Raw genomic sequence first — 56,214 nt, 5'->3', positions numbered from 1 at the left:
TGCAACGCAATTGCGCTGTCAGGGCGCTTCTAAAAACGTAGGCGAGGCAGTCATCGCAAGGCGAAAACAGGCGAAAAAGCGGACTGTACAGCCTGTAAATGAGCATTTTGAGCCTGTTTTCAACGCGGCGATGACAACGCAGGTAGTTTTTAGAGGTGCCCTCAGGTCAGTTCGGTCATCACCGCACGCTGATAGGCCGGGCGCTCGCACAACCGCGCATACCAGGCTTGCAGATTGGGCTGCGGCGGCCGCTCGATAGGCATTTCGAACCAGGCGTAAATAAAGCTGCCCAGCGGGATATCGCCCATGCCGAAGCTGTCGCCAGACAAATAGTCATGTTCGCCCAGCGCTCGCTCGGGCAGCTCAAGAAGAGCGATGCAACGCTGCCGGGCAGCTTCGATTACCGCAGGATTGCGCTGCTCGACTGGCGTACGCAGAACGCCCCAGAACAAGTCGCGAAATTCGCCGGCAAAGCTAGAGGTCGTCCAGTCCATCCACTTGTCGCCATGGGCACGACTGGCAGGATCTTCGCGGTAGAGACTGCCGGGCGCATAGGCTGCAGCCAAATAACGCACGATGCTGTTGGACTCCCATAGCACCAGGTCGCCATCCTCGATCATCGGCACGCGCCCGTTGGGATTGCGCGCCAGGTACTCGGGCTGGTCGACTACACCAAACGAGCCACCGGCCTCGAGCCGCTCATAGGCGACGCCGGCTTCTTCGGCGCACCAAAGCGCCTTGCGTACGTTGCTGGAATTCTTGCGACCCCATATTTTCAGCATCACCAATCGTCCTTATCAGAGTCCTGCCTGCCAAGAGGCTGACAACCCTATCACTCTGCTCGCAAGAAGGAAGCGGGCGACGATGATGTTGGCTATCGACCTCGTTTATGGAGCAGGCAAACAGCACCATTCAGCAGCTGACCAACAGGTCATCCGCGGATGCGATTTGTTATACGAACTCGCCGACCTACAACGGGGTCACTATCGGGAACGTGGCGGGCCATCTCTTGCCGGAAGCGCCCTGTTACGCCCCTGTCGGCAAGGTCTACCCAAGCCGACTACGATTATGGCGGCACACGCCGTTCTGCTGTCGCCATCACGGAGGATTCTGCATGCTCGCTGTCTGGTTGCTCGTTCTGGTTCTCGGTACGGCCTATCTGGCCCACCGCCGCACGGCTCCCCTGCCCGCCCTGGCAATAGTTGCTGCCTACCTGCTAATCATGGGGGCCTACAGCCATGCTCCAGGCTGGCTGCTGGTGATCTTCTGGCTGCTGTGGCTGGCAGTCGCCATTCCGCTCGCATTGCCGGATCTGCGCCGCAAGAACTTCACCGCGCCACTGTTCGCGTGGTTCCAGAAGGTGCTGCCGCCGATGTCGGCCACCGAGAAGGATGCCATTGAGGCAGGCACTGTCTGGTGGGATGGCGAACTGTTCAGAGGCCGTCCGGACTGGGACAAGCTGCTGGCCTATCCGAAGGCCAAGCTGACCGCCGAAGAACAGGCGTTCATCGATGGCCCCACTGAAGAGCTGTGCGCCATGGTCAGCGAGTGGGAAATCGGCCAGCGTATGGACCTACCGCCTAAAGCCTGGGAGCACATCAAGCAGCACGGTTTCTTCGCTCTGATCATTCCCAAGGAATATGGCGGCAAGGGCTTTTCCGCCTACGCCCACTCCCAGGTCGCAATGAAGCTGGCCACCCGCAGCGGTGACCTGGCCTCCACCGTAATGGTGCCCAACTCCCTGGGCCCGGCCGAACTGCTGCTGCATTACGGCACCGAAGAACAGCGCAATCATTACCTGCCCCGCCTGGCCCGTGGCGAAGACATCCCCTGCTTCGCCCTGACCGGCCCACTGGCAGGCTCCGACGCCGGCGCCATGCCCGACAGCGGTGTGATCTGCAAAGGCCAATGGAACGGTGAAGAAGTCATCGGCCTGCGCCTGAACTGGGAAAAGCGCTACATCACCCTCGGCCCGGTCGCGACGCTGCTTGGTGTCGCCTTCAAGGCATATGACCCGGAGCACCTGCTGGGCGACAAGGAAGAACTGGGCATCAGCCTGGCGCTGATTCCAACCGACACCCCCGGCGTGGAAATCGGCCGCCGCCACATGCCGCTGGGCGCCGCCTTCATGAACGGCCCCAATTCCGGCAAGGATGTATTTGTACCGTTGGACTACCTGATCGGCGGGCCGGACTACCTCGGCAAAGGCTGGATGATGCTGATGAACTGCCTGTCGGTAGGTCGCTCCATCTCCCTACCCGCGGTCGGCACCGGCGCCGCCAAGTACACCAGCCTGGTCACAGGCCAGTACAGCCAGGTGCGCGAGCAGTTCAACGTGCCGCTGTCGGCCTTCGAAGGCATTCAGGAAGCCTTGGCGCGCATCGGCGGCAACGCCTGGCTGATGGACAGCGCGCGCATCCTCACCGCCAATGCGGTGGATCTGGGCGAGAAACCGTCGGTGCTGTCGGCGATCCTCAAGTACCACCTCACCGAGCGCGGGCGCGAGTGCATCACCCACGCCATGGACGTGCACGGCGGTAAAGGCATCATCATGGGCCCGAGCAACTACCTGGGCCGCTCGTGGCAAGGCGCGCCGATCTTCATCACCGTCGAGGGCGCCAACATCCTTTCACGCAACCTGATGATCTTCGGCCAGGGCGCAATCCGCTGCCATCCTTATGTGCTCAAGGAAATGGCCCTGGCCAACCGTGAAGACCGTGAACAGGCGCTGGTGGAGTTCGACGACCTGCTGATGCAACACATTGGCTTTGCCGTCAGCAACGCCGCCAGCACACTGATCCTGAGCCTCAGCATGGGCCTGCTCGGTAAGGTACCGGGGGATCGCATCAGCCGCCCCTACTTCCGCGCTCTCAATCGCCTGAGCGCCGCCTTCGCCATGCTGGCCGACCTCAGTATGATGCTGCTGGGCGGTGAGCTGAAACGTCGCGAACGCCTGTCAGCGCGCCTGGGAGACGTGCTCAGCCATCTGTATCTGGCCTCTGCGGCTCTGAAGCGCTATCACGATCAGGACTACCCGGAGCACGTCCGTCCGCTGTTGCATTGGGCGCTCGAGGAGAGCCTGGGCAAGGCCGAGGACGCCATCGACGCCCTGCTCAATAACTTCCCCAATCGCTTCCTGGGGAGCGCCCTGCGCGTGCTGGTGTTCCCCTTCGGCCGTCGTCACCAGGGCCCGGACGATCACCTCGATGCTCAGGTCGCGGCGATCATCGGCCGCAACGCTGGCGATCCGGCCCTCGAAGAGCTACTCGAAGGCTGCTTCCGCCCCAGCGCGACGGAAGATCCGGTTGGCGCCCTGCAACATGCTTTCAACCTGCTGCAGGAGGTAGCGCCACTGCAGAAGAAACTGCACAAGGCCGTCAAAGCTGGTCAGGTCAAAGAAACGCCCGGGCAAAACGAGATCGAGACGGCGGTCGCCGCTGGCGTACTCACACCCGAAGAAGGCCAGCAACTGCAACGCGCCGAGCTCGCTCGCCGCGTGGTGATCGATGTCGATGACTTCAGCAAGGAAGAGCTGCTGCCCACCGAGGGCAAAGTCAGGTAGCCAAACTGCAGAGACGACAGCGGGCGCCGTGGACTTTATACTCCGGCGCCCGCTTTACTTTCAGGATTCCGGACATGGCCAGCCCCCATCTCGACCACCACATCGCCCTGCTCAATCACCTGCGCACCATCCTGGTTGCCCTGGGTGAAGCCGAGCAGATCCTTGATGCCAGCCATGCCAATTTCCTCGAGCGCTACGATGAACTGCTCACCGAACTGCCGGTGGATTTCGAACGTAGCCAGTACCTGGGCCAGGATCTGATCAGTCAGATCTTTCAGCGTTACCCACAGATTGCTCATCTGGTACCACGTGACCTGCTGTGGTTCTTTGGCGGCGACTGCCTGCACTTCATGCCGGACGAGGAGATCGAGCTGTATCAGCAACTCGACGAGCGCCGCTTCTACGCCGAAGAAAACGACGAGCCGTTCGACTGGAATCAGGAAAAGCAGCTGCTGGCTATGCCGGCCCCTGGTAGCCGCCACTAAAGAAAAAGCCCGCCAGCATTGACGATGCTGGCGGGCTTTTCTTGTAGCGCCAAAACGCAGAAACGAAAACGCCGCTCATTGAGCGGCGTTTTCGTTTATATGGAGCGGGAAACGAGACTCGAACTCGCGACCCCGACCTTGGCAAGGTCGTGCTCTACCAACTGAGCTATTCCCGCATTGTATTGCATTCCACTTCTTTCGGAAGTGGCGTCCCCTAGGGGACTCGAACCCCTGTTACCGCCGTGAAAGGGCGGTGTCCTAGGCCACTAGACGAAGGGGACGTTGCCCGAAATTTCCGGCTTCCTCGCTGTGCTTTTCAGCATTACCGTGGAAGTGGCGCGCATTCTATGGAGCCTTTCAACGGCCGTCAACCTCTCATATAAAATTTTTTAAAATCAACGACTTCACCCGAATTCTGAGGGTCTCCTGGCCGCCTGGGCAGTCAGGCGCATCTGCAGAGCCAGATTCGACCTGCTTTAATACGCATGGCCAATACGCAGGCTGTGTCGCAATACGCGCAATGATGGCAGAACGCGAGTAAGATGATTCGCTATGGAACACGGCAGTTGCCACCACGCCGGCTGCTGCAATCTGCACAACGGCCCTTAAGAGGTTAAGACGATGTCCTCGCTCGTGATCACCATGGCGATAATCGGCGGTATCACGCTTTTGGTGTTACTGGCCTACGTGAACCAGCTGTCTGAAAACAACAAACGCAAGAAGGCACGGCTCAAGGCCGATCTGGCTGAACGCTACCGCCGTATCGCCGATCTCAATGAGCAGCTCGCCGGGCAGTTGATGACGCCTGAGCTCAAGCTGCTGCTATGCAAACTGCAATTGCACTTTGCCGAACGCATTCTCGAAGCCGATAAGAAAGACAGCGTGTATGTCGCCATGGCTGAAGAACTGCGCAAACTCATCGCCATGGGCGCCGATATTCCGGTACGCAATGCGCCCTTCCCGGTAACCGACGATGCACGCGCCGCCCAGGTGCGCACGCAACTTGAAGCTCTGCATGGGCAAGTCAACAAATTTGCTCAAGCCGGGCTGCTGCCGGTGGACGAAGCCAAACACTGGGTCAAAGAGATTCGCCACCAGCTGGTGCAGCTGTATATCGAGCTGTACGGTAACCAGGCCAAACAAGCGCTGCAGCAGCAGCAAAACGGCCACGCCCGACTGGCTCTGGAGCGCGGCGTGCAGTTCTTGCAGAAGCAACCGGACACCGCCCGCTACCAGGCGACCCTGCTGCAGTTTCAGAAGCAGCTGGAGCGGGTCAACGCGATGCTGGTCAGCTCCCAGGCGCCCAGCGGCGACGCTGACAGCGAGCTGACCGAGGGGCTCAAGTCGATGGAAGACGACGGCTGGAAGAAAAAAGCCTTGTACGACTGAGATACGAGCGCCTCTCAGCTCCTAACCTGCCTTGTGCTGATCAGCAGTCACTGGCAAGCAGCAGCACAGCTGCCAGCCCTTCGATGCCACGCTGATCAGCCTCACTAAAACGCCCTACCCGCGGGCTGTCCAAGTCCAGCACACCAATCAGCCGACCGTCCTTGATCAGTGGCACGACCAGCTCACTGTTCGAAGCGCTGTCACAGGCGATATGCCCGGCAAAGGCATGCACATCCTCTACCCGCTGCGTTTGCCGAGAAGCAGCGGCGGCGCCGCATACGCCACGCCCGAAGGCGATACGCACACAGGCTACCTTGCCCTGAAATGGACCGAGCACCAACTCGTCATCTTTCACCAGATAGAAGCCGGCCCAGTTCAAACCTTCCAACTCGTGATAAACGAAGGCACTGAACTGCGCGGCATTGGCGATGAAGTCCCGCTCACCAGAGAGCAACGCCTCCAGCTGGGCGGTCAGCAGCGAGTAGCCATCGAGGCCGGTGCCGGTTTGGCTCAAGTCGATCATTGCGAGGTCTCCAACAACTGCAGCCCGACCCATTGGCGGGCAAATTGATAGGCGCAGCGCCCGTTGCGGTTGCCACGCCCGGTAGCCCAACGCACCGCAAGCTTCTCTAGCTCCTCGCTCCACTGCCACTGTAGGCCCGACTGCGTCGCTTGTACCTCGACCCAGTGGCGCACCACATCCAGGTAGTGTTCCTGAGTGAAGGGGTAGAAGGACAACCACAGACCAAAGCGATCCGACAGCGCGATCTTGTCTTCAACAGCCTCGTTCGGATGCAGCTCGCCATCGACCATTTTGGTATTGGCGTTGTCGCTCTCACGCTCCGGCACCAGGTGCCGACGATTGGACGTGGCATACAGCAGCACGTTTTCCGGTGAACGCTCCAGGGAGCCATCGAGCACACTCTTGAGCACCCGATAATCGCCCTCGCCGGCTTCGAACGAAAGGTCATCGCAGAAAAGGATAAAGCGCTGTGGCAGCGTCATCAGTAGCTCGACCACACGCGGCAAATCAGCCAGGTGATCACGCTCGATCTCGATCAACCGCAAACCGGCGCCGGCATGCTCCGCCAACAGTGCCCGTACCAGTGAAGATTTACCGGTGCCCCGAGCCCCCCACAACAACGCATGGTTGGCGGGCATACCCTGCACGAACTGCCGCGTATTGCGTGCCAGTTGCTCACGTTGGGTGTCGACGCCAATCAGATCCGACAAGCTCATGTCCAGGCTTACATTAAGCGCCTGCAGATAGCCCGAGCGGCCTTCGCGTTGCCAGCGCGCTGCCAGCGTGTGTTGCCAGTCGAGCGGCTCGCGAACGGCGGGCAACAGCGGCTCAAGGCGCATCAGCACGCTGTCGGCGCGCTGGAGAAAATCAGAAAAACGGGGATCCACGTAGCAGCTCCTCAAATATTCAGTCTGTGCGCCAGATATGCCGAAAAAGCAGGCCAGATCGACTATGCTTGAGCGGCGAACGGAACGAGACAGCGCCACCATATGGAAATCCCTCTCAGACAGCGACTGTCATTCAAACAGGCAGGCCTTACCGTTCTGGTGGCGTTCATCCTCGGCGCACTGCTGAGTCTGGTGCAGATTGGCGTCGATTATGCCAGCGAAGACGCCGCCATCAACCGCGAGATTCGTGCACTGATGGAGATCAGCCACAATCCTGCCGCACGTATCGCCTACAACATCGATGCCGAACTGGCTCAGGAACTGGTCGTGGGCTTGCGCCATTCGCCGGCGATAATCGGTGCACGCATCGTCGACAGCAATGGCGAAGTACTGGCCAGCGCTGAGCAACCCTCCGTGCAGAGCCGCTATCGTGTTTTCAGCGACTTTCTATTTGGTAGCAGCCGCCACTTCGAAACGAAGCTCTCGGTCGACCACGCCCCCGATGAACAGCTGGGAATGCTGCAGCTCGATGTCGACACCTACGCCTTTGGCAGCAACTTCCTCAAACGCTCGATGCTGACCCTGGTCAGCGGCTTCACGCGCAGCCTGCTGCTGTCGGTGATTCTCCTGGTGCTGTTCTATTTCATGCTCACCAAACCGTTCAACCAAGTCATCCAGGCACTGGCAGGGCGTGACCTACGCACTCCGGACCGCACGCCGCTGCCCTGCCCACCTGGTCACGAGCGCGATGAGCTTGGCGTACTGGTAAAAGTCGCCAACCGACAATTTGCTAGCATCGCCACCGAGATCGAACAACGCCGCACCGCGGAAGATCGCCTGACTGAATACTTGGGCGAGCTGGAGGCCATCGTTTCGGCGCGCACCGTCGAGCTCAAGGCTGCCAACAGCCGCCTCAGCCGCTCCAACGAGGAGCTCGAGCAAGCCCGCCGAGACGCCCTGGCCATGGCCCAGGCTCGCTCGATCTTTCTGGCCAACATGAGCCACGAGATCCGCACGCCGCTCAACGGCCTGCTGGGCATGCTCGCCCTGTCACTGGAGGGCGCCCTGAGCAGTGAACAGCGCCAGCAACTGTCCATCGCCCACGACTCGGGCAAAGTACTGGTCGACCTACTCAACGACATTCTCGACTTGTCCAAATTCGAAGCAGGCCAGCTCGAACTGGAAAACATCGCGTTCGATCTCGGCGCACTGGTGGAAGGCACAGCCAGCCTGCTGTCGCAGAACGCCCAATCTGGCGTGGAGCTGACTTGCCTGATCGACCCACGACTGCCAACTCAGGTCCTTGGCGACCCGACTCGGGTCAGGCAGATAGTCAGTAACCTGCTTTCCAACGCCCTGAAATTCACCCGCGAGGGCCGCGTCGATATTCGTATCAAGGCTGAAGGCGGATATATACGCCTCGACGTTCGCGATACCGGCATCGGTATTGCGGCCGACGCCCAGGCACGAATCTTCCAGCCGTTCACTCAAGCCGGCGCGGACATAACCCGGCAATTCGGCGGAACCGGCCTGGGCCTGGCCCTGACCCGCCGGCTATGCGAAGCCATGCAGGGCACGCTCGAATTGCAGTCCACACCCGGAAACGGCAGCTGTTTCAGCGCCATCCTGCCACTGCCAAGCCTTGAAGCTGCGCCGCCAGCCCCACGCCTGCACGGCAGGGTGCTGGCTATCTGCGGGGCCGACACCGGCCTGGCGGAGTTGCTTCCGGCATTGATCGGCAACTGGGGCCTGAGCTACCGGCGCCTGGACAGTGCAAGCGATGTCGACGACATCGACGCCGACGTCCTCATCAGCGACTGCCCTGCGTGCATGGAAAAGCTGCGCCAGCAAACGGCTGCACCGATCATTCTGGTCACCGCCTATGGCAGCTTCCTAGACGCCGAACACGCTGCGGCACTCGCACCGCTAGAGCAGGTTGCCAGGCCGCTTAGCCGGCACCATCTGTTGCAGGCGCTCAAACATGCACTCGAGCATTCGGTGGATGAGACGTCAGACACGCAACCCGAGGCGGTCGCCCCTCGCAAGCCGGCGCGCGTGTTGCTGGTCGAGGATAATCCAGTCAACCAACTGGTCGCCAAAGGCATGCTTGGCAAGCAGGGCGTGGAGGTTTTGCTGGCGAACAATGGCCAGCAAGCATTGGAAAAGCTGCAGGAAGAGACCGTGGATCTGGTGCTGATGGACTGCAACATGCCGATCATGGATGGCTACGAAGCCAGCCGGCGCATCCGCCAGACACCGGCCTTACAGCATTTGCCAATCATCGCGCTGACCGCCAATGCGCTGTCAGAGGAACGCGAGCGTTGCCTGGCTGCCGGCATGAACGATTACCTGGCAAAGCCCTTCCGCCGCGAAGAGCTGCTCGCCCTGCTCGATCAGTGGCTGCCCGCCTGAGTAGCCACTGATTTAGGCAATCGTCTAGCCACTCATGCGCTGCAGAAGTGCATCCAGCTGCGCCCGTAGCGGCTCCAGCTGGTCACTGTCGACGCCGTGCTCACAGAGCAACTCGCGCTTGAGGCTCGGCACCCGTTCACGCAATTGACGCCCCTGATTGGTAAGACGCAAATGCATCTCCCGCTCGTCCGCTGCGCTGCGCTGGCGCTCCACCAGCCCCCCTTGCTGCAGGCGCTTGAGAAGCGGTGTCAGAGTGCCCGAGTCGAGCAGCAAACGTTCGCCCAACGCCTTGACCGTCGGCTGTGCCGGCGCCGCCTCATCCCACTCCCAGAGCACCAGCATCGCCAGGTACTGCGGGTAGGTCAGCTGCAAGCCATCGAGCATTGGCTTATAGGCGCGCACCACTTGGCGAGAGGCAGCGTACAGCTTGAAGCACAGCTGGCGATCAAGCCGCAGATCATCCATCGAGTAACGCTTCGATCGCCGCCTGCAGCGCCTGGGGCTTGGTGGTAGTCGCATAACGGCTGACGCTGCGGCCATCACCGCTGATCAGGAACTTGGTGAAGTTCCACTTGATGCGCTGCGTGCCGAGAAACCCCGGCGCCTGGCGCTTGAGCGCCACGAATAGCGGATGTGCGTCCGAGCCATTGACCTCCACCTTGCGAAACAGCGGGAAGGTCACGCCGAAATTCAGCTCGCAAAAACTGCCAATCGCCTGCTCATCACCCGGCTCCTGCTTGCCAAACTGATTGCAGGGAAAGCCCAGCACCACCAGCCCCTTGTCGCGGTACTGCTTCCACAGCGCTTCGAGCCCCTGGTACTGCGGCGTGTAGCCACACTGGCTGGCGGTATTGACCACTAGAATCGCTTTGCCGCCAAAGTCGCTCAAGCGCTTTTGCTCGCCGGTGATGGTGGTACAAGGTATGTCCAGCAACTGTTGGCTCATGGGTGGCGCTCAATGGTGAAAGGAGCCGAAAGAGTAGCCAACAATTAAATTGCACACAATTTAATCCCATAAAAATAAGGCCCGCGTATTGCGGGCCGAATGATTCGCGTGCCCGGTTAAGCCTCGTGAGGCACGTGCTTGAGCGACACCGAGTTGATGCAGTAGCGCAGACCTGTCGGCCGCGGACCATCGGGGAACACATGCCCCAGGTGGGCATCACAATTGCTGCAACGTACCTCGATACGATGCATGCCGTGGCTGAAGTCTTCCAGCTCGGTGATCACCTCGGCGTTCAGCGGCTGGAAATAGCTCGGCCAGCCGCAGCCGGAATCGAACTTGGCATCGGAATCAAACAGCGGCGTACCGCAGCATACGCACTGATAGATACCCGGCTCTTTGCTGTCGTGGTACTCACCGGTGAACGGCCGTTCGGTGCCGCCCAGGCGGCAGACGTTGAACTGCGTATCGGTCAGCTCCTCACGCCAGGTTTCCAATGGTTTTTCGAGCTTGCTCACAGGCCGTCCTCCTCGGGATAAAAAAGCCTTATCTGTATCTTTGCCCGACTCAGGCTGACACGTATGATTCGACACCTCAACCCGCCACGGCTCGCCGCCGCCTCGGCCCATTGAAGGCCGCCCTTCTTCGATTCGGGATTCTTCACCATGCAGGTCAGCAAATCCAACAAGCTCGCCAACGTCTGCTACGACATTCGCGGCCCAGTGCTCAAGCACGCCAAGCGCCTGGAAGAGGAAGGCCAGCGCATTCTCAAGCTGAACATCGGCAACCCAGCGCCATTCGGCTTCGAAGCCCCTGAAGAAATTCTTCAGGACGTGATTCGCAACCTGCCTACCGCGCAGGGCTACAGCGACTCCAAGGGCCTGTTCAGCGCGCGCAAGGCGGTGATGCAGTACTGCCAGCAGAAGCAGATCGAAGGTGTCGGCATCGAGGACATCTACCTGGGCAATGGCGTGTCCGAGCTGATCGTCATGGCCATGCAGGCGCTGCTCAACAACGGTGACGAAGTGTTGATCCCGGCGCCCGACTATCCGCTGTGGACCGCTGCCGTGGCCCTTTCCGGCGGCAAACCGGTGCATTACCTGTGCGACGAGCAGGCTGGCTGGTTCCCGGACATCGCCGATATGCGCGCCAAGATCACTCCGAATACCAAGGCGCTGGTGCTGATCAACCCGAACAACCCGACTGGCGCCGTGTATTCGCGCGAAGTGCTAATGGATATCGTCGAGCTGGCGCGTCAGCACAATCTGGTGATCTTTTCCGACGAGATCTACGACAAGATTCTTTACGACGAAGCCCAACACATCTCCACCGCCTCCCTGGCACCGGACGTGCTGTGTCTGACCTTCAACGGCCTGTCCAAGTCGTACCGCGTAGCGGGTTTCCGCTCCGGCTGGGTGATCATTTCCGGTCCCAAGCACAATGCCAAGAGCTACATCGAAGGCATCGACATCCTGGCCAACATGCGTCTATGCGCCAACGTGCCGAGCCAGCATGCGATCCAGACTGCTCTGGGCGGCTACCAGAGCATCAACGACCTGGTGCTACCTAACGGCCGCCTGCTGGAGCAGCGCAACCGCACCTGGGAGCTGCTCAACGACATTCCCGGTGTCAGCTGCGTCAAACCGATGGGCGCGCTGTATGCCTTCCCGAAGATTGATCCCAAGGTTTGTCCGATTCACAACGACGAGAAGTTCGTCCTCGACCTGCTGCTTTCCGAGAAGCTGCTGGTCGTTCAGGGCACTGCCTTCAACTGGCCGTGGCCGGATCACTTCCGGGTGGTCACCCTGCCCCGCGTCGACGACCTGGAACAAGCGATTGGCCGCATCGGCAGCTTCCTCAAGACCTATCGCCAGTAACTGACCGCCTTCGCGGATGCCCGCTCCGGCATCCGCCTCCCTTTCAGATCACAGCCAGGCTTACCCATGGACCTGCAGATAGACGACTTCTACAAAGATGCCGCCAGCGGCCTGCTAATGCTCTATCAGGTATTCCCGCGTAAAGCCTCGCTATACGTGGAAGATCTGATTGGCCGCGAAGAGCCGGATGAGTTCGGCCTACCGAGCAAGCGTCACCAAGCCTGCCTGGGCGCGCTGCTGTGGCTGGCTGACGAGGGTTATCTGCGCTACGAGTCGACCATTGGCTACGACGCCCTGGATCAAGCCGTGCTCAGTGAAAAAGGCTTTCTACGCCTGTCACGCGGCATCCCTCGCGCAGTTGCCGATGGTCAGCCACTGCCGCCTGCCGTTGACCGTGTGCAAGCAACGCTGGCGTTCCAGCTGCGCGAGGCACTCGAGCAGCAACATGGTGAACGGATTGCGCGACTAACCCGACAACTGTTCGAGCAGCGCTCGACAACGTCGACCTGACTAAACCAAGCAATCAAGTGAAGCGCTAATAGCCGCGTTTTTTCTCGGTCTCGATTGAAATAAACGGGGAAAAGCCCATCTAAGCTGTGGCACCGCTGCAGAGCAGCAGACGTCAGCCAGAGCATGCGACACAGTTTGAAATAGTGACTCGGTTGAATAGCCACAGGGCGAGCCCTTATATAGCCGCCGTATTGAGCCTGTATTTCCCGTGAGGAGTCGTTTCACACCATGATGCGCATTATGTTGTTCCTGGCTACCAACTTGGCGGTACTGGTTATCGCCAGTATCACCCTCAAACTGCTGGGGGTTGATCGCTTTACCGGCCAGAACCACGGCAGCCTGCTGATTTTCTGCGCCGTCTTCGGTTTTGCCGGCTCGCTGGTCTCGCTCTTCCTGTCCAAATGGATGGCGAAGATGAGTACCGGCACCCAGATCATCACCCAACCGCGCACCCGTCACGAACAGTGGCTGCTGCAGACCGTTGAAGAACTGTCCCGTAATGCCGGCATTAAGATGCCGGAAGTGGGCATCTTCCCGGCCTACGAGTCCAACGCCTTCGCCACCGGCTGGAACAAAAACGATGCACTGGTCGCCGTCAGCCAGGGACTGCTGGAGCGCTTCTCGCCTGACGAAGTTAAAGCCGTACTGGCCCACGAGATCGGTCACGTGGCCAATGGCGATATGGTCACCCTGGCGCTGATCCAGGGCGTGGTAAACACCTTCGTGATGTTCTTCGCACGCATTTTCGGCAACTTCGTCGACAAGGCAATCCTTAAGAACGAAGGCGGCCACGGCATCGGTTACTTCGTGGCGACCATCTTCGCTGAGCTGGTGCTCGGTATCCTGGCCAGCATCATAGTCATGTGGTTCTCGCGCAAACGCGAGTACAAGGCTGATGAAGCCGGTGCTCGACTGGCAGGCACCGGCGCCATGATCGCTGCACTGCAGCGCCTGCGCGCCGAGCAGGGCGTACCGGTGCAGATGCCTGACAGCCTGACGGCGTTCGGTATCAACGGTGGTCTGAAGAACGGCCTGGCCGGCCTGCTGATGACTCACCCCAAGCTGGAAGACCGTATCGAAGCTCTGCGCCGCCTCGGCTGATCGCAGCGCACGTAAAAAAGGCGACCCTCGGGTCGCCTTTTTCATGCCCATCATTCAGCTCAAAGTAGCTGCACGCGGTAAGCACGCTCATCCATGCGCGTCAGGCCGCGTGCCTCGAACCGCCGCTCCAGTGCACCCTGGGTTTCCAGCAGTTCACAGCTCCACACCTTCCCGGACCAACCCTGCACTTCAGCATCGCTGACGGAGAATGGTGGCCCATCCATCAACGCCTGGTCGTAGTCCAGCGTTACCAACAAACCTTTGCTGCCAGAGGGCAACACGCTATGCAGATGCCCGACGTAGCGCTCGCGCATCTCAGCTGGCAGCGCGATCAACGCCGCCCGGTCGTAGAACAATGTGCAATCCTGCAGATGCCTGGCCTCGAGCGCGAAGAAGTCGCCGCAGAGCAACTTCACACGCTCATGGCGGTAGACCTTGAAGGCGCCCTCCTCGGTTATCAACGGCCGAACGCCCTGCTCCGCGAAGAATGCCGCGACCGCCACCTCGGCCAACTCGACACCGATAACCTTGTGGCCGCGCGATGCCAGCCAGGCGATATCCAGGCTCTTGCCGCACAGCGGTATCAACACGGCACTCTCGGGGCCGCAGGCCAGCGCAGGCCAGTGGCGTTGCAGCAAGGGATTGACCTGTTTGGCGTGGAAGCCGATCTGGTTAGCCTGCCAACGCTGCAGCCAGAATGATTCACGCATGGTTACTCCTCTGAACACATCAACAAAACAGATAACAACAAGCAGACTTTAGGCGTTGTCAGCCCAACATGACTGATAGATCATCCTCCTCTCATCAGGAGAACACCATGCAGCCCAGTCTGTTCATTTCCCACGGCTCACCCATGCTCGCTCTGCAACCTGGCGCCAGCGGCGTTGCGCTCGCGCGGTTAGCAGCGAAGCTGCAACGCCCGGACGTGATCGTCGTGGTTTCCGCGCACTGGGAAAGCGAGGAGCTGCGCGTCACGAGTGCGGAGAAGCCAGAGACCTGGCATGACTTTGGTGGCTTCCCCGCCGAACTCTACCAACTGCAATACCCGGCGCCGGGCAGCCCGCAACTGGCGGAGGATATCGTAGCGCGGCTACAGGCGGCTGGCCTGCCAGCGAAAACCGACAGTCGACGTCCTTTCGATCATGGCACCTGGGTGCCACTTTCCCTGCTGTACCCGCAAGCGGATATCCCGGTGGTACAGGTGTCACTGCCAAGTCGCCACGGCCCGGCCCTGCAGTTGCAGGTAGGCAAGGCGTTAGCGGGCCTGCGTGAGCAAAACGTATTGCTGATAGGTTCAGGAAGCATCACCCACAACCTTGGTGAGCTGGACTGGCGCAGCAGCGGCGACGAAGCCGCGCCCTGGGCGTTGGAGTTTCGCGACTGGATGGTTGAAAAGCTCGCCCAGGATGACCTGCAAGCACTGCTCGATTACCGCAGCCAGGCACCGCATGCCAGGCGCAATCACCCCAGCGATGAGCATCTGCTGCCGCTGTACTTCGCGCGCGGGGCTGGCGGCGCCTTCGGTATTGAACACCAGGATTTTACCCTTGGCGCTCTGGGCATGGATATCTACAGCTTTGCCTGAAGGCAGCTGTGCTCCAGCGTACCGAGCAGTACCCGCACCTTGGTGATCGACTCCTGATACTCGGCCTGCCAGACGGAGTCGGCGACTATACCGCCGCCGCCCCAGCAGCTGATTGTTCCGTCCTTGGCAAGCAGGCTGCGGATGGCGATGGAGCTGTCCATCTCGCCGCGCACGTCCAGGTACAGCAGCGAGCCGCAGTACAGGCCGCGTCGCGTAGGCTCAAGTTCGTCGATGATCTGCATAGCGCGGATCTTAGGCGCGCCGGTGATCGAGCCACCAGGAAAGGCGCCCAGCAGCAGATCCAAGGCGTCCTTGCCCGCCGCCAGCTCACCGGTCACCGCACTGACCAGATGATGAACGTTGGGGTAGCTTTCCAAAGCGAACAGCTCTGGCACGCGCACCGAGCCGGTGCGGCAAGTGCGCCCCAGGTCGTTGCGCAGCAGATCGACGATCATCAGGTTCTCTGCGCGATCCTTGGTGCTGGCGAGCAGAACCTGAGCGTTGTGCGCATCCTCCCTCTCGTCACGGCCACGCGGTTGAGTCCCCTTGATCGGCCGTGTTTCCACTTGGCCCTGGCTGACCCGAATGAATCGCTCAGGTGACAGGCTCAGCACCGCACCACCGCCGGGCAATGTCAGGTAACCAGAGAATGGCGTTGGGCAGGCAGCACGCAGCGCCACATAGGCCTGCCAGGGATCGCCTTGGTAACGCGCCTGGAAGCGCTGCGCGTAATTGACCTGATAGCAGTCGCCAGCGCCGATGTAGGCCTGTATGCGAGCAATCGCCGCCTTGTACTGATCTTTCTCGATATCGCCGTGAAAGCGCTCCAGCAGAGCAAAGGGCAACGGCTGCGAAGCCTCTGCCGGCGGGCACTTGAACAACGCCAGCAAACGCGCCTGCTCGCCACCAGGCAAGGATGGGTGAAACACCAGCTGGCTGGTCTGCGCCTGGTGGTCGCTGATTAGCGCCCAGGCATATAGGCCAAAAACCGCATCACCCAGCCCAAGATCGTCACGAGCCTGCTCAGGCAGCGCCTCAATACGGCGTCCGAAATCGTACGCCAGGTAGCCAAGCAGGCCACCAGCAAACGGCAGATCGTTGCCCGCAGGCAATTCGGCTCGTCCCAATGAGGCCAGCTGATCGCGCAAACGCCCGAAGAATGCCGCGCCTGCCTCCTCGGGCAGCGGCGCCAACTCAACCAGGGGCCAGGCGCTGAGCAGGTCATAACGCCCCCGCGATGCCGCCGGCCGCCCCGCATCGAGCAACACCGCGCCCGGCGCCTGGCGCACGGACTGAAAATAAACGGCGGGGTCGGCCTGATACGGCAGCGGATGGACAAGACAGGTAGGCATTCAACACATCACACAAACGAGGACGGCCGATTGTAGAGCCGCCGGCGAGTTCGTCCTAGGGGCGGTTGCCGCTCGCACACGACTATTCGCATGCCAGAAACGACTCGGGGGAGCCAATGGCTCCCCCGAATCAGTGCTGCACTGCGGATCAGTCTTCGCGATAGCGACGCAACTTCAACGGCTTGCCGGCAACGCGAGTGTCCTTGAGCTTGGTCAGCAGACGCTCGAGGCCATCTTCCGGCAGCTCCACGAGGCTGAAGCTCTCGCGGATCTGGATGCGGCCGATCGCCTCGCGAGCCAAGCCACCTTCGTTGAGGATGGCGCCCAGCAGGTTCTTGGCAGCGATGCCATCACGCGCGCCCAGCGCGGTACGGCAACGGGCACGGCCTTCGCCCAACGGCATTGGCGCACGACGTTCGCGCGGATCGCTGCGCTCACCACTACGCTCGCCATCACGCTCACGGCGCTCACGCGGCGCACCGCCAACACCTGGCACCAGCGGCTGGTCACGCTCGACAGTCGCCAGATCCAGCGACTGGCCATTGGTGACCTTCTTCAGCAGCGCAGCGGCAAGGGCACGCGGGCTGCAACCGATGTCGGCAGTCAGACGGTCGAGCAGCTCGCCATGGCTGACCTCAGCTTCGGCGACCAGCGGCGCCAGGCCATTGGTGAGCTTCTTGATGCGTGCGTCCAGCACTTGCTGGGCGTTCGGCAGCTTGACTTCGCCAACCTTCTGGCCAGTTACACGCTCGATCACCTGCAGCATGCGACGCTCACGCGGCGTTACCAGCAGCAGCGCACGGCCGTCGCGACCGGCACGGCCAGTACGACCGATACGGTGCACGTAGGACTCCGGGTCGTACGGCATGTCGACGTTGAATACGTGGGTGATGCGCGGCACGTCGATACCACGAGCAGCGACGTCGGTCGCGACAACGATGTCCAGACGGCCATCCTTGAGGGACTCGATTACGCGCTCACGCTGGTTCTGAGCGATGTCGCCGTTCAGCGCAGCGGCTTTGTAGCCTTTGGCTTCCAGCGCGCTGGCCAGATCCAGAGTGGCTTGTTTGGTACGCACGAAAGCGATCAGGGCGTCGAATTCTTCGACTTCCAGCAGGCGCAGCACGGCGTTGGTCTTCTGATCGGCGTGGATCATCAGATGCGCCTGCTCGATACGCGATACGGTCTGAGTCTTGGCAGCGATCTTGATATGCTGCGGCTCGCGCAGGTGCTTCTCGGCGATGGCGCGGATCGAGTGCGGCAGGGTCGCGGAAAACAGCACGCTCTGACGGGTTGCAGGCATGGCTTCGAAGATCACTTCGAGGTCATCCATAAAGCCCAGCTTGAGCATTTCGTCCGCTTCGTCGAGTACCAGGTACTGGATGGTCGACAGCACTTTCTCGTCGCGACGCAGGTGGTCGACCAGACGGCCCGGGGTGGCAACGATCACCTGCGCGCCCTGGCGGATAGCCTTGAGCTGCGGACCCATCGGCGCGCCACCGTAGACGGCGACGACATTGAGGCCAGGCATCTGCTTGGAGTAGGTTTCAAACGCGGTGGCGACTTGCAGGGCCAGCTCGCGGGTCGGTGCCAGAATCAGCGCCTGTGGCTCACGCTTGGCCGGGTCGATCTTAGACAGGATTGGCAGCGCGAACGCTGCGGTCTTGCCGGTACCGGTCTGGGCCTGGCCGATCATGTCCTGGCCGGAAAGAATTACCGGAATGGCCTGGTACTGAATGGGCGAAGGCTCTTCGTAGCCGACAGCGGTCAGGGCGGAGAGAATATTGGCGTGAAGGCCGAGTGCGGCGAAGCCGCCGGTTTCCTGGGTCATGGGTCTGCCTCTAGTGCATCCGCAAAGACCCATGTTCCAAAGCTGCACATGCCATGTAGGACCTTGTGGGTCACCCTGGCAGCAATGTAGGCGAGAATTTGCGAAAACTGTGGTGGTAATGAATCGTCAAGATAGTCCGCTTGGCGGACTGGCTGCCGAAAATAGCTTCCGGGCGAGTTGCACTACTTGAACGTGGCCATGAATTGGCCGGCGCGTACTATACCGGAATTCATATAGACGTGTGCGCTTTTTCACACAATAAAATCGCTAAACGGCAAGCCGCTGCCGCCTAGCGACATTGTGCCGCACCACCTAGTCTTGGATCGAATGCTCAGGCCCGGCTGACCAGTTGCGCCTCGATCGCGGCCTTGTCGACGACCGACCAGACTTCGGCAATTTTACTGTCGCGAAAAGCGTAGAACACGTTCTCGCTGAAGCTCACCTTGCGGCCATGAACCGGCACTTCGAGGAAGCGGCCCTTGGGCGTGCAATGAAAATCCAGTCGGCTGGCAATCATCTGTTCTTCGCAGGTCAGCAGGCGGATATTGAACTGCAGATCGGGAATGTCCTGATAATCGCGCTCGAGCATTTCGCGATAGCCGCTCAGCCCTACCCGCCGCCCGTTATGCACCACATCGTCGTGCACGAACTGTCCAAGGTTCGCCCAGTCCTGACGGGTGAGGCAGTCGATATAGGCACGGTACACCGTGGGCAGATCGTGGTCGTTCATGGCTGGGCTCCGTCGATGGGCTGAGGGGATCGAGGTTCAGGCAGACCGCAAGCGGCTGCGCAGAACATTCGAGGCCCTAAAAGGACAGCACCACCGCCGGTTAATTCCAGGCTAGCTGGCCATGCGTACGGAGTTGATCAATGGCTGCAGGGAGTATCCGAGCCGAGTCTGTAAGGCTTCGGCACGCCTACTCACCGCTTCGTGATCGAACTGTTGATCCAGCTCGGCAGGCACCAGCACCACCACGTTGCCCTCCACCACCGGGCATTCCCAGTAATGCCGGTGATAGAGGCCACGCAGCAATGCGGCGCCCAGCGGCTTGCCGTCATCACCGGCCCACTGGTTGATGATCAGCCAGCCACCGGGATTGAGTTTGGCCCGGCAGTCATCGAGGAAGCGCCATGCAAGATGGCCAACGCCGGGGCCGGTATCGGTATACAGGTCGACGAAGATCAGGTCGGCACTTTCCGCGCTAGGCAGCAGCTCCATGGCGTCGCCGATGCGCATGGTCAGGCGTGGGTCGTCTTCCAGGCCCAGATACTCCATGGCCAGACGTGGCACATCGGGGCGCAACTCGATGGTCTCAACATCCTCGAGCGGCAGGAACTTCAGGCATGCCTGGGTCAGGTTGCCGGCGCCAAGACCGAGAAACAAGGCGGTCTCGGGCGCCTCATGGCACAGCGCGCCAACGAACATGGCGCGGGTGTAATCGTATTCCAGCCAGCTCGGGTCGGCCGTGAACACACAGCTCTGCTCGATCGCCTCGCCGAATTCGAGAAAGCGGTATTCGCCAATCTCCACCACGCGGATCACGCCAAAGGCATCGTGCACCTCAGCCAGCACCACTTCGTCCTTCATTTCCTCCACCGGAGGCAAGCCAGGCATACGCAGATTCTCCACCATCGCGTTCCCCGGCTCGGGCCGGGCTGTTGCCGATTGTCGGTGATGCGGCGCACTCAGGTCACGCGCTAAATGCCCGCAGCTGCCACTCGCGCCAGTGCATTACAGCGCTGGGTGATCGGTTACCATGGACCATCGCCAATAAGAGATGCCGCCATGAGTCAGCCCTGGAGCCCCGATAGCTGGAGAAACAAGTCGATCCAGCAACAACCTGTTTACCCGGACGCAGCAAAGCTGGCCCAGGTCGAGCAGACGCTGGCCAGCTTTCCACCCCTGGTGTTCGCCGGTGAAGCGCGGGAGCTGCGCAAGCAGTTTGCCGAAGTGACTCAGGGCCGGGCATTTCTGCTGCAAGGCGGCGACTGCGCGGAGAGCTTCGCCGAGTTCAGCGCGGCGAAAATTCGCGACACCTTCAAGGTGCTGCTGCAGATGGCTATCGTCATGACCTTCGCGGCCGGCTGCCCGGTGGTCAAAGTCGGGCGCATGGCTGGCCAGTTCGCCAAGCCGCGCTCGGCCAATGATGAAACCATCGACGGCGTTACCCTGCCCGCCTACCGCGGCGATATCGTCAATGGCATTGGCTTCGATGCGGCCAGCCGTGCGCCCGACCCACAGCGTCTGCTGCAGGCCTATCACCAGTCCACTGCTTCGCTGAACCTGCTGCGTGCATTCGCTCAGGGTGGCTTTGCCGACCTGCACCAGGTGCATCAATGGAACCTGGATTTCATCGCAAACTCGGCCCTGGCCCAGAAGTACCACCAACTGGCCGATCGCATCGACGAAACCCTGGCCTTCATGCGCGCCTGCGGCATGGACGGCGCCGCTCAGGTGCGCGAGACCAGCTTCTTCACCGCCCACGAGGCGCTGCTGCTCAACTACGAAGAAGCTTTTGTGCGCCGCGACAGCCTGACTGGCGACTTCTATGACTGCTCGGCGCACATGCTGTGGATCGGTGACCGCACCCGCCAGGTAGACGGCGCCCATGTCGAATTCCTACGCGGCGTGGGCAACCCGATCGGCGTCAAGGTCGGCCCGAGCATGACCGACGAAGACCTGATCCGCCTGATCGACATCCTCAACCCGGACAACGACCCGGGCCGCCTCAACCTGATCGTGCGCATGGGCGCCGACAAGGTCGAAGCCGGCCTGCCCCGACTGATCCGCACCGTGCAGCGCGAGGGCCGCCAGGTGCTGTGGAGCAGCGACCCGATGCACGGCAATACCATCAAGGCATCGAGCGGTTACAAGACCCGCGACTTCGCGCAGATTCTCGCCGAGGTGCGGCAGTTCTTCGCCGTGCACCACGCCGAGGGCAGCTATGCAGGCGGCATCCATATCGAGATGACCGGCCAGGACGTGACCGAGTGCATCGGCGGCGCCAAGCCGATCACCGAAGCGGGTTTGTCGGATCGTTATCACACCCACTGCGATCCACGAATGAACGCCGATCAATCGCTGGAGCTGGCGTTTATGATTGCCGAGACGTTAAAGCAGGTACGTCGCTGAAAAACCGCCAGGCTCGCCTGCCCCACACAGCTTTAACCTGAACGAAGGCAACCGACAGACGGTCTTCTGTACAGAGCCGATCACCGCGGCTCACCCATCTATAAAAGGAGTCGCACATGCCCTGGTATGCCTGGTTGATCCTGATTGTGGCGATCGGCTCCATCGTCGGTGGCCTGTTCATGCTGCGCGATACCGCGAAGAAGTTGCCGCTGAGCGAAGACCAACTAAAACGCATCCACGAACGCGAAGTCGAGCAGAACGCCAAAGACGCTCAAGATCGCTGATCGCGCTCGAGCAATCTGATTCCACAGCGCTGTAAACTGCGCCTCCACCAAGGAGGAGGCGCAATGACCTTTCCACCTCGCCTGCTATTGTCCCTCTGCCCGCTTCTGGCGGGTTTTCTTATGGGTTTCATTCAGCCCATTGGTCTGATGATCACCGTTTTGTTCATCGCCCTGGTGACGGCGCCAACGCGTCTGCCGCAATGGTTATGGTGTGCGCTGGTCATCGGCGCCAGCGTATTGCTGGCTGCACACCTACTGCCAGGCTTCACGCCCTGGGTGATCGGCGAACCACAACGCATCAGTGCAGACGCCGCGCCTTACCTGCTGCGCCTGTCGTGGGACAAGCTGCTGGTCGGCTGCACGCTTTTGGCCTGGTGGCTCGGCTTGCCGGCCAGTACTGCTCAGTGGCCGACATTCACCGCACCGACATTCGTCATGACCTTGCTGACAGTGCCCTGCCTGGCACTCTTGCTGGGAGTGGTGGCCTGGCAGCCAAAGTTGCCCGACGTGCTTATCCCGTGGCTGGCGATCAACCTGTGCGTTGCGGTATTGGCAGAGGAGTTGCTGTTTCGTGGCTTGCTGCAAACGCGTCTGGTGGCCTGGCTAGGTGCCTGGCCAGGCATTGTGTTGACGGCCTTGTTGTTCGGCGCAGTGCATATTCCATTCAGCCCGGAATTCGCGATTGTCGCGGCTGCTGCGGGATTGGGCTACGGAGTGGCGATGCAGGCCAGCGGGCGACTGATCGTGGCGATTGCGCTGCATGGTTTGGTGAACCTGCTGCATTTCACTCTGCTGAGCTACCCGCTGCGTATCACCTGAGGAGAGGCGGAAGGGTCAGCGGTGAAACTCGAACTGCAGCTGAGCGCCTTCTACGGTGTCCCAAGTCTGGGAACCCAGCTCACCGGTCAGCAGCTTGCCGCTGATCTGGAAGGGGTTGATCGAAGATTTGCGCTCCTCGAAGAACGCCGGCAGGATCGGCGGCACGCCGTCGGTGGCAGCTTTGTCTTCGGCGTCCAGGGCGGCAGAGAGTTCTGGCGGCAGGCTCAGATCCAGCTTGGACTTGGGCGCCTCATGAGCGACCTTTTGTGCCGGTTTGCTTTGCGGCTTTGCGCGTTGAGCGGCCTTCTTGGGCTCGACAGACGCCTGCTTCTGCACCGCCTCGGTTTGCGGCTCGGCAGGCTGAGGCTGCGTCACCGGCTTTTCGGGCGCAGGCTGCTGCTCAGCGGGCTTGGCAGGTGCCTTGGCGGGCTCGACGGCCACTGCTGGCTCAGCGTTCTTGCGCGGCACATCCTTGCCCTGCTCATCGGAGCCACAAGCACTCAGTAACACGGCAAGACACAGCGGCAGCAACAAATAACGCATCGAGCTCCTCACGACAGATTATTTAACTCGGCAGACTTACATTCTAAAACGACTGGACGATAACACCAGCCGGTCTGCCGAACGGCAACGCCGTCCGTCCCCCGATGCACTCAGCGCTCGGGCAAATGCTGCAGTTCCGCTTCGACATTCAGCGCCGGATGTTCGGCCTTCAACCGCTCCATTCGCCGCTCGGCTTCTTCGCCCTCACCTTGAGCGCGCAGCTCGGCAATTTCCCGTAAGGCGTTCTGTACATCCTGCGGCAACGGTGCCGCCTTGGCAGCCATACGCGCCATGGTTTTGGGCACCTCCGCCATTTCCGCCACCGGCGCAGGGCTGGCAGGCGCCGGCAATGCAATTGGTGCCTGGCGCTGCAGCGTGCTGACTGGAGCATCGTAGCGATCCGGTGCCTGCTCCAGCGTGCGCAGGCTCAACCCAAGCCCTACCCCGACGAGCGCGAGGCAACCGAATGCAGCTGACCAACGGCGTCGGGCAGAGGCATCGCTCAGGCCATTGAGCAGGCGCTGCCAGAAACCCTGTGGTTTAGGGTGCTGATCAGCTGCTGCATGCGTAGCGGCGGCGAGAATGCGCGCATCCAGCGCCGCCGACGGTTGCTCGCGGCTTTGTTCGCGCACATGGCGTAGCACGAGCTCGTCGTGATCCTGGGGTTGCTCGTTCATGGTGATACCTCTTCGGCAGCGCTGAGCAGGCGACGCAATTTCTGCATCGCATAGCGCAGCCGACTTTTTACCGTTTCGGCCGGCGTGTGGGTCAGCTCGGCGATTTCATGCAATTGCAGGTCAGCATGGGCGCGCAACAGAAACACCTCGCGCTGATCCGCCGGCAGCTCATCGAGCGCCGCCTGGATGCGCGCCTGGTCCTGGCTGAGGCTTAGTTGCCGCTCGGGATCGGGGTCGCCGCTGGCCTGGTCATGCAGTTGCTCGTCGAACATGTCTTCGCGCTGCTGACGCTTGCCGTGTTTGCGCCAGTGATCGATCAGGCGGTTACGGGCTATCTGATACAGCCAGGTCTTGAACAGTACCGCAGCCTCGCGTTGCAGCGACTCGCTGCGAATCAGGCTCATCCAGGTGTCCTGGAATACCTCTTCGGCGACCGCATGGTCGCCGCACAAACCGAGTAGGAAGCGAAACAGGCCGAGGCGATGCCGCTCGTAAAGCCTCGTAAAGGCCACGGCATCGCCACCCCGATAGCGACGCAACAAGTCGGCATCGCTGGGCTCGGTTGCAGTTGGGGGATTGGCAGTCACACTCAGTCATTTCCAGTGGCACGGGAATCGCCAGTTTGCAGGCTTCGCGCCAGTTCCACCAGTTGCACGAACTCATTGCGCAGGCCGAACGGATCGTCGCCACGGCTGCCTCGCGCCAGCGCGGCTGTAGCAGCCCAATCGAAGTGGCCGGTATAACGTCCGCCGCTCAGCTGCTGGGCGAAGACAGCAACCGAGGCGGCGAAACGCAGGTCCTCACTGGCTTTGCTGATGGGCGTGTAGGACGCAGGCGCCTGGATGGCAGTTTCCAGTAAACGACTGCTGTTCTGCTCGGGCGTCTTGTAGCGGATGCGCAGCCAGGCCAGTTCGCTTTCGCCCGCTGGCGTTTGCGCCGCTTGCCGATAGCGCAGCGGCTCCAGCCAACCCTGGTTGCCGACCGGCACGATCTCGTAAAGCGCGGTCACGCTGTGCCCGGCACCGATATCGCCGGCATCGACCTTGTCGTTGCTGAAGTCTTCGCGCTTCAGAGCGCGATTCTCGTAACCGAGCAGACGATATTCGCTAACCTGCGCCGGATTGAATTCGACCTGAATCTTCACATCCCGGGCGACCGTGGCCAGGGTCGAGCTAAGTTGCTCGACCAGCACCTTGCGCGCCTCACGCAGGTTGTCGATATAGGCGTAATTACCATCACCGGCGTCGGCCAGTTGCTCCATCAATTGCTCGTTGTAATTGCCCGTACCGAAACCCAGGGTAGTCAGCGAGATGCCGCTTTTGCGCTTGTCGGCAGCGAGCGCCTTGAGGCTCTCGAAGTCGCTGATGCCGACGTTGAAGTCGCCATCGGTGGCCAGCAAGATGCGATTGATACCGCCTTTGATGAAGCCCTTCTGCGCCTGCTGATAAGCGAGCTGAATGCCCGACTCGCCAGCGGTCGAACCGCCTGCATGCAACTGCTCGATAGTCGCGCGGATATCCGCCTTACGCGAGCCCGCGGTCGGCTCCAGCACCACACTGGAGTCACCGGCATAGACCACCAACGAGACGCGATCCTGGGCCCGCAATTGATCGACCAGCAGTTTCAGGGTGTTCTGCACCAGCGGCAGGCCTTCGGGGCGATCCATCGAGCCGGACACATCGACCAGAAACACCAGATTGGCGGCCGGCAGCTGCGCAACCTGCATGTCGGAGGCTTTTATGGCGATGCGCAGCAGACGGCTCTGCGAATTCCAGGGCGTTACAGCCAGCTCGGTGCCGACGCCGAACGGCGTGTTGCCGGTGGGCATGGGATAGGCATAGGCATAGGGAAAGTAATTGACCAGCTCCTCCAGGCGTACCGCCTCGGCCGGTGGCAAACGCCCTTCGTTCAGAAACCGTCGTACATTGGCGTAGCTGCCAGTATCTACGTCGATACTGAAGGTCGAGACCGGCGCCTCGGCAACGGCCTGCACAGGGTTAGCGGCCAGGCGCTGATACTGCTCCCGGCTAACCGAAGGCGGTGGCGCATAGGCCGACTCTCGGGCGGCGGGTGCGGCCATGCGCGTCATCATCGGTGCGGGCGTGATCGCCGGGCCTGGCACCTGTATGTCGGCTGCAACGCGCGACGGCTCGACCGCTGGCGAACCGATCGATTCGTCTTGATTGACGCTACATGCAGTCAGCGACAACACGACGCCACCGGCGAGGCTACACAACAAAAGCTGGGAATGGATGTTCATGACACGTCTCCTGGACCGAACGAGTGCTTCGATCCAGTAGACGCATGCAGGTGGCGATTCGGGTTAAACGTGCATCATCGATGCAATCACCTCGTCCGGTTCAGCTCGCTTCCTGGCACAGCTGGGTCGCCAGCAGGCCAAGCGTCATCACCGCACGCTCCGCTTCGCGGTTCCACGGAATACCGCAGTTGATGCGCACACAGTGGTTGAACTGCTCGGTATTACTGAAGATCAGCCCGGGCGCAATGCTGATGCCCTGCTGCAAGGCACTGATATGCAGATCCTTGGTATTGACCCGCGCCGGCAGGCTGACCCACAGAATGAAGCCGCCGTTGGGTCGGGTGATCTGCGTGCCTTCGGGGAAGTACTGCTGGATAGCCAGCTGGAATGCACTCAGGTTCTTACGGTACTCCTGGCGAATATGCCGCAGATGGCGGTCGTAGCCGCCATTCTCCAGGTACGCAGCAACGGCCATCTGGGTGACGCTGCACGCCGAATGGGTGGTGAACATCTGCAGGCGCTGAACTTCGTCGTGATACTTGCCGGCGATGATCCAACCAATACGCACGCCGGGCGACAGGGTTTTTGAGAAGCTCGAGCAATACACTACTCGCCCTTCCAGATCACTGGCCTTGAGGGCCTTGGTGCGGCCCTGCTCGAACATCAGCTCACCATAGATATCGTCCTCGACAATCTGGATGTCGAAATCGCTGACCAAGCGCAGCAACTGCTTCTGGCGAGCCTCGGGAATGGTGCCGCCCAGGGGGTTGCTCAGCCGCGCAGTCAGCACCAGTGCCTTGATCGGCCACTGGCTGGCAGCCAGCTGCAAGGCCTCGACGCTGATCCCAGTGGTCGGGTCGCTGGGAATCTCGATGACTTTGAGGCCCAGCAAATCGGCCAATTGCAGCAAACCGTAATAGGTCGGCGACTCGGTGGCGATCAGGTCACCTGGGCGAGTCAGCACACGCAACGCCATCTGCAAGGCGTCCACGCAGCCATGGGTGATCACCACCTCCGAAGGGTCGACCAGCACGCCGGCATCGCGCATGCGAATCGCCACTTGCCGACGCAGCGGCTCGAAACCAGGGCTGAACATGTAGCTAAACGCGCGCGGGCTCTGAAATCGGGTGACCTTGGCAAGCTGCTGGTGCAGCGCCCTCACAGGCAGATAATCGACATGCGGCACTGCAGCACCGAGGGGAAACACCCCTTCGCGGCGCGCCTCGCCAAGCACCTGATTGATGATGCTGCTGCGTGTGACCAAGCCAGGGCGCTCGACGCGGGCGATATCCGGCGTATCGGCAGTCAGCGCTGGCGTCTGGTGCACGTAGAAGCCGGACTGCGGCCGCGCGCGAATCAGCCCGAGATCCTCGAGGTTGGCGTAGGCCTGCAGCACAGTGGCATGGCTGACGCTGAGCTGTGCACTCATCTTGCGCACCGAGGGCACCCGTTCCCCGGGCTGATAGACGCCACGACGGATATCATCCGCCAGCTGTTGAGCGATGCGCTGGTAGAGCAACAGATTGGTCATGGCCATCTCGTCTCGGTACTGAACCATAACAGTACTCCACATAAATGTTTCTGTACCGGTACAGCATTGAAATATCTCGACGAGACAGGTTTTTTTAGCCAATAAAAACCCCGCCCTGTTATCCAGAGGCGGGGTTTTGGTTCAACGGAATCAGCGGTTAGCGCCGAGACGCCCCTGCTCATCGGAGAACAGGATCTCCACGCGGCGATTTTGCGCGCGGCCCTTGGCCGAGGCATTTTCTGCCACTGGGAAGCTTTCGCCAAAGCCCTGCACTTCGATGCGTTTGTCATCGATGCCCAGATCGGTCAACGCGTCGGCAACCGTTTGCGCACGCGCCTTGGACAACTCCAGGTTCTCCTCACGCTTGCCACTGCTGTCGCTGTAGCCCTCGATACGCACGATGCGTCGTGGGTTGAGTTGCAGAAACTGCACCAGCTTGAGCACGGTACGGTTGGCACTGGTCTTGAGCCGTGCTTCACCTGCATCGAACAGCACATCACCGAGGGTCATCACTAGGCCGCGATCGGTTTGCGCAGTGGCCATGTTGACAATCTGCTCTTCGAGCCAGGCATTCTGCTCCTGCACGCTGAGCAGCTTGGCCTCACGCAACGCCAGTTGCAGGCGCTGACGATCGAGTTCCAGGCGTGCAGCACGCTCCTGATCCGCCGCGAGTTTTGCGTGCTCACGGGCGATTTCGCTGTAGCGCTGACTCAGGTAGGCGTAATGGGCGACATCTTCGGCGCTGCCCCAATAGCCCGAAAGCCGTTCGGCGCGGCCCAGCGACTCGCCGGCGCGGATCACGTCCTTGGGCGCACTGCGTAGCACTTCAGGGTCTTCCTTGACGGATTGAAAGCTGCTGCGAGCAGCATCGAGGGCAGCGCTGTGCTCATCGGTCAGCCCCGCACAACCTGCCAACAGCACGCTCATCAGCGCTACCGCGCCTGTACGCATCGGACTCATGGCATCGCTCCCAACTGATCGCGCAAACGCCCGATACGACGGTTCAGCTCGGCCAGCTGGGCCTGGCTACGCAGCGTCAGCACGCGGGCCTCGGCAAGCCGAGCATCGAGCTCAGCCTGCTCGGCCTGTACACGTGCCGTGCGATAGGCACCTTCGGCCATCGCCGCCTGCGCCTGGGCGAGCTTTTCTTCGGCCTGGGTCAACTCGGCGACGGTTTCACCTGCCGCGACGGTTTGGGCTTGCTCGACCACTTGTTCGGTCAGGCGCATCTGCTCGGTTGGTGCGGGATCGCTGGCACAGCCCTGAAGCAAAAGCAGCGCCAGTGCGGCGCCGTTATATCGATAGATCACGGGTACGTCCTACTAATTCGGAACACTGGCGGCTGGTGCAGGTTGTTGCTCCTTCCAACGCTCCAAGTTGCGCTGTAGAAGGGTTTGCGGCATGCCAGCGGCGGTGAATTCTGTCATTTTTTTGGCCAGCTGTCCGCGCAGCCAAGCATCGTTGCACGCCGAGTTGTGCGAAAGCGCCAAGTGCAGGCCTTCGCTGGATACAGGCGGGTCGAGCACCTGCAGGTCGTCCTGCATGCCCAAGGTCGACGCCAACGCCTGGCCGGGATAGCGCTCGTAAAGCACGTAGTCGGTGCGTTCGAGCAACAATTTCTGGAACGCCTGAGTCAGGCTGGAAACGCCCTCCAGCGTCAGGTTATCGCGCGCGTAGGCGTCGAAGGCCTGACCAAAACTGTTGTTGACCAAGGTGTCGCCAGTGCGCCCCTGCAAATCTGCCCAACTGGCGTAGGGAAACTCATGACCTTTGCGCACCCAGACGACGCTCGGCGTGGACAGAAACGCTGGATGCACGAAATCCATACTGTCCAGCCGCGGCACGGTCAGGAAGGCGCCTGCCAGCATATCCACACGACCGGTGCGTACCTCTTCCTGGGCTCGCGACCAGGGGCCGGCATAGATCACATCGATACCGACGCCAAGGTCGTCGGAAACCGCCTTGAGCAGATCGACCGTCGCGCCAATCAGCTTCCCAGGGTTCTGCGGGTCGCGCCACAGGTAAGGTGGATACTCGGGGTTGCCGGTGGCGACCAGACGCTCGCACTTGCCCGCAGCCTGCGCACCGCTCCCCAGCAGCATCGCCGCGAACAACCACAAACCTGACCAGACTAAAGCTCGCTCACGCATCGCCACACTCTCGATTCAAATAACCGTGGGCCATCCATAGGCCCGGAATTCATGACATGCTAGCTCATACGATCTGGATAATCAGCGATAAGACGCCGCATGAAGAAATTGATTCTCGCCCTAATCGTGCTCATCGCCGCCGCAGGAGCGACCCTCTATCTGTCGCCGGCGGCGCAGTTGAGCGCCTACCACACCGTCGAGCAATGGCGGGCTGGGCTGCATGAGCGCAGCGTCACCGTCAACGACCTGGATATCAGCTATTACGAGGGCGGCCCGCAAGGGGCTGAAACCGTCTTGTTGGTTCATGGTTTTGGCGCTGATAAAAGCACCTGGCTGTGGTTCGCCAGGGAGCTGACCGAGCGCTATCACGTTATCGCCGTGGACCTACCCGGCTTCGGCGCCAGCGGCCGCCCCCATGGCAGTTACGACGTTGGCACCCAGGCCGAGCGCCTGGCGGCATTCGTTGATGCTCTGGGGATACGGCGCATGCATCTGGCTGGCCATTCCATGGGCGGTCATATCGCCGCACTTTACGCTGCACGCTATCCCGAGCAGATCACCAGCCTGGCATTGATTGCCAACGCCGGCGTGGATGCACCGCGGCGCAGCCCATTCTTCCAGCGTTTGGAGCAGCATGGAGACAACCCGCTACTGGTGGACAGCGAGCCGCAATTCGATGAGCTGCTCGACTGGCTGTTCGTCGCACCACCGCAGTTGCCAGAGCGTCTTCACCAATACCTCGCACAACGGGCCGTTGCCGACAGCGCCCATCAGCGAGAAATATTCGAGCACCTGCAGCAACGCTATCTGCCACTGGAACCCGAGTTACCGAGGATCACCACCCCGACCCTGCTGCTTTGGGGAGACCAGGACCGAATCCTCGATGTGTCGAGCATCGAGACGATGAAGCCGCTGCTCAAGGATGTGAGCGTGGTGATCATAAAAGGCTGCGGCCACGCGCCGATACTCGAGCGCCCGCAAGAAAGCGCTGCTGACTACCTGAAGTTCATTGATCAGGCGAGCCAGCATACCGCTGAAGGGCGAAAGGCTGCGAGCACAAATCAATAGCTAGCCGCTTTCGGGCAGGCAATAAAAAACCCGCTCGACGAGCGGGTTTTTTCGTTGCGGGAAAAAGTGGATCAGACCAGCTTTTCCAGCTCCGGTACGGCTTCGAACAGATCAGCAACCAGGCCATAGTCGGCAACCTGGAAGATCGGCGCCTCTTCGTCCTTGTTGATCGCGACGATCACCTTGGAGTCCTTCATGCCCGCCAAGTGCTGGATAGCACCGCTGATGCCGACCGCGATGTACAGCTGCGGTGCGACGATCTTGCCGGTCTGGCCGACCTGCATGTCGTTCGGCACAAAACCGGCATCGACTGCAGCGCGGGAAGCGCCAACCGCTGCGCCGAGCTTGTCGGCCAAGGTGTACAGGTGCTTGAAGTTGTCGCCGTTCTGCATGCCACGACCACCGGAAACCACGATCTTGGCAGCAGTCAACTCCGGACGATCAGACTTGGCCAGCTCTTCACCGACGAACGCCGACTTGCCAGCATCACCGCCTGCCGAAACGTTTTCGATGGCGGCAGAACCGCCTTCGGCCGCCACAGCGTCGAAGCCAGTGGCACGAACGGTGATCACCTTCACGGCAGCCGAAGACTGCACGGTGGCGATGGCGTTACCGGCATAGATCGGGCGCTTGAAGGTGTCCGGGCTTTCCACGGAAACGATCTCGGAGATCTGATCGACGTCCAGTTGCGCAGCGACGCGCGGCAGAATGTTCTTACCGTTGCTGGTAGCGGCAGCCAGGATGTGGCTGTAGCCATTACCCAGTTCGACCACCAGCGGCGCGACGTTTTCCGGCAGCTGATGAGCGAACGCAGCGTTGTCGGCAACCAGTACCTTGGCGACGCCAGCGATCTTGGCGGCGGCTTCGGCAACGGCGCCAACGCCCTGCCCGGCGACCAGCACGTGGATGTCGCCACCGATCTTCTGAGCGGCGGCAACGGTGTTGAGGGTGGCAGGCGCCAGAGCGGAATTGGTGTTTTCAGCGATTACCAGGATAGTCATTAGATCACCTTCGCTTCGGTTTTCAGTTTCTCGACCAGTTCGGCGACCGATTTGACCTTGATACCGGCACCACGTGCCGCAGGCGCCTCGACCTTGATGGTCTTGACGGTGGACGCGGTGGAAACGCCCAGCGCGTCAGGCGTCAGGGTTTCCAGCGGCTTCTTCTTGGCCTTCATGATATTCGGCAGCGAAGCGTAGCGCGGCTCGTTCAGGCGCAGGTCGGTGGTGACGATGGCCGGCAGGTTCAGGGCAACGGTCTGCAGACCGCCGTCGATCTCACGGGTCACGTTGGCCTTGTCGCCATTGATCTCGACCTTGGAAGCGAAGGTGCCCTGGGCATAGCCTGTCAGCGCAGCGAGCATCTGGCCGGTCTGGTTGTTGTCGCTGTCGATGGCCTGCTTGCCGAGGATGACCAGCTGCGGCTGCTCCTTGTCGACCACTGCCTTGAGCAGTTTAGCAACCGCCAGGGAGTTCAGCTCTTCGGCCGACTCGACCAGCACGGCGCGATCAGCGCCCAGCGCCAGGGCGGTACGCAGTTGTTCCTGGGCCTGGGTCGGACCAATCGAGACGACCACGATTTCACTGGCGACGCCCTTCTCTTTCAGACGCACAGCCTCTTCAACGGCGATCTCGCAGAAAGGGTTCATCGACATCTTGACGTTGGCAAGATCGACGCCACTGTTGTCCGGTTTGACGCGAACCTTGACGTTGTAATCGACCACTCGTTTGACAGCTACAAGAACCTTCATGGATTCCTCGTTACTCTCCGGTGAATAGGAATGTCGCCAGAAGCGAGCATGCGGGTGATGCAGACCAGCAGAACGCAAACACCCAAGCCCAGGCGGCGAGCGCAAAACGCCCGTATCTTGACCGCACCACCTAGCTCGGTCAATACGCCCTGGCTGCGAGCCATTCGTGTTGTAGCCGGATTCTAGCAGGCCTACAGAAAATTCAAACAAACGTTTGTATTGGCCCTTGCCAAGGCTGCCTATATACTGCGCGGGCGCGCCTTGGAAGGTTGTTGGCTCGCCATGAAAAATTAGAGAGCCTTGATGAGGAGATAGCCCGTGGAACGCGAGTTTATGGAGTTCGACGTCGTCATCGTCGGCGCCGGCCCTGCCGGTCTGTCCGCCGCTTGCCGTCTGAAGCAGAAAGCCGCTGAAGCTGGCCAGGAAATCAGCGTCTGCGTGGTCGAGAAAGGCTCCGAAGTCGGCGCCCACATCCTTTCCGGTGCTGTCTTCGAACCGCGTGCCCTGGACGAATTGTTCCCCGACTGGAAGGAACTGGGCGCGCCGCTGAATACGCCGGTCAACGGCGACGACATCTATGTACTGAAAGATGCCGACAGCTCCGTCAAGGTTCCGGGTTTCTTCGTGCCCAAGACCATGCACAACGAAGGCAACTATATCATCTCCCTCGGTAATCTGTGCCGCTGGCTGGCCCAGCAGGCCGAGAACCTCGGGGTGGAAATCTACCCAGGTTTCGCCGCACAGGAAGCACTGATCGATGAGAGCGGTGTGGTGCGCGGCATCGTCACCGGCGACCTCGGCGTCGATCGCGAAGGCAACCCGAAGGAAGGTTATTACACCCCCGGCATGGAACTGCGCGCCAAGTACACGCTATTCGCCGAAGGCTGCCGTGGCCACCTCGGTAAGCAGCTGATCAAAAAGTACAACCTCGACAGCGAAGCCGACGCCCAGCATTACGGCATCGGTATCAAGGAAATCTGGGACATCGACCCGAGCAAGCATCAGCAAGGCTTGGTGGTGCACACCGCGGGTTGGCCGATGGACATCATGGGCACCGAAAACACCGGCGGCTCCTTCCTCTATCACCTGGAAAACAACCAGGTGGTGGTCGGCCTGATCATCGACCTGTCCTACGCCAACCCGCACCTGTCGCCATTCGACGAGTTCCAGCGTCTCAAGCATCACCCGGTCTTCAAGCAGTACCTGGACGGCGGCAAGCGTGTTGCCTACGGCGCCCGCGCCATTGCCAAGGGCGGCCTCAACTCGCTGCCGAAGATGGTCTTCCCGGGCGGCGCACTGATCGGCTGCGATCTCGGCACTCTGAACTTCGCCAAGATCAAGGGCAGCCACACCGCCATGAAGTCCGGCATGCTGGCAGCTGAGGCCATCGCCGAAGCTCTGGCCGCCGGTCGTGAGGGTGGTGACGAGCTGCGCAATTACGTCGATGGCTTCAAGGCCAGCTGGCTGTACGACGAACTGTTCCGCAGCCGCAATTTCGGCGCGGCGATCCACAAGTATGGCGCGGTGATTGGCGGCGGCATCAACTGGGTCGACCAGAACCTGTTCGGTGGCAAGCTGCCCTTCACCCTGCACGACAACAAGCCGGACTATGCCTGCTTGAAGACCGCCGCAGAGAGCAAGAAGATCAATTATCCGAAGCCGGACGGTAAGCTCAGCTTCGACAAATTGAGCTCGGTGTTCCTATCCAACACCAACCATGAAGAAGAGCAGCCCTGCCACCTGAAGCTCGCCGACCCGAGCATTCCGATCGACAAGAACCTGCCGCTTTACGACGAACCAGCGCAGCGCTATTGCCCGGCCGGCGTGTACGAAGTGGTCGCCAACGACGATGGCAGCAAACGCTTCCAGATCAACGCGCAGAACTGCGTGCACTGCAAGACTTGTGATATCAAGGATCCGGCCCAGAACATCACCTGGGTGGCGCCGGAAGGGACTGGCGGCCCCAACTACCCCAACATGTAAAACATAAAAAGGCTCCCTCGGGAGCCTTTTTTATTGGGTGTTATTCCAGCGGTCCGATGGGAAAGAACATGCCCCCACTCCACACACCCAGCCAAGGCTGACCGTTGACCTCACGGGTTTGTGCCAACTCGACCAGTTGGTAGAAAACGTTGCGATGGATCAGCGCTTCCAGATTGGCTCGCACATGTATGTAGGGCGACGGCTCCTGCGTATGCGCATCCAGCTCGACGCGCAACGGATGCTCGGCGCCGGCTTCAACCTCATCGCCAACGTTGCTGACGAAGGTGAGCACTTGCTCTTCTCCCTGCCCGCTCACCTGCACGGACACCGCCACGAAGGGCGCGTCATCGACCTTGATGCCGACCTTCTCGACCGGGGTAACCAGAAAATAGTCATCGCCGTCACGGCGGATGATGGTCGAGAACAGCCGCACCATCGCCGGCCGCCCGATTGGCGTGCCCATATAGAACCATGAGCCGTCACGGGCGATACGCATGTCGATATCGCCACAGAAATCCGGATTCCACAGGTGCACGGGCGGCATGCCCTTGCTGCCTGCCGGCGGAATCTGCGCAAGCAGATCACCGGCCTTGTCGCCCTCGCTCATCACACCTCCGAGGTTTGCTTAACGGCTGAAACCCAGAAGTGTACGCGCATAATCCTCGAGCGGCGCCCGGATCAGATCCTCGGGCCGGGCGTCATAAAACGTCAGGAAGCCGCCGCGACTGCGGATGCGCGCGGTATCCACCAGAAAGCGAGTGTTGGTTTCGATCAGCATCAACTGCAACACGCTGCGGTCGGTGCCCAGGCGCTCGAACTCTTCCTGATCTTCCCACTCCTCCAGCGTGCCGATGCGGTCATCGGCATAGGCAAAGCGGGTGTAGAGCAGATAATGAGCGCCGGCAGCGCGTGCCTCGCCCAGCGCCTCATCGAGGCCGACCGGTGCCCTCGCCCTTCTCACCATGGGGAAGTACTCGACGAAACCGCGGAAGGCTTCCTCGGCCACCACATTAGGCCGCGGGTAGGCGTGCTTGCCATTCGGCGTGAACGGGCCCTGAGCGATATAGATAAACGAGTCGGCCTGAAGCCGCCAAGATGCCGAGCGGCGGACTTTGCTGTAGTCCAGCACACCGGCATCGCGCAGGTGGTAGGTGGCGCCATCGGCCATGTCGCTGACATTCATGCAGCCAGTCAGGCTGAGCAGCAGAGCCAGGGCGAACAGGTTACGCATGTGAATCTCTCCCGACACCGGTGACGGAAAACCGGCGAATGACTGCTCCAAGCAGTTTTCGCGCCAGGAGAGGCGCACGATCTCAACAGGTCGTGCGCGTACTCAGGTGGGAGGCGTTTCGCTGTCGCGCTTGCGCTTGTTGCCCATGCGCACGCCAATGTCCATCAGAAACTGGAAGAAACCTTCCTGATCTTCCAGCACATTGCTCCAGAACGGCGAGTGATAAAGCGCCACCGCGCCATGAACCAGCGCCCAGGCCGCGCAATAGTGAAAGTATGGCGGCACGTCTTCGAGCTTGCCTTCGGAGATGCGGCCCTTGATCAGCTGAGTCAGCCGCTCGAAGTTGGAGGCGCGAATGCTGTGCAGTTGCTCGACCAGCTCGGGCACCTGATTGCCCTTGACCACCTTCTCTTCCAGACGGTCGAACAGGCGGTAGCGCTGTGGGTCACGCATGCGAAACTCGAAGTAAGCCCGCGACAGCGCTTCCTTGTCGCGATCGATATCGGATGAATGCAGCAGCTCGTTCAGATCACGCTCATAGTCAAGCATCAAGCGCAGGTAGATTTCCGCTTTCGACTTGAAGTGCTTGTAGATGGTGCCTTTGCCGATACCGACGGCATCGGCAATCATCTCCACGGTCACGCTATCCTCACCCTGCTCGAGGAAGAGTTTCAGAGCGATGTCGAGAATCTCCTGCTCGCGGCGGCGAAACTCACGGATCTTGCGGGGTTCTTTCTGCATAGGGAAATGACAAGGTCGGAATTCAAGTCCGCTATTATGCCCAACTAACGCCAAATTGCACGGATCATGCGCTCATGAATGCCATCATCGACGAGTTTCCACAACCGGCCGATCTCTACTACCTGAACCATGCCGCCGTCTCACCGTGGCCGGCACGCAGTGCGCGGGCGGTCGAGCGATTTGCCCGAGAAAACATCGCCACCGGCGCCCGTGATTATTCGCAATGGCTGGTTACAGAGCGCCAACTACGCGAACGCCTGGCTCGCCTGCTTAATGCCTCGTCGCGGGCCGATATTGCGCTGGTCAAGAACACCTCGGAGGCGCTGTCGTTCGTGGCCTTCGGCCTGGACTGGCGCGAAGGCGACCAGGTGATCATCAGCAGCGAAGAATTCCCCTCCAACCGCATCGTATGGGAGGCACTGCACCCGCGCGGCGTGGAAGTGGTCCAGGTCGACCTACAGGGTGGCGACGCCGAAGGCGCCCTACTTACCGCCTGCACACCACGCACCCGCCTAATGGCCATCAGCGCCGTCCAATATGCCAGCGGCCTGCGCCTCGACCTAGAGCGCCTTGGCGCCGGCTGCGAGCAGCGCGGCGTATTGCTGTGCGTCGATGCCATCCAGCAGTTGGGCGCGCTCAGCATGGACGTGCAAAGTAGCCGCTGCGCCTTTGCCATGGCCGACGGCCACAAGTGGATGCTCGGCCCGGAAGGTCTGGGCGTGTTCTATTGCCGGCAGGATCTGCGTGAGCAGCTGACACTGCACGAATACGGCTGGCACATGCTTGAGCACGCGGGCGACTATGACCGTGATGACTGGCAACCAGCCCGCAGCGCCCGCCGTTTCGAGTGCGGCAGCCCCAACATGCTTGGTGCCATGGCCCTGGAAGCTAGCCTGTCGCTGCTCGAGGAAGTGGGCATGCCGCAAGTCGAACGCGCGCTGCATGAACGCGTGCAATGGTTGCTAGATGGTCTGAACGAAACAGCGGGCGTGCAATTGCTCAGTGCACAAGAGCTTGAAAAGCGCGCCGGCATCATCACCTTTGCGGTAAACGGCTGGGACAACCGCCAGCTCCACGAACGGCTCAAGGCCGAGCAGATCATCTGCGCCCAGCGCGGCGGGGGCATTCGCCTGTCACCGCATTTCTATACCGAAGCGCGAGTGATCGAACACACTCTGCAGCGCCTGCGGGCAATCGTCAGCGAATAGGCACTCAGCAGAGCGAGAAATATTCCAAATCCGTTTAAAGCCGCCGGTGGACGTTGGCCGCGGATGACCAATACTCAATCGTACCGGTGCGGCATATTCCCCAAGTGTCGCAGCGGCCGAAGTGCCGAGGACCGCGCACTTCGTTTGACTCCTAATGGTCTTGACCCGGATTCCGTCCCGAAGCCGGGTTTTTTTTGAGCATTAGCTCATAAGCCAGCGGCAACCCGAGCTAACGGAAACAGACGCTTGAAGTTATCGCCGGTCTGCTGCGCCAGAGTTTCATAGCTGACGCCGCGCAGCGTTGCCAGGTACTCGGCGACATCGCGCACGTACTCCGGCAGGTTTGGCTTGCCGCGATGTGGCACTGGCGCCAGGTACGGCGAGTCAGTCTCCACCAGCAGACGATCGGCTGGCACTTGCCGGGCGACGTCACGCAGCGCATCGGCATTGCGAAACGTGACGATGCCGGACAGCGAAATGTAGAAGCCGATATCCAGCGCCGCCTTGGCCATTTCCCAGTCTTCGGTGAAGCAGTGCAGCACGCCGCCCTGAGGTAGCGCGGCCTCGCGCAGCAGCGTCAGGGTGTCGGCACGGGCTTCGCGGGTATGCACGATCACCGGCTTGCCGGTGATCTGCGCCGCTTGCAGGTGCAGACGAAACGCCTCTTGCTGCAGCTCGGCCGCTTCGGGTTCGTAGTGATAATCCAGGCCCGTCTCACCAATGGCGACTACGCCTGGGTGATCCAGCTCGGCGAGCAGCCAGTCCAGCGCCGGAGCGCTGCCTGGCTCGAGATCGAGCGGATGAATGCCAACCGAGCAGTCGACATCGGCGTAGCGCCCCGACAGCTCACGAACCGCCGCAGCGTTATCGGCGCTCACCCCAATACAAAGAAAGTGACCGACACCACGGGCGCGGGCAGCTGCCAGCGCTTCGTCGAGCGAACCGCCATGGGCGGCCAAGTCGAGACGATCGAGGTGGCAGTGGGAATCGATGAGCATAAATCAGAACCTTGAGCGGCAGGCGGGATGCGCAGCTAACGCGGCAGGCCAACAGGCCTGCCAGAGCTGCACGAATGGGGCCGCTATTACATCGTATGGGTGGGACGATCGGACTTGAGGGCGCCAGCCAAGTAGGTCTCGATCTTGTTGCGGGCGGTGTTGTCGCCTTCGTTGAACTGCACACCTACGCCAGCGGCGCGGTTGCCCTGGGCGCCTTTGGGCGTGATCCACACCACCTTGCCGGCCACCGGGATCTTTTCCGGCTCGTCCATCAGGTTGAGCAGCATGAACACTTCATCGCCGAGCTTGTAGCTCTTGTTGGTAGGGATGAATAGGCCGCCATTCTTGATGAAGGGCATATAGGCGGCGTACAGCACGGACTTGTCCTTGATGGTCAGGGACAGGATGCCGTTACGGGGTCCCAGATTAGGTGGCAAGTTCATGCAGGATTCCTGAAGTCGTGACGTGGGGTCGATTCTAGCCCGGTCCAGGCAGGCTTGCCCACTGCACCAGCAAGGCTTCGAGAAGCAGCACACGGTTGAGGTTGGCATTGCCCAACACTTTTTGCCGTTGCTGCAGCAACCAGTCCTGAATACTCAGCACCTTCTCTTGCGCCGCCTTTTGCGCCAGGTACTGCACGACCTTGGCCATATCCGTCGGGCCGAGGCCCTGCTCGTCCTGCGTCAACTGGTAACGCAGGATCAGCTGCGCCCAGTCACAAAACCAGTCGAACAGCAGCGGCAAGGGCACATCTTTCCAGCCCTCGGCCAACTGGCTGGCCGATACCTGCTGCTTGTGCAGTTTCTTCACCCCGTCGACCACCAGCGCGCGCTGCTCGCGCACGCCCTGGGCGTGCAAGCGCGTCGCAGCCAATGGCGAACCTGCCGCCAGGTAAAGCAGCTCTCGGATGTCCTGCTCGGAGCACTCAGGCAGAGCTGCACTCAACCACTGCAAGCTCATCGCCTGGCTAGGCAACGGGCACGCCTGCTGCACGCAGCGACTACGGATGGTTGGCAGTAAGCGGCTTGGCTGGTGACTGATCAACAGCAGTACGGTATCACCCGACGGTTCTTCCAGGCTCTTGAGCAGCGCGTTGGCAGCGTTGAGGTTCATCGCCTCGGTGGGCTCGAGGAGGATTACCTTGCGCCCGCCCAGTTGCGCGGTCTGCACCACGAAGTTGACCAGCGTCCGTACCTGGTCGACCTTGATCGCCTTGCCCGCCTCTTCAGGCTCGAGCACGTAGTTGTCTGGGTGGCTGCCAGCCGCCAGCAGATGGCAGGACTTGCACTGCCCGCACGGCTGCAGATCCACCGGCGACTTGCACAGCAGAAACGCCATCAGGCGCTCGGCCAGTGCCCGTTTACCGATACCGGCAGGGCCATGCAGCAAGTAGGCATGCGCGTGCTGCGTACGACCAGCCAATTGCTGCCAGAGCGTCTCCTGCCAGGGGTACACGTCAGCCACGCTGCAGCTCCAGCAATTGTGGCAGCAGTTCATCGAGGTCACGCTGAACGGCGTCCAGCGACTGCGCCGCATCGAGAATTCGATAACGGGCCGGCTCGGTCTTGGCACGCTGCAGATAGGTGCTGCGTACCGCTTCGAAGAACTCCCGACCTTCCTGCTCGAAGCGATCCAGACGGCCGCGAGCAACGGCACGTGCCAGGCCCACTTCAACCGGCAGATCGAACACCAGGGTCAGATCCGGCCGCAACGAGCCTTGAACAAAATTCTCCAGCTGGGCGATGCGCTGCACATCCAGGCCGCGACCGCCGCCCTGATAGGCGTAGGTCGCATCAGTGAAGCGATCACACAGCACTACGGCACCACGCTGCAATGCCGGCACGATCACCTGGGCCAGATGCTGGGCCCGCGCTGCGAACACCAGCAGCAGCTCGGTATCACTGGCCATGGTTTCGTCACTGGGTGCCAGCAGCAGTTCGCGTACGCGCTCGGCCAGCGGTGTGCCACCAGGCTCTCGGGTCAGCAGCACGTCGATCCCCTGCTCGCGCAAGCGCGCCGCCAGGTACTCGCGATTGGTGCTTTTACCGGCGCCTTCGGGGCCTTCCAGGGTGATAAACAAGCCGCTCACTGGGTGTCCTTATCGCTGTTCTGGGGAATGGGCGCTGGGCTGGAACGGTAGTCCGCGCGGCGCTTCAACTGGTATTCGCGCACGGCGCGATTGTGCTGGTCGAGAGTTTCCGAGAACACGTGACTGCCATCACCGCGGGCCACGAAATATAGGCTCTTGCCATCGACCGGATGCAGCGCCGCGTGGATCGCCTCGCGGCCTACCAAGGCGATGGGTGTCGGCGGCATGCCGTCAATGGTGTAGGTGTTGTAAGGCGTCGGCTCACGCAGATGGGCGCGAGTGATGCGCCCCTGATAACGCTCGCCGAGGCCGAAGATCACCGTCGGGTCGGTTTGCAGACGCATACCGACAGCCAGACGGCGCACGAACACGCCAGCAATCTCGCCGCGCTCTTCGGGCACACCGGTTTCTTTCTCGATCATCGAGGCCATGATCAGCGCCTCGTAGGAATCCTTGTATGGCAGCGAGTCGTCGCGTTTCTCCCACTCCTCGTCGAGCACGACCTGCAAGCGCTTGTGCGCCTGTTTGAGCAAATCCAGATCGCTCATGCCACGTACATAGCGGTAGGTATCAGGGAAGAAACGCCCCTCGGGGTTCTGCTCGGGCTGGCCAAGCTTGGCCATGATCTCGGCATCGCTGAGCTTGCTCAGGGTCAGTTCGAGCTTGTCCTGCCTCGCCAAGGCTGCACGCACCTGGCGGAAGGTCCAGCCCTCGACCAGCGTCAGGCTGTATTGCACCACCTCACCGCGGCGCCACAGGTCAAGCATGTCACGCACCCGCAGGTCGGGGGTCAGCCGATACTCGCCGCTGTGCAGCGGCTGGCCCTGCAGGTTGAAACGCCAATACAGACGCAGCCAGAAGGCGCCATCGATCACGCCATCAGCCTCAAGGCGATTGAGCACGCCACCGGGTGTGGCGCCAACCGGCACCTCGATCAGCCGCTCCTCGCTAAGCGTCAGCGGCTGCTCGAGCGCGCGATGCTGCTGCCAGGCCACCAGCCCTAGGGTGAGGCCGGCCAGCACCACAACGATTTCGAGAACCAACAGTAATTTTCGAATCACGAATCAGCGGTCCAGTAGATGACGGGCAAGGGCCTGCAGTTTACGGGTGAGCGGCCCGACCGACCAGTGACGCGCTTGCAACTGACGCACCGGCCAAACACCGTACAGGCTGTTGCAGAGAAAGACTTCATCGGCGGCCAGCAGTTCGTCCATCTGCACATCAGCCACCTGACAGACGATGCCCAGCGCCTGCGCCTGCTCCAGCAACTCGGCGCGCATCACCCCAGCCACGCCGCAGCGGCTCAGTTCGGGCGTTGAGAGCATGCCGTCACGCACCAGAAACAGGTTGCTGAACACCCCTTCGACCACTCGCCCGGACATATCGAGCATCAATCCTTCGGCATACTCGGCGCCCTGCCACTCGGCGCGGGCCAGTACTTGCTCAAGACGATTGAGATGCTTGAGACCCGCCAACAACGGCTGCTCGGCCAGACGGGTTTCGCAGGGGAATAGTCGGACACCATCCTCGGCATGCTGCGGCGGGTAAGCCGGCATCGCGCCAGCCTGAAGAATATGTCGTGGCGCTCCAGCCGAAGGTGCATAACCGCGCTGGCCATCACCACGGGTGACGATCAGCTTGGCGACGCCCTGCCCCAGCTCGGCGCAAAAGGCAGAGAGCTCATCACGCAAGCGGCCTGCATCCAGATCGATACGCAAGCGCGCACAACCTGCAGTGACCCGCGCTAAGTGGCGCTCAAGCAACACAGGGCAGCCGCCCTGCACTGCCATGGTCTCGAACAGGCCGTCACCGTAGGCCAGGCCGCGATCGGCTAGCGGCAGCGACGCAGCCGGCCGACCGTCGACCCAGGTGAGCATCAATCAGCGTACCGGCGAAACACCAGCGAGCCGTTGGTGCCACCGAAACCGAAGGAGTTGGACAGCACCACATCCATCGGCATCTTGCGTGCCTCGTGCGGGACGAAGTCCAGATCGCAACCTTCGTCAGGCTCATCCAGGTTGATGGTCGGTGGCGCGACCTGATCACGCAGCGCGAGCACGCTGAAGATCGCCTCTACCGCACCTGCGGCACCGAGCAGATGGCCGGTCATGGATTTGGTCGAGCTGACCGCGAGCTTGTACGCGTGATCGCCAAAAACGCTCTTGATCGCCGCCACTTCAGCCTTGTCGCCAGCCGAGGTGGAGGTGCCGTGGGCGTTGATGTACTGCACGTCAGACGGCTGGATACCGGCATCACGCAGCGCATTGGTGATGCAGCGCGCAGCGCCGGCACCATCTTCAGGTGGCGAAGTCATGTGGAACGCATCGCCGCTCATACCGAAACCGATCAGTTCGGCATAGATGGTCGCGCCGCGAGCCTTGGCATGCTCGAGCTCTTCGAGCACCAGCGCACCGGCACCGTCGGACAGCACGAAACCGTCACGGCCTTTGTCCCACGGGCGGCTCGCCTTGGTCGGCTCGTCATTGCGGGTGGACATGGCACGCGCCGCGCCAAAGCCGCCCAGGCCAAGACCACAGGCCGCCATCTCGGCGCCACCGGCGATCATCACGTCCGCCTCGCCATAAGCGATGTTGCGGGCGGCCATGCCGATGCAGTGAGTACCGGTGGTGCACGCTGTGGCGATGGCGTAGTTGGGGCCCTGCAAACCCAGATGGATCGACAGGAAACCGGAAATCATGTTGATGATCGAGCCCGGTACGAAGAACGGCGAAATGCGCCGCGGGCCCTGCTCATGCAACGATTTGCAGTTGTTCTCGATGTTGGTCAGGCCGCCGATACCGGAGCCCATGGCCACACCGATACGGTCACGGTTGGCATCCGTGACTTCCAGGCCGGAATCGCGCGCTGCTTGAAAGCAGGCAGCCAGACCGTACTGGATGAACAGGTCGAGCTTGCGCGCCTCTTTGGCGGATAGGTAAGGCTCGACATCGAAATTCTTCAGCGAACCGCCAATGCGGGTCGAGAAAGCGGAAAGATCCATATGCTCGATCAGGCCGATGCCACTGCGGCCGGCCAGAATGCCCTGCCAGCTGCTCGGCACATCGTTACCCAGCGGGGTCAGCATGCCCATACCGGTAACCACGACGCGTCTACGCGACACAGCAATCTCCTCATATCAGGTTTTTCGACGCTGCGATGCCTCTGGCAAACCATTGCCCAGAAGTTCGATCATCCAGCGATTGGCTCAGGGTTAGCCGAGCGGGAAACGCCATAGGCGCTTTTAGCTTTTACAGCGAACCGTCAAAGAAAAGCCGCACGCCTTTGCAGACGTGCGGCTTTTCCAATTCGGGAAGCGACGAACTGCTTACTGAGCGTGAGCAGTAACGTAGTCGATTGCTTCCTGAACAGTGGTGATCTTCTCGGCTTGTTCGTCCGGGATCTCGGTCTCGAATTCTTCTTCGAGAGCCATCACCAGCTCAACGGTGTCAAGAGAGTCGGCACCCAGGTCTTCAACGAAGGAAGCGCTGTTGGTTACTTCTTCTTCCTTCACGCCCAGTTGCTCGGCAACGATTTTCTTGACGCGTTCTTCGATGGTGCTCACGTGTTATCACTCCTATTGGACAAATCCAGCCAGCTGGTTGTGCCGGCAAGTGTATAGAAAGGGTTTTCAGCTTTTCAAGCTGAAAGCCAATGGCGCCCACGGAAATACATCAACGACCCCACTCTCAAACTTGCAGCTTTGTTACCAAGTTTGCATCGAATCGAAGACGTTCGCCGACTGCAGCGCCGGTATTCAGCTCATGTACATCCCACCGTTCACAGGGATAGTAGCCCCTGTAACGTAAGCTGCACCATCGGAAGCAAGGAAAGAAACCACGTTAGCGATCTCTTGCGCCTGCCCCAAACGGCCCAGCGGAATCTGTGTCAGCAGCGCTTCGCGCTGTGCTTCCGGCAATTCACGGGTCATATCGGTATCGATGAAACCCGGTGCCACGGCGTTGACGGTGATCGAGCGCGAACCCACTTCACGGGCCAGTGCACGACCGAAACCTTCAAGGCCAGCCTTGGCCGCTGCGTAATTCACCTGGCCGGCGTTGCCCATGGCACCCACCACCGAACCGATGTTGATGATACGCCCGAAACGCGCCTTGGTCATGCCACGCAGCACAGCCTTCGACAAACGATAGAGGCTGTTGAGGTTGGTATCGATGACGTCATACCACTCGTCGTCTTTCATGCGCAGCATCAGGTTGTCGCGAGTGATGCCGGCATTGTTGACTAGCACCAGCACCTGGCCGAAATCCTTCTGGATCTTTTCCAGAGTGGCCGCGACGGATTCGTCGTTGCTCACGTTGAGCATCAGGCCAGTGCCTTCGATGCCGTTTTCCTTGAGGGTAGCGGCAATGCGCTCGGCACCCGCTTCGGACGTTGCAGTCCCGATGACCACAGCACCCTGACGACCCAGCTCCAGGGCGATCGCCCGGCCGATACCACGGCTTGCGCCAGTGACCAGTGCAACCTTACCTTGCAGACTCATAGCATTCTCCTTCGTATTCGTGCCTAGACGGCAGCCAGTGCGGCACGCGCAGCGGCAAAGGCTTCGGGGGTGTCGAGGTTGTGTGTGTTGACGCCCTTGACACAGCGCTTGTTCAGACCCGAGAGCACTTTGCCCGGGCCACATTCAACCAGATCAGTAACACCCTGCTCGCCGAGGCGAACCATCGACTCTACCCAACGCACCGGGCTGTACAACTGAGCCAGCAGGTCGCGCTTGAGGGTATCCAGATCAGTTACTGCATCGGCGCTGACGTTCTGCACCAGCTTGATCTGCGGTGCCTGCCAGGCAATGGCAGCAACGGATTCGGCAAAACGCTCGGCAGCTGGGCGCATCAGCTCGCAGTGCGACGGCACGCTGACTGGTAGCGGCAGCGCACGCTTGGCACCACGAGCCTTGCAGGCCTCGACGGCGCGAGCCACGGCAGCCGCAGAGCCAGCGATAACCACCTGCCCTGGCGCGTTATAGTTCACTGCGCTGACCACTTCACCTTGAGCCGCTTCGGCGCAGGCAGCTTGCACGTCGGCATCTTCCAGACCGAGAATCGCGGCCATGCCGCCCTGCCCGGCCGGTACGGCCTGCTGCATCAGCTGGCCACGCAACTCGACCAGCTTCACCGCTTCGGCAAAGCCAATGGAGCCGGCTGCGACCAGCGCGCTGTATTCACCCAGGCTGTGCCCGGCGACGAATGCAGGGCGCGCGCCACCTTCAGCCAGCCACAAACGCCACAGGGCGATGGAGGCAGCCAGAATGGCAGGCTGTGTTTTGTCAGTCTGGTTGAGCTGCTCTTCCGGGCCTTGCTGGGTCAGTGCCCACAGGTCATAGCCCAGGGCGCTCGACGCTTCGCTGAAGGTATCGAGGATCAGCGCGTGCTCTGCGCCGTGGCCGGCCAACATGGTCAGCGCTTGCGAGCCCTGACCGGGAAAGACGAATGCGAGGGATGCAGACATTGAACGGTTCCCTTAGTGATCTTCTCGTCGAAATTAACGCCCACCACTGGCAAGCGCTCGAAAACTGAAATTTTGGATGGCTGCCCATCCCAAGTGGTCACATATTACGGAGCAAGTGCTCAATCCGACCACTCAGTCGCTGCGGCAAATCCTGCTGCACGTCGGTCATCGCCCGGCGAATGGCGCTCTTTATACCATCCGGCCCGGCACTGCCGTGACTCTTCACCACGATGCCCTGCAAGCCCAGAAAACTCGCGCCATTGTGCCGCGCAGGTGCCAACTCACTGCGTAACCGGCGCAGCAGCGGCAACGCCAGCAGCCCCGCCAAACGCCCCAGCAGCGTGCTGCGAAACAGCGCCTCGAGCCGCGACACGATCATCGTCACCAATCCTTCGCTGGATTTGAGCAGCACGTTGCCGACAAAACCATCGCAGACAAGCACATCGGCTTCGCCGCGATACAGCCCGTCACCCTCGACGAAGCCTACATAGTTGAGCCCTTCGATACCTTCGAGTAACGCAGCAGCCTGCTTGACCTGTTGATTGCCCTTGGTTTCTTCACTGCCGACGTTGAGCAGACCGACGCGCGGCGCAGCCATGCCCTGCACTTCTGCAGCTACCGCACCCATGATCGCGAACTGACACAGATGCTCGGCCGTGCAGTCGACGTTGGCGCCTAGATCCAGCAAATGGCAAACACCATTGCGACTCGGGATGGCAGCAATCATCGCCGGCCGGTCGATACCTGGCAGGGTCTTGAGCACATGCCGCGACAAGGCCATCAGCGCACCGGTATTGCCGGCACTCACGCAGGCATGAGCACGCCCATCGCGCACCAGCTCGAGCGCCACACGCATGGATGAATCAGGCTTGCCACGCAGGGCATGACCTGGCCGCTCGCCCATATCGATAGACTCGGCAGCATGCTCGATTTTCAGGCGCGCGTAATCGACACCGGCAATACCAGCGAGCAATTGTTTAATCAGAGGGGCTTGGCCGACAAGGACCAGGTGTAACGAGGGGAACTCTGCCAGACAGGCGACGCTGGCTGGAACAATGCAGTGGGGACCGAAGTCCCCACCCATTGCATCAATCGCGATGATCGGAGCGGACAAGATTTACTCGTCAGCGCCCTTGTCGATCACTTTGCGACCACGGTAAACGCCTTCCGGCGATACGTGGTGGCGCAGGTGAACTTCACCGGTGCTCTTCTCAACGGACAGAGCGTTACCCTCGAGCGCGTCATGCGAACGACGCATGTCACGGGCGGAACGGGATTTTTTGTTCTGCTGAACAGCCATAGTAGTTAACTCCTAAACGTTTGGGTCACGCTTTAACTGTGCCAATACACTGAACGGGTTGGACCGCGTAACCGCGTCCTCGCTCGGTTCAGGCTCATCAAGGCCCGCCGGCGGCTGGCAATCTTTCGGGTCATGCATTGGCACGATGGGCAAGGCGAGCAACAGCTCATCCTCGACCAAGGCCAACAGATCCAGAGGATCTTCACCCATTTCCAGTACGTCATAGCCTTGCGGCACGGACTGGGTATTCGCGCCCTCCTTCACCACAGCATAATCACACTCGCTGCGGATCGGTAAGGTGACCTGATCCAGACACCGCTGGCAAACCATCTTGACTTCGACCTCAAGCTGGCTGTGAATGACCACAGCATGGCGCTCGTCACGCTCGAAGCTCAGCTTCGCACGCACGTTGCCGCCATTATCGGCGAGAGGGTCGCAGAGCCTCGACAAATCAGCTAACGGCAATTCACCCTCGAGGGTGGCGCCGCGGTCAGCGAGTTTGCGTGGATCAACGTGAGGTGGAATCGGGCCGTTTGACATAGGCGCCGCATTCTATGGAGGCAACCGCACGCTGTCAAAGGAAATTCCGCCTGTCCGGCAGCTTTGTCGACGACTAGAATCAGCCGCTCGCTCCGCACGAGGTCAATGCCCATGCTGCCCCTGGTTCTCGCTTCCAGTTCCCCCTACCGCCGCGAGCTGTTGAGCCGCCTGCGCCAGCCCTTCGAGTGGGCCGCGCCGAGCATAGATGAATCTCGCCAGGCCAGCGAGCCGGCTGAAGAACTGGTGCGCCGCCTGGCCCGGCAAAAGGCCGAGGCGCTGGCGGGACAATTCGCCGCACACCTGATAATCGGTTCCGACCAGGTGGCGGTGCTCGACGGCCAGGTGCTCGGCAAGCCCCACGACTTCGAACGTGCCCATGCCCAGCTCAGCGCCGCCAGCGGAAAAAGCGTCACCTTCCTGACCGGCCTGGCACTGCTCGATAGCCAAAGCGGTGCCTGCCAGGTCGACTGTGTGCCCTATACCGTGCACTTTCGTACCCTGGGTGCCGAGCAGATCACCCGCTACCTGCTGGCAGAGGAGCCCTATGACTGTGCCGGCAGCTTCAAGGCCGAAGGGCTCGGCATCAGTTTGTTTCGCAGCACCGAAGGCAGCGACGTCAACAGCCTCATCGGCCTCCCGCTGATCCGCCTGGTGGAGATGCTCGACAGCGTCGGCGTGCAGGTGCCCTGAACTCAGCGGGGCTGGTTGATGGGTTCGCACCCATTCTACGAGCTACGGTTGCGGCCAGTTCCATATCCTGTGGGAGCGGGCCATGCCCGCGAATCGGGCGCATGGCGCCCTCCTACAGTTAGATGTAGATGGGATGCGAACCCATCAACCAAAATCACTCCGGCGCCTCCCCAACCAACCGCTCCCACAACCCACTACGCCTTTCCACTCGCCGCCCAATGGCTGCCTCGAAAATGCCGGCGCGGCTTTCGATCAGGCTGAAGCAATCCCGCGCGCGGGTAATGCCGGTGTACACCAGCTCCTTGGTCAGCACCGGGTTGAGGCTGTCCGGCAGCACCAGGGCGCAATGGGCGAACTCCGAGCCCTGGGACTTGTGCACTGTCATGGCGAACACGGTTTCCACGGCGCCGAGGCGACTGGGCAGAATCGAGCGCAGCTCACCCGTGCCGTCATTGCGCGGGAACACCACCCGTAGCGCCAGGCGCATCGGGCCACCCGCCTCCAGGGCCGGCTCGGGCAGGCGCAGGGCGATACCGATATCGCCATTCATCAGCCCCAGGCCATAGTCATTGCGGGTGACCAGCACCGGGCGCCCTTCGTACCAGCCGTGTTCCTGCTCGATCAGCCCACGCTGCAGCAGGGCATGGGCGATACGCCCGTTGAGCGCCTCGACGCCCCAAGGCCCCTTGCGCACGGCGCATAGCAACTGAAAGCGGTCGAAGGCCGCCAGCACGTCGGCGGCCCAGGCATTCCAGCGCTGCTCGCCATCGTTCACCCCCGGGCGCTGCTGGTGGAGAATGTTCAGGTAATCGACATAGCCCACCGGGCGTCCTTCGCCGCCTGGCAAGCCATCGAGCAGCAAGCGTTCGAAGGCGCGATCCTGCTCGCCGGTCAGGCGCAACTGGTGCAGATCCGCGCCGCCAGCGGCCAGCACCTCGCGAGCCTCCATGGCCGCGCCACGATTCACCGCCAGGGCCAGCCGGCCGATACCGGAGCCCCCGGCGAAGCGCCGGGAATGGCGAAGCATGACGATATGCTGGGACAGCGCCTGCTCGCCCGGCAGCAATTCAGGCCCCTCGATGCGCTCGCCGGTGTGCTGCGCCAGCCAGGCGCGGGTGGCTTCGCTATAGCCGCCGGCTTCGGCATCGCGACACAGGTCACCGAGCACCGCACCAGCCTCCACCGAGGCCAGTTGATCCTTGTCACCCAGCAGGATCAGCCGCGCATGCAGCGGCAAGGCATCGAGCAGGTTGGCCATCATTTCCAGGTCGATCATCGAGGCTTCGTCGACCACCAGCACGTCCAATGGCAACGGGTTGGCGGCGTGATGACGAAAGTGGCGGCTGTGTGGCCGACTGCCCAGCAACCGGTGCAGGGTGGTGACCGTGCTGGGGATCTGCCCGCGCACCGCCTCGCTGACCGGCAGGGTCGCCACCTGGGCGCCGATGGACTCGGTCAACCGTGCGGCGGCCTTGCCGGTAGGCGCCGCCAGGCTCAGACGCAACGGCGCACCGCGATCCAGGGCGGCAGCCTGCAGCAGCGCCAGCAGACGCACCACGGTGGTGGTCTTGCCGGTGCCGGGGCCGCCGGTGATCAGGGTGAAGCGCCCCCGCGCCGCCAGGGCGCAGGCCAGTTTCTGCCAGTCGGTGAGGCGCTGCCCACCCAGCTCCAAAGGCTCGGGAAACAGCACCGCCAGGCGTTCGGCCAGATCCATCGGCGCGTCCGCTGCACCCTGCAAGCGCTGCCCAATATCCTCGGCGACGCTGCGTTCGTACTCCCAGTAACGGCGCAGGTACAGGCAGGTGCCACGCAGCACCAGCGGCGCGGTCTCATCCTCGGCATCTTCGAGCAGCGCGCTATGGGCGCAGGCCGCCAGCCAGGCGTCCGTGCTCAGCCCGGCCAGCACCTCGGACGGCAACAGGCTGACGCCCTCGGCATCCTCACCTTCCGGCGGCAGCGACAGCGCCGAGTCCGGGTCGGCCAGGGTGGTCTGCAGGTCGAGGCACACGTGGCCCTGGCCCAGTTGATGGCTGGCCAACGCCGCTGCCAGCAACAGCAAGGGCGATGCCTGGGGGTCGAGGTCGGCAAAAAAATGCGCCAGGGTACGATCCAGCTCGCGCAGCCAGCCACGTTCACTCCAGGCCGCCAGCAGTTCGAACAATGTGTCGCGATCTTGCAGCATTGGCGTCATGCCAGGTCCTCCACCGGCTCGCCGAGAAACAGCGCATCCAACCGTTCGATCAGCGCCCGCTCAGGGCGCGCCAGGTACTGCCCGGCGCCCGGTGCACGCAGAAACAGGTACAGCGCGCCGCCCATATGGGTGTCGTAGTCATAATCGGCCAAACGCAGGCGCAGGTGGCGGTGCAGGGCCAGCACGTAGAGTACGTATTGCAGGTCGTAACGGTGGCTGGCCACAGCGGCGCTCATGGCCTCGCTGGTGTAGGCCTGCTCGTCGGCGCCCAGCCAATTGGACTTGTAGTCGACCACGTAGTAGCGGCCCTCATGTTCGAACACCAGGTCGATAAAGCCCTTGAACATGCCGTTGAGGGTGTCCGGGCTGAGCTGCGGCCGCGCCACGCCCGGCATCTCGAAATGCTGCACCAGGGCATCCAGACGCAGCACGTCGACGCGCGAGGCCTCGAACCAGAACTCCAGCTCTGCCTGGTATTCGCCAATGGTCGCCAGGCTCACAGACTGGCCATTGCCAAGCGCCATGGGCTGCACCAGCAGGCCCTGCAGCCACAACCATAATGGTTCGATCCAGATCTGCAGGCCGCGCCGCTGGCAGCGTCGCGCCAGGTGCTCACGCAGCACCTCCGGCGCCGCCGCCATGGCCGCGAAGCCTTCGGCGGCGGCGATTTCCAGCAGGCCGTGGAGGAAGGTGCCGGGGTTCGGCCCGCGGGGAAAGCGATGCAGGCCCTGGGCCGAAACCGGTATCTGCTCCAGCGCCAGGGCCGGATCCTCATCGTCGCTGGCGATCTGCACGGCCGAACTGTTCGGCGAGACGTCATCGTGGCGGTCGATCACGCGGCTCTCGCCCTCCTCCATGCGCAAGGCGCTGTAGGAGGCGATCCACCAATGCTCGGCGGCGCGCCGTGCTGGCGTGCGCCAATGGGGCTCGAAAGCATCGGCATCCTGGGCGCGATACGTCTGCTCGCTGGCCTCGGGCGCAGGCAACGCCACGCAGCGCGGTGGATCAGCCAGCGGGCTCAGCCATTCGACCAGTTGCACGCTCTGCGCCAGGGGCTGACCCGCGCCGAGCAGGTAACCCAGGGCGCTCTGGTACAGGCGCGAGGTCTTGGCGGTACCGATCTTCAGGTCCGCCACCCCCAGCCAGCAGGCGTGCCGCGCCCGGGTCAGCGCCACGTAGAGCAAGCGCAGGTCTTCGCCGAGGCGCTCCTGCTCGGCCTGCGCCAGGCTCTCTTCATCGGGCTCGAGCAGCAGGCGGCGGCGTTCGCCGTCGTGCACCTGCACCGGCTTCTTGTCGTCCAGCGGACGGAATGAACAGATAAAGGGCAGGAATACCAGGGGGTATTCCAGGCCCTTGGATTTGTGGATGGTCACCACGCGCACCAGGGCGTCGTCGCTTTCCAGGCGCAGCACCTGCTCCTCGGCGGCCTGACCGCGCCCGGCCAGGCACTCGCCCAGATGGCGGATCAGCGCCAGCTCGCCATCCAGCTCGGCGGCGGCCAGCTGCAGCATTTCGGCCAGGTGCAGCAGATTGGTTAGCAGCCGCTCGCCATCGGGGCGGCTCATCAGCCGTTGCGGCAGGCCGAAATCCTGCAGCAACTGGCGCAGCATCGGCAGCACGCCCTGGCGCTGCCAGCGCTGGCGGTAGCCACGGAACTGCATGACCCGCGCCTCCCAGAAGCGCTCGTCGAGGTTCAGTTGCTCCAGCTCGGCGAGGCTCAGGCCCAGGGTCGAACTGGCCAGCGCAGCACGCAGCGGGCGGTCCTGATCGGGCTCGGCGCAGGCGCGCAGCCACAGCAGCAGGTCATGGGCTTCCACGGTGGCGAACACCGAGTCCTTGTCGGACAGGTACACGCTGCGTACGCCGCGGGCCGCCAGCTCGCCACGAATCGCCTGGGCTTCCTTGAAATCGCGCACCAGCACGGCGATATCGCTGGGCCGCAGGGCCGTCAGCGTATCGCCCTGGAGAAAGCCGGCGCGCTGCTGCTGGCCAAGCACCAGCAGGCGGACGATCTCGCTCGCCGCGCTGGCCGCCAGGGCGTCCAGATATCGGCCTTTGGCAATGGCCTCCTCGCTGGGCAGGTGCCAGAGGTTGAGCGCCGGCTGCACCTGACCCTCGACCGTCCAGACCTCCTTGCGGCCCTGGGCACCGACCGGGATGAACGGCAGGTCGTCGCGCAGCAGAAAGGCGCCCTGCCCGTCCTCCCTGGCCTCGGCCAGCCCGAACAAGCCGTTGACCGCGGCCACCATCGGCTCGCTGGAGCGGAAGTTGGTGTCCAGGTTGTAATGCCGCCCGGCGGTGGCCCGGCGGGCACGCAGATAGGTGTGAATGTCTGCGCCGCGGAACGAATAGATGGCCTGCTTGGGATCGCCGATCATGAACAGGCCGCAGTCGTCGCGATTCGCCTCGACCTGATAGAGGGTGTCGAAAATACGGTACTGCAGTGGATCGGTGTCCTGGAATTCGTCGATCAGCGCCACCGGGAACTGCTGGCGAATCACCTCGGCCAGGCGCGGGCCGCTGTCACCCTGCAGGGCGTCGTCCAGGCGGCTGAGCATGTCGTCGAAGCCCATCTCGGCGCGCTGGCGTTTCTCGCGGTCGAAGCGCTGGCGAATCCAGGCGGCAGCATGGCGCAACGCGGCATCGTTCGGTGCAGGCAGCGCATCGAGCTCAGCCTTGAGCGTGGCCATGGCGTGCAATGCCGGGTGCGCGGGCGGCGCACCGACCTTCCAGGCCTCGGCCAGGCCATCTGGAGTCAGGCGGGTGAAACCGGTGCCGATATCCAGCACCTCGTCATCGCCATGGGCCCAGGCGCGCAGCTTGTCGAGCCAGGGCTTGTAGTAGCGCGCCTGCAGCTTGCGGGCATCGACCTGTTTCTGCGCCGCGGCCTGGTCGAGCAGGCCCTGCAGGGCATCGGCCCAGGCGCCCCAGGGTTCCTTGAGGGCATTGAGCGCGCGCTGGCGGTCGCGCAGGGTGCCATCGAGCAGATCGCCCAACGCCAGGCCAGCGCCGTCGTCCTGTTCGCCCAGCAGCGAGCGGATCCGCTGGCCCAGCTCGTCCGGCGTGCCCCAGTTCTCCGCCACCCACTCAAGAGCCAGGCCCTGCAGCGGGTAGCAGTGCTGGCGCCAATAGTCGCGCACCACTTCGGCGAGCAGCTCACTGTGATCGGTTTCCAGGGTCTGGCTGAACAGGCTGCCGCTGTCGAAGGCGTGCTCGCGCAGCATGCGCTGGCACCAGCCGTGAATGGTCGACACCGCCGCCTCGTCCATCCACTGCGCTGCCAGCTCCAGGCGCCGAGCGCACTCGGGCCATTCGGCGGAGGCGAAGTCGGCCTTGAGGGTGGCCAGCAAGGCATCGCCTTCGGCATCCCCGCGAAATGCCGTGGCGGCCTCCACCAGGCGCGCGCGAATGCGATCCCGCAGTTCCCGGGTGGCGGCATCGGTAAAGGTCACCACCAGAATCTGCGGCGGCAGCAGCGGCTCGCGGAAGGCCGCTTCGCCACCGTGACGCAGGATCAGGCGCAGGTACAGCGCCGAGATGGTGTAGGTCTTGCCGGTACCGGCGCTGGCCTCGATCAGGCGGCTGCCGTGCAGCGGGAAACTGAGCGCCAGCGGGCGTGTCTGCTGGCTCATGGCTGGTCATCCTTGAGTTCGGTGATCTCGGCATCGAGCAGCGACTGGTAGAGCACGGCGCCCCAGTGGGCGAACTGGCCGTCGCGTAGCAAGGCGTCGAAATCCGGGTACTGGCGGGCCAGGCTGGCGCTCTGCTGCACTTCACCCGTAACCAGGTGGCCGCCTTCGTAGACCTTGCGTGCGGCGTCTATGGCCTTGTCCTCATCCTCGTCCTTATCGAGCTGGGCGAACCAGGCCGCGACCGTTCTGATCGCCACCGGCAGCGGCGCCTGCATGCCGGCGAGATAGGCCTCCAGCCACTGGCGCAGCAGGTGTTGACCGTCGGCCTGACTCAACGGCGCGAAGGCCAGGCGCACGTCTTCGGCGACCAGCAGCGTGGTCAGCGGATGCCCGCAGGTGGCCGCCGCCACATGGCTGACCCAGGGCCTCAGCAGGCGGTGCCACTTGTAGCTGCGGTCCTTGCGCTTCAGCCCGCCGGGCTGCAGTTCCAGCCGCGCCAGGGCGTCGCCGTTCGCGTGCAGATCGCCGAGCCAGTCCTCCAGCACCAAACCGGCATGGGCGAAGCTTAGGCGGATCGGCGACGGCAAGCGCTCCGGCCAGCGCGCCAGCAACGCAGCGTAGCCCTGCAGCTGCGCCGGCAAGGGTTCCAGAAGCTGCACGCGCAGTCGCTCACCGAAGCCGGCCACCGGCAGCAGGCCACTGCGCTGGATGCGCCGCGCGGCCCGCTCGAGTGCTGCATCGACAGGCTGGTTTTCCTGCAGGGCCAGCGCCGCGGCCTGCAGCAGCGCCTGCTGGATCTGGTAGCGCTGCAGGCCATCGAGGGCAAAGGGTTCGGCATCCAGCTCGGCCTGTTCGGCTTCGTCCAGGTGTACCTTGAGGCGCGCGGTGAAGAACTGCTTCACCGGGTCACGCAGGAAGCGTTGCAGGGTTTCCAGATTGAGCGCGTCGTCCACGACGAATGCGCCCAACGGCTGCTCGTTGGCCTGGGCCAGCGGCGCACGGTGGGAAGCAGCCCATTCGTGCACATAACTGAACAGCGGCCCATCGCCGGAGAAGTAACGGCGGCTGAAGGGCTGCAGCGGGTGCTCGGTGGTCAGGGCATGCAGCAGATCGCCGCCGCCCGCCAGGCGCCAGGCACTGGCCAGATGATCACGCAGTTGGCCAATCAGCACCGACGGCGGTCGCTCGGTATTGTCGCGAATGCTGCGCCCGACCCAGCTGATATAAAGGCGCTCGCGCACCGCCAGCAGCGCTTCGAGCAGCAGATAGCGATCGTCTTCGCGGCGCGAGCGATCGCCAGGGCGGTAGTCGCCGCCCATCAGGTCGAAGTCCAGCGGTGCCTGGCTGCGCGGGTAATCGCCGTCGTTCATGCCCAGCAGGCACAGGTGACGGAACGGGATGGCGCGCATCGGCATCAACGTGCAGACGTTCACCGCACCGGCCATGAAGCGCTGGCTAAGGCCGCCCTGATCA

General features: G+C 61.9%; 55 protein-coding genes and 2 tRNA genes (1 of these 57 only partly in view). 15 read left to right on the top strand and 42 right to left on the bottom strand.

Annotation, left to right across the window (positions count from 1 at the left end; translation table 11 throughout):
• Positions 1-161: 161 nt before the first annotated feature.
• Positions 162-782, bottom strand: a complete 621-nt coding sequence (locus BUC40_RS09760) for a glutathione S-transferase family protein (protein ID WP_073265065.1) — start codon at positions 780-782, stop codon at positions 162-164.
• Between the two features lie 332 nt (positions 783-1,114).
• Here BUC40_RS09760 and BUC40_RS09755 point away from each other — a divergent pair, with 332 nt between their 5' ends.
• A complete protein-coding gene (locus BUC40_RS09755) occupies positions 1,115-3,562 on the top strand; it encodes an acyl-CoA dehydrogenase (RefSeq protein WP_073265063.1) in 2,448 nt (815 codons plus the stop codon).
• Between the two features lie 74 nt (positions 3,563-3,636).
• Entirely contained in the window at positions 3,637-4,047 is a 411-nt protein-coding gene (locus BUC40_RS09750; RefSeq protein ID WP_073265061.1) for a PA2817 family protein, read from the top strand.
• A 100-nt stretch (positions 4,048-4,147) separates the two neighbouring features.
• Here BUC40_RS09750 and BUC40_RS09745 read toward each other — a convergent pair.
• Positions 4,148-4,223, bottom strand: a tRNA-Gly gene (locus BUC40_RS09745).
• A gap of 29 nt (positions 4,224-4,252) precedes the next feature.
• Positions 4,253-4,328, bottom strand: a tRNA-Glu gene (locus BUC40_RS09740).
• Positions 4,329-4,668: 340 nt separating this feature from the next.
• Between BUC40_RS09740 and BUC40_RS09735 the strand changes: the two genes are divergently transcribed.
• Positions 4,669-5,436, top strand: coding sequence for a hypothetical protein (locus BUC40_RS09735; protein ID WP_073265059.1), 768 nt, complete (start codon positions 4,669-4,671; stop codon positions 5,434-5,436).
• Positions 5,437-5,476: 40 nt separating this feature from the next.
• On the opposite strand, the gene BUC40_RS09730 is transcribed toward BUC40_RS09735, so the two are convergent.
• Both BUC40_RS09730 and BUC40_RS09725 read right to left on the bottom strand, forming a co-directional pair.
• Positions 5,477-5,959 carry a GAF domain-containing protein gene (locus tag BUC40_RS09730; protein ID WP_073265057.1) on the bottom strand — a complete coding sequence of 161 codons (483 nt, stop codon included), beginning with the start codon at positions 5,957-5,959 and terminating at the stop codon, positions 5,477-5,479.
• A complete protein-coding gene (locus tag BUC40_RS09725; protein WP_073265054.1) occupies positions 5,956-6,846 on the bottom strand; it encodes an ATP-binding protein in 891 nt (296 codons plus the stop codon). Before BUC40_RS09725 ends, BUC40_RS09730 begins: the two co-directional genes overlap by 4 nt.
• Positions 6,847-6,948: 102 nt before the next feature.
• On the opposite strand from BUC40_RS09725, the gene BUC40_RS09720 reads away from it, so the two are divergent.
• Positions 6,949-9,258, top strand: coding sequence for a hybrid sensor histidine kinase/response regulator (locus tag BUC40_RS09720; protein ID WP_073265052.1), 2,310 nt, complete (start codon positions 6,949-6,951; stop codon positions 9,256-9,258).
• A 24-nt stretch (positions 9,259-9,282) separates the two neighbouring features.
• Here BUC40_RS09720 and BUC40_RS09715 read toward each other — a convergent pair whose 3' ends face one another.
• From BUC40_RS09715 to msrB, 3 genes are all read right to left on the bottom strand, one after another.
• Positions 9,283-9,723 (bottom strand): MarR family winged helix-turn-helix transcriptional regulator, encoded by a 441-nt coding sequence (locus BUC40_RS09715; RefSeq protein ID WP_073265050.1) that lies wholly within the window; start codon positions 9,721-9,723, stop codon positions 9,283-9,285.
• On the bottom strand, positions 9,716-10,204 hold the full coding sequence (locus tag BUC40_RS09710; protein WP_073265048.1) for a glutathione peroxidase: 489 nt from the start codon (positions 10,202-10,204) through the stop codon (positions 9,716-9,718). Before BUC40_RS09710 ends, BUC40_RS09715 begins: the two co-directional genes overlap by 8 nt.
• Before the next feature lie 116 nt (positions 10,205-10,320).
• Positions 10,321-10,719 (bottom strand): peptide-methionine (R)-S-oxide reductase MsrB, encoded by a 399-nt coding sequence (gene msrB / locus BUC40_RS09705; RefSeq protein ID WP_073265046.1) that lies wholly within the window; start codon positions 10,717-10,719, stop codon positions 10,321-10,323.
• A gap of 147 nt (positions 10,720-10,866) precedes the next feature.
• On the opposite strand from msrB, the gene BUC40_RS09700 reads away from it, so the two are divergent.
• From BUC40_RS09700 to htpX, 3 genes are all read left to right on the top strand, one after another.
• The gene (locus tag BUC40_RS09700; RefSeq protein ID WP_073265044.1) at positions 10,867-12,078 is read left to right on the top strand and encodes a pyridoxal phosphate-dependent aminotransferase; all 1,212 of its coding nucleotides are present in this window, start codon (positions 10,867-10,869) and stop codon (positions 12,076-12,078) included.
• Between the two features lie 66 nt (positions 12,079-12,144).
• Positions 12,145-12,588, top strand: coding sequence for a hypothetical protein (locus tag BUC40_RS09695; protein WP_073265042.1), 444 nt, complete (start codon positions 12,145-12,147; stop codon positions 12,586-12,588).
• Positions 12,589-12,816: 228 nt separating this feature from the next.
• Positions 12,817-13,689 carry a protease HtpX gene (gene htpX, locus BUC40_RS09690; RefSeq protein ID WP_073265040.1) on the top strand — a complete coding sequence of 291 codons (873 nt, stop codon included), beginning with the start codon at positions 12,817-12,819 and terminating at the stop codon, positions 13,687-13,689.
• A gap of 59 nt (positions 13,690-13,748) precedes the next feature.
• Here the strand turns inward: htpX and BUC40_RS09685 are convergent, their stop codons facing one another.
• Positions 13,749-14,399 carry a thiopurine S-methyltransferase gene (locus tag BUC40_RS09685; RefSeq protein WP_073265038.1) on the bottom strand — a complete coding sequence of 217 codons (651 nt, stop codon included), beginning with the start codon at positions 14,397-14,399 and terminating at the stop codon, positions 13,749-13,751.
• 107 nt (positions 14,400-14,506) lie between these two features.
• Here BUC40_RS09685 and BUC40_RS09680 point away from each other — a divergent pair, with 107 nt between their 5' ends.
• The gene (locus BUC40_RS09680; RefSeq protein ID WP_073265036.1) at positions 14,507-15,274 is read left to right on the top strand and encodes a DODA-type extradiol aromatic ring-opening family dioxygenase; all 768 of its coding nucleotides are present in this window, start codon (positions 14,507-14,509) and stop codon (positions 15,272-15,274) included.
• Here BUC40_RS09680 and pabB read toward each other — a convergent pair.
• From pabB to BUC40_RS09660, 4 genes are all read right to left on the bottom strand, one after another.
• Positions 15,259-16,626, bottom strand: a complete 1,368-nt coding sequence (gene pabB, locus BUC40_RS09675) for an aminodeoxychorismate synthase component I (RefSeq protein ID WP_073265034.1) — start codon at positions 16,624-16,626, stop codon at positions 15,259-15,261. The genes BUC40_RS09680 and pabB overlap by 16 nt on opposite strands.
• Positions 16,627-16,774: 148 nt before the next feature.
• Positions 16,775-18,457: a DEAD/DEAH box helicase gene (locus tag BUC40_RS09670; protein ID WP_073265032.1), complete on the bottom strand. Its 1,683-nt coding sequence runs from the start codon at positions 18,455-18,457 to the stop codon at positions 16,775-16,777.
• 331 nt (positions 18,458-18,788) lie between these two features.
• A complete protein-coding gene (locus BUC40_RS09665) occupies positions 18,789-19,187 on the bottom strand; it encodes an ester cyclase (RefSeq protein ID WP_073265030.1) in 399 nt (132 codons plus the stop codon).
• A 111-nt stretch (positions 19,188-19,298) separates the two neighbouring features.
• Entirely contained in the window at positions 19,299-20,072 is a 774-nt protein-coding gene (locus tag BUC40_RS09660; protein WP_139272147.1) for a spermidine synthase, read from the bottom strand.
• 171 nt (positions 20,073-20,243) lie between these two features.
• Between BUC40_RS09660 and BUC40_RS09655 the strand changes: the two genes are divergently transcribed.
• From BUC40_RS09655 to BUC40_RS09645, 3 genes are all read left to right on the top strand, one after another.
• Positions 20,244-21,590, top strand: coding sequence for a class II 3-deoxy-7-phosphoheptulonate synthase (locus tag BUC40_RS09655; protein WP_073265028.1), 1,347 nt, complete (start codon positions 20,244-20,246; stop codon positions 21,588-21,590).
• A gap of 116 nt (positions 21,591-21,706) precedes the next feature.
• Complete coding sequence (locus tag BUC40_RS09650) at positions 21,707-21,874, top strand: DUF2897 family protein (RefSeq protein WP_073265026.1); 168 nt, start codon at positions 21,707-21,709, stop codon at positions 21,872-21,874.
• 63 nt (positions 21,875-21,937) lie between these two features.
• Complete coding sequence (locus tag BUC40_RS09645) at positions 21,938-22,693, top strand: CPBP family intramembrane glutamic endopeptidase (protein ID WP_073265024.1); 756 nt, start codon at positions 21,938-21,940, stop codon at positions 22,691-22,693.
• Positions 22,694-22,708: 15 nt separating this feature from the next.
• Here BUC40_RS09645 and BUC40_RS09640 read toward each other — a convergent pair whose 3' ends face one another.
• The 8 genes from BUC40_RS09640 to BUC40_RS09605 all read right to left on the bottom strand — a co-directional run bounded on the left by BUC40_RS09640 (position 22,709) and on the right by BUC40_RS09605 (position 29,854).
• A complete protein-coding gene (locus BUC40_RS09640) occupies positions 22,709-23,236 on the bottom strand; it encodes a hypothetical protein (protein WP_073265022.1) in 528 nt (175 codons plus the stop codon).
• A 110-nt stretch (positions 23,237-23,346) separates the two neighbouring features.
• Entirely contained in the window at positions 23,347-23,913 is a 567-nt protein-coding gene (locus tag BUC40_RS09635; protein WP_073265020.1) for a hypothetical protein, read from the bottom strand.
• Positions 23,910-24,500 carry an RNA polymerase sigma factor gene (locus tag BUC40_RS09630; protein ID WP_073265018.1) on the bottom strand — a complete coding sequence of 197 codons (591 nt, stop codon included), beginning with the start codon at positions 24,498-24,500 and terminating at the stop codon, positions 23,910-23,912. The genes BUC40_RS09635 and BUC40_RS09630 overlap by 4 nt, the downstream gene beginning before the upstream one ends.
• 2 nt (positions 24,501-24,502) lie before the next feature.
• The gene (locus BUC40_RS09625) at positions 24,503-26,173 is read right to left on the bottom strand and encodes a vWA domain-containing protein (RefSeq protein WP_073265016.1); all 1,671 of its coding nucleotides are present in this window, start codon (positions 26,171-26,173) and stop codon (positions 24,503-24,505) included.
• A 100-nt stretch (positions 26,174-26,273) separates the two neighbouring features.
• Complete coding sequence (locus BUC40_RS09620) at positions 26,274-27,704, bottom strand: aminotransferase-like domain-containing protein (RefSeq protein WP_073265193.1); 1,431 nt, start codon at positions 27,702-27,704, stop codon at positions 26,274-26,276.
• Between the two features lie 150 nt (positions 27,705-27,854).
• The gene (locus tag BUC40_RS09615) at positions 27,855-28,664 is read right to left on the bottom strand and encodes an OmpA family protein (RefSeq protein WP_139272146.1); all 810 of its coding nucleotides are present in this window, start codon (positions 28,662-28,664) and stop codon (positions 27,855-27,857) included.
• Entirely contained in the window at positions 28,661-28,933 is a 273-nt protein-coding gene (locus tag BUC40_RS09610; RefSeq protein ID WP_167369148.1) for a DUF4398 domain-containing protein, read from the bottom strand. Before BUC40_RS09610 ends, BUC40_RS09615 begins: the two co-directional genes overlap by 4 nt.
• Before the next feature lie 93 nt (positions 28,934-29,026).
• Positions 29,027-29,854 carry a substrate-binding periplasmic protein gene (locus BUC40_RS09605; RefSeq protein ID WP_073265010.1) on the bottom strand — a complete coding sequence of 276 codons (828 nt, stop codon included), beginning with the start codon at positions 29,852-29,854 and terminating at the stop codon, positions 29,027-29,029.
• 99 nt (positions 29,855-29,953) lie between these two features.
• On the opposite strand from BUC40_RS09605, the gene BUC40_RS09600 reads away from it, so the two are divergent.
• Positions 29,954-30,922: an alpha/beta fold hydrolase gene (locus tag BUC40_RS09600; RefSeq protein ID WP_073265009.1), complete on the top strand. Its 969-nt coding sequence runs from the start codon at positions 29,954-29,956 to the stop codon at positions 30,920-30,922.
• Positions 30,923-30,993: 71 nt separating this feature from the next.
• On the opposite strand, the gene BUC40_RS09595 is transcribed toward BUC40_RS09600, so the two are convergent.
• Complete coding sequence (locus BUC40_RS09595) at positions 30,994-31,923, bottom strand: electron transfer flavoprotein subunit alpha/FixB family protein (protein WP_073265007.1); 930 nt, start codon at positions 31,921-31,923, stop codon at positions 30,994-30,996.
• Positions 31,923-32,672: an electron transfer flavoprotein subunit beta/FixA family protein gene (locus BUC40_RS09590; RefSeq protein WP_073265005.1), complete on the bottom strand. Its 750-nt coding sequence runs from the start codon at positions 32,670-32,672 to the stop codon at positions 31,923-31,925. The genes BUC40_RS09595 and BUC40_RS09590 overlap by 1 nt, the downstream gene beginning before the upstream one ends.
• A 318-nt stretch (positions 32,673-32,990) precedes the next feature.
• Here BUC40_RS09590 and BUC40_RS09585 point away from each other — a divergent pair, with 318 nt between their 5' ends.
• Complete coding sequence (locus BUC40_RS09585; protein ID WP_073265003.1) at positions 32,991-34,655, top strand: electron transfer flavoprotein-ubiquinone oxidoreductase; 1,665 nt, start codon at positions 32,991-32,993, stop codon at positions 34,653-34,655.
• 40 nt (positions 34,656-34,695) lie between these two features.
• Here the strand turns inward: BUC40_RS09585 and BUC40_RS09580 are convergent, their stop codons facing one another.
• From BUC40_RS09580 to BUC40_RS09570, 3 genes are all read right to left on the bottom strand, one after another.
• Positions 34,696-35,262 (bottom strand): DUF1285 domain-containing protein, encoded by a 567-nt coding sequence (locus tag BUC40_RS09580; RefSeq protein ID WP_073265001.1) that lies wholly within the window; start codon positions 35,260-35,262, stop codon positions 34,696-34,698.
• Between the two features lie 18 nt (positions 35,263-35,280).
• Positions 35,281-35,886, bottom strand: coding sequence for a DUF4823 domain-containing protein (locus BUC40_RS09575; protein WP_073264999.1), 606 nt, complete (start codon positions 35,884-35,886; stop codon positions 35,281-35,283).
• A 102-nt stretch (positions 35,887-35,988) separates the two neighbouring features.
• Positions 35,989-36,627, bottom strand: coding sequence for a TetR/AcrR family transcriptional regulator (locus BUC40_RS09570; RefSeq protein WP_073264997.1), 639 nt, complete (start codon positions 36,625-36,627; stop codon positions 35,989-35,991).
• 74 nt (positions 36,628-36,701) lie between these two features.
• Here BUC40_RS09570 and BUC40_RS09565 point away from each other — a divergent pair, with 74 nt between their 5' ends.
• Positions 36,702-37,835, top strand: coding sequence for an aminotransferase class V-fold PLP-dependent enzyme (locus tag BUC40_RS09565; RefSeq protein ID WP_073264995.1), 1,134 nt, complete (start codon positions 36,702-36,704; stop codon positions 37,833-37,835).
• Positions 37,836-38,041: 206 nt separating this feature from the next.
• Here the strand turns inward: BUC40_RS09565 and BUC40_RS09560 are convergent, their stop codons facing one another.
• From BUC40_RS09560 to BUC40_RS09500, 13 genes are all read right to left on the bottom strand, one after another.
• Positions 38,042-38,833: a TatD family hydrolase gene (locus BUC40_RS09560; RefSeq protein ID WP_073264993.1), complete on the bottom strand. Its 792-nt coding sequence runs from the start codon at positions 38,831-38,833 to the stop codon at positions 38,042-38,044.
• Between the two features lie 86 nt (positions 38,834-38,919).
• Positions 38,920-39,276, bottom strand: a complete 357-nt coding sequence (locus BUC40_RS09555) for a PilZ domain-containing protein (RefSeq protein ID WP_013791815.1) — start codon at positions 39,274-39,276, stop codon at positions 38,920-38,922.
• Between the two features lie 34 nt (positions 39,277-39,310).
• Positions 39,311-40,297, bottom strand: a complete 987-nt coding sequence (locus BUC40_RS09550; protein ID WP_073264991.1) for a DNA polymerase III subunit delta' — start codon at positions 40,295-40,297, stop codon at positions 39,311-39,313.
• On the bottom strand, positions 40,290-40,922 hold the full coding sequence (tmk, locus tag BUC40_RS09545; RefSeq protein ID WP_073264989.1) for a dTMP kinase: 633 nt from the start codon (positions 40,920-40,922) through the stop codon (positions 40,290-40,292). The genes BUC40_RS09550 and tmk overlap by 8 nt, the downstream gene beginning before the upstream one ends.
• A complete protein-coding gene (gene mltG / locus BUC40_RS09540) occupies positions 40,919-41,983 on the bottom strand; it encodes an endolytic transglycosylase MltG (RefSeq protein WP_073264987.1) in 1,065 nt (354 codons plus the stop codon). Before mltG ends, tmk begins: the two co-directional genes overlap by 4 nt.
• 3 nt (positions 41,984-41,986) lie before the next feature.
• On the bottom strand, positions 41,987-42,799 hold the full coding sequence (gene pabC / locus BUC40_RS09535) for an aminodeoxychorismate lyase (protein ID WP_073264985.1): 813 nt from the start codon (positions 42,797-42,799) through the stop codon (positions 41,987-41,989).
• On the bottom strand, positions 42,799-44,043 hold the full coding sequence (gene fabF, locus BUC40_RS09530; protein WP_073264983.1) for a beta-ketoacyl-ACP synthase II: 1,245 nt from the start codon (positions 44,041-44,043) through the stop codon (positions 42,799-42,801). The genes pabC and fabF overlap by 1 nt, the downstream gene beginning before the upstream one ends.
• A gap of 204 nt (positions 44,044-44,247) precedes the next feature.
• On the bottom strand, positions 44,248-44,484 hold the full coding sequence (gene acpP, locus BUC40_RS09525; RefSeq protein ID WP_003245177.1) for an acyl carrier protein: 237 nt from the start codon (positions 44,482-44,484) through the stop codon (positions 44,248-44,250).
• A gap of 192 nt (positions 44,485-44,676) precedes the next feature.
• Positions 44,677-45,420, bottom strand: coding sequence for a 3-oxoacyl-ACP reductase FabG (gene fabG, locus BUC40_RS09520; RefSeq protein ID WP_073264981.1), 744 nt, complete (start codon positions 45,418-45,420; stop codon positions 44,677-44,679).
• Between the two features lie 23 nt (positions 45,421-45,443).
• The gene (gene fabD / locus BUC40_RS09515; RefSeq protein WP_073264979.1) at positions 45,444-46,388 is read right to left on the bottom strand and encodes an ACP S-malonyltransferase; all 945 of its coding nucleotides are present in this window, start codon (positions 46,386-46,388) and stop codon (positions 45,444-45,446) included.
• Positions 46,389-46,485: 97 nt separating this feature from the next.
• On the bottom strand, positions 46,486-47,502 hold the full coding sequence (plsX, locus tag BUC40_RS09510; RefSeq protein ID WP_073264976.1) for a phosphate acyltransferase PlsX: 1,017 nt from the start codon (positions 47,500-47,502) through the stop codon (positions 46,486-46,488).
• A 3-nt stretch (positions 47,503-47,505) separates the two neighbouring features.
• The gene (gene rpmF / locus BUC40_RS09505) at positions 47,506-47,688 is read right to left on the bottom strand and encodes a 50S ribosomal protein L32 (RefSeq protein WP_025167420.1); all 183 of its coding nucleotides are present in this window, start codon (positions 47,686-47,688) and stop codon (positions 47,506-47,508) included.
• 12 nt (positions 47,689-47,700) lie between these two features.
• The gene (locus BUC40_RS09500) at positions 47,701-48,228 is read right to left on the bottom strand and encodes a YceD family protein (RefSeq protein WP_073264974.1); all 528 of its coding nucleotides are present in this window, start codon (positions 48,226-48,228) and stop codon (positions 47,701-47,703) included.
• A gap of 111 nt (positions 48,229-48,339) precedes the next feature.
• Between BUC40_RS09500 and BUC40_RS09495 the strand changes: the two genes are divergently transcribed.
• Entirely contained in the window at positions 48,340-48,918 is a 579-nt protein-coding gene (locus BUC40_RS09495; protein WP_073264973.1) for a Maf family protein, read from the top strand.
• A gap of 154 nt (positions 48,919-49,072) precedes the next feature.
• Here the strand turns inward: BUC40_RS09495 and recD are convergent, their stop codons facing one another.
• The 3 genes in view from recD to recC are tightly spaced (each overlapping or abutting the next) and all read right to left on the bottom strand, a layout consistent with a single transcriptional unit that may run on beyond the window.
• Positions 49,073-51,109 carry an exodeoxyribonuclease V subunit alpha gene (gene recD, locus BUC40_RS09490; RefSeq protein ID WP_073264972.1) on the bottom strand — a complete coding sequence of 679 codons (2,037 nt, stop codon included), beginning with the start codon at positions 51,107-51,109 and terminating at the stop codon, positions 49,073-49,075.
• Positions 51,106-54,741 (bottom strand): exodeoxyribonuclease V subunit beta, encoded by a 3,636-nt coding sequence (gene recB, locus BUC40_RS09485; RefSeq protein WP_073264971.1) that lies wholly within the window; start codon positions 54,739-54,741, stop codon positions 51,106-51,108. The genes recD and recB overlap by 4 nt, the downstream gene beginning before the upstream one ends.
• Positions 54,738-56,214: the final stretch of an exodeoxyribonuclease V subunit gamma gene (recC, locus tag BUC40_RS09480; RefSeq protein WP_073264970.1), read on the bottom strand. It continues 1,973 nt past the right edge of the window; the window shows 1,477 of its 3,450 coding nt (coding positions 1,974-3,450); the start codon falls outside the window, past its right edge — the gene reads right to left on this strand; it ends in the stop codon at positions 54,738-54,740. The genes recB and recC overlap by 4 nt, the downstream gene beginning before the upstream one ends.

It is taken from the genome of Phytopseudomonas punonensis (assembly GCF_900142655.1).
GTDB lineage: Bacteria > Pseudomonadota > Gammaproteobacteria > Pseudomonadales > Pseudomonadaceae > Aquipseudomonas > Aquipseudomonas punonensis.
This window is presented reverse-complemented; position numbering and strand designations above follow the sequence as displayed.

Bases quoted from the DNA above. Each gene is read 5' to 3' on its own strand.
- BUC40_RS09760 (WP_073265065.1), bottom strand. From the start codon at position 782: ATGCTGAAAATATGGGGTCGCAAGAATTCCAGCAACGTACGCAAGGCG.
- BUC40_RS09755 (WP_073265063.1), top strand. From the start codon at position 1,115: ATGCTCGCTGTCTGGTTGCTCGTTCTGGTTCTCGGTACGGCCTATCTG.
- BUC40_RS09750 (WP_073265061.1), top strand. From the start codon at position 3,637: ATGGCCAGCCCCCATCTCGACCACCACATCGCCCTGCTCAATCACCTG.
- BUC40_RS09735 (WP_073265059.1), top strand. From the start codon at position 4,669: ATGTCCTCGCTCGTGATCACCATGGCGATAATCGGCGGTATCACGCTT.
- BUC40_RS09730 (WP_073265057.1), bottom strand. From the start codon at position 5,959: ATGATCGACTTGAGCCAAACCGGCACCGGCCTCGATGGCTACTCGCTG.
- BUC40_RS09720 (WP_073265052.1), top strand. From the start codon at position 6,949: ATGGAAATCCCTCTCAGACAGCGACTGTCATTCAAACAGGCAGGCCTT.
- BUC40_RS09715 (WP_073265050.1), bottom strand. From the start codon at position 9,723: ATGGATGATCTGCGGCTTGATCGCCAGCTGTGCTTCAAGCTGTACGCT.
- BUC40_RS09710 (WP_073265048.1), bottom strand. From the start codon at position 10,204: ATGAGCCAACAGTTGCTGGACATACCTTGTACCACCATCACCGGCGAG.
- BUC40_RS09700 (WP_073265044.1), top strand. From the start codon at position 10,867: ATGCAGGTCAGCAAATCCAACAAGCTCGCCAACGTCTGCTACGACATT.
- BUC40_RS09695 (WP_073265042.1), top strand. From the start codon at position 12,145: ATGGACCTGCAGATAGACGACTTCTACAAAGATGCCGCCAGCGGCCTG.
- htpX (WP_073265040.1), top strand. From the start codon at position 12,817: ATGATGCGCATTATGTTGTTCCTGGCTACCAACTTGGCGGTACTGGTT.
- BUC40_RS09685 (WP_073265038.1), bottom strand. From the start codon at position 14,399: ATGCGTGAATCATTCTGGCTGCAGCGTTGGCAGGCTAACCAGATCGGC.
- BUC40_RS09680 (WP_073265036.1), top strand. From the start codon at position 14,507: ATGCAGCCCAGTCTGTTCATTTCCCACGGCTCACCCATGCTCGCTCTG.
- pabB (WP_073265034.1), bottom strand. From the start codon at position 16,626: ATGCCTACCTGTCTTGTCCATCCGCTGCCGTATCAGGCCGACCCCGCC.
- BUC40_RS09670 (WP_073265032.1), bottom strand. From the start codon at position 18,457: ATGACCCAGGAAACCGGCGGCTTCGCCGCACTCGGCCTTCACGCCAAT.
- BUC40_RS09665 (WP_073265030.1), bottom strand. From the start codon at position 19,187: ATGAACGACCACGATCTGCCCACGGTGTACCGTGCCTATATCGACTGC.
- BUC40_RS09660 (WP_139272147.1), bottom strand. From the start codon at position 20,072: ATGCCTGGCTTGCCTCCGGTGGAGGAAATGAAGGACGAAGTGGTGCTG.
- BUC40_RS09655 (WP_073265028.1), top strand. From the start codon at position 20,244: ATGAGTCAGCCCTGGAGCCCCGATAGCTGGAGAAACAAGTCGATCCAG.
- BUC40_RS09650 (WP_073265026.1), top strand. From the start codon at position 21,707: ATGCCCTGGTATGCCTGGTTGATCCTGATTGTGGCGATCGGCTCCATC.
- BUC40_RS09645 (WP_073265024.1), top strand. From the start codon at position 21,938: ATGACCTTTCCACCTCGCCTGCTATTGTCCCTCTGCCCGCTTCTGGCG.
- BUC40_RS09640 (WP_073265022.1), bottom strand. From the start codon at position 23,236: ATGCGTTATTTGTTGCTGCCGCTGTGTCTTGCCGTGTTACTGAGTGCT.
- BUC40_RS09635 (WP_073265020.1), bottom strand. From the start codon at position 23,913: ATGAACGAGCAACCCCAGGATCACGACGAGCTCGTGCTACGCCATGTG.
- BUC40_RS09625 (WP_073265016.1), bottom strand. From the start codon at position 26,173: ATGAACATCCATTCCCAGCTTTTGTTGTGTAGCCTCGCCGGTGGCGTC.
- BUC40_RS09620 (WP_073265193.1), bottom strand. From the start codon at position 27,704: ATGACCAATCTGTTGCTCTACCAGCGCATCGCTCAACAGCTGGCGGAT.
- BUC40_RS09615 (WP_139272146.1), bottom strand. From the start codon at position 28,664: ATGAGTCCGATGCGTACAGGCGCGGTAGCGCTGATGAGCGTGCTGTTG.
- BUC40_RS09610 (WP_167369148.1), bottom strand. From the start codon at position 28,933: ATGCGCCTGACCGAACAAGTGGTCGAGCAAGCCCAAACCGTCGCGGCA.
- BUC40_RS09605 (WP_073265010.1), bottom strand. From the start codon at position 29,854: ATGCGTGAGCGAGCTTTAGTCTGGTCAGGTTTGTGGTTGTTCGCGGCG.
- BUC40_RS09600 (WP_073265009.1), top strand. From the start codon at position 29,954: ATGAAGAAATTGATTCTCGCCCTAATCGTGCTCATCGCCGCCGCAGGA.
- BUC40_RS09595 (WP_073265007.1), bottom strand. From the start codon at position 31,923: ATGACTATCCTGGTAATCGCTGAAAACACCAATTCCGCTCTGGCGCCT.
- BUC40_RS09590 (WP_073265005.1), bottom strand. From the start codon at position 32,672: ATGAAGGTTCTTGTAGCTGTCAAACGAGTGGTCGATTACAACGTCAAG.
- BUC40_RS09580 (WP_073265001.1), bottom strand. From the start codon at position 35,262: ATGAGCGAGGGCGACAAGGCCGGTGATCTGCTTGCGCAGATTCCGCCG.
- BUC40_RS09575 (WP_073264999.1), bottom strand. From the start codon at position 35,886: ATGCGTAACCTGTTCGCCCTGGCTCTGCTGCTCAGCCTGACTGGCTGC.
- BUC40_RS09570 (WP_073264997.1), bottom strand. From the start codon at position 36,627: ATGCAGAAAGAACCCCGCAAGATCCGTGAGTTTCGCCGCCGCGAGCAG.
- BUC40_RS09565 (WP_073264995.1), top strand. From the start codon at position 36,702: ATGAATGCCATCATCGACGAGTTTCCACAACCGGCCGATCTCTACTAC.
- BUC40_RS09560 (WP_073264993.1), bottom strand. From the start codon at position 38,833: ATGCTCATCGATTCCCACTGCCACCTCGATCGTCTCGACTTGGCCGCC.
- BUC40_RS09555 (WP_013791815.1), bottom strand. From the start codon at position 39,276: ATGAACTTGCCACCTAATCTGGGACCCCGTAACGGCATCCTGTCCCTG.
- pabC (WP_073264985.1), bottom strand. From the start codon at position 42,799: ATGCTCACCTGGGTCGACGGTCGGCCGGCTGCGTCGCTGCCGCTAGCC.
- fabG (WP_073264981.1), bottom strand. From the start codon at position 45,420: ATGAGTCTGCAAGGTAAGGTTGCACTGGTCACTGGCGCAAGCCGTGGT.
- fabD (WP_073264979.1), bottom strand. From the start codon at position 46,388: ATGTCTGCATCCCTCGCATTCGTCTTTCCCGGTCAGGGCTCGCAAGCG.
- rpmF (WP_025167420.1), bottom strand. From the start codon at position 47,688: ATGGCTGTTCAGCAGAACAAAAAATCCCGTTCCGCCCGTGACATGCGT.
- BUC40_RS09500 (WP_073264974.1), bottom strand. From the start codon at position 48,228: ATGTCAAACGGCCCGATTCCACCTCACGTTGATCCACGCAAACTCGCT.
- BUC40_RS09495 (WP_073264973.1), top strand. From the start codon at position 48,340: ATGCTGCCCCTGGTTCTCGCTTCCAGTTCCCCCTACCGCCGCGAGCTG.
- recD (WP_073264972.1), bottom strand. From the start codon at position 51,109: ATGACGCCAATGCTGCAAGATCGCGACACATTGTTCGAACTGCTGGCG.
- recB (WP_073264971.1), bottom strand. From the start codon at position 54,741: ATGAGCCAGCAGACACGCCCGCTGGCGCTCAGTTTCCCGCTGCACGGC.